This is a genomic window from Tenacibaculum xiamenense (genome assembly GCF_964513065.1).
Classification (GTDB): domain Bacteria; phylum Bacteroidota; class Bacteroidia; order Flavobacteriales; family Flavobacteriaceae; genus Polaribacter; species Polaribacter xiamenense.
This window is the reverse complement of record NZ_CAZEQU010000033.1, coordinates 1-57,671: the sequence shown is the minus strand read 5'-3', so window position 1 is coordinate 57,671 and position 57,671 is coordinate 1. Positions and strand designations below refer to the sequence as shown.

Genomic DNA, 57,671 nt, shown 5'->3' with positions numbered 1-57,671 from the left:
CAAAATGCTATTCCAGGTCAAAATCAGGAGTTACCAGAAACCACTGAAATTACAAAACCAAAGGTTCAACTAGGTGTAGCAAGATCTTTTGAAATTAATCGCTCGTTTCACCTATTAGCAGAAGTGGATTTAAATATGAGATTTGCTGAAACCAATGACATTATTTCAACATCTTTTTTAAGTATTGACCCTTCACTGGGAGTACAATTGGACTATGAAAAAATGGCTTTTTTGCGTTTAGGACTTGGTAATATTCAAAATACAACAGAATTCGATGGCTCTAAATCAACTTCTTTCCAACCTAATTTTGGTATTGGATTTAAGTACAAAGGAGTACAAGTTGATTATGCTTTAACAAACATCGGTAGCGTTGGTAATGCCTTATTTTCTAATATATTTTCCATCAAATTTGATTATAGTTTCTTTAGACAATAACTATGTTAAAAAAATACTTTCTATTTCTTTTCTTTATTATATCAACTCATTCCTTTTCTCAAGGAATGCAATTATCAATATATTCCAAAATTAGCGTTATTACCTACGGCCCAGGAGATGCTTTATACGAAAAATTTGGTCATACTGCCATTCGTATTCAAGATCCAGTTTTACAATTAGATTTGATCTATAATTATGGGATTTTTGATTTTACAGAGGAAAACTTCTATGTAAACTTTACCAAGGGTTTTATGAAATATCGATTAGCTCGATACTCTTTCCCTCCTTCTTTACGTGGATATAATAATGATGAACGTTGGGTAAAAGAGCAAGTATTGAATTTAACCGTTGAACAACGTAATACTTTTTTTAGGTACTTAGAAAATAATGCAAAACCTGAAAACGCTAGTTATTTTTACGATCCTTTTTTCAATAATTGTTCTACCAAACCTATTGATATAATGAAAGATATTTTTGGTGATGTAATCGTCTATAAAAGTGATTATATTACTGAAGAAAATACTATCCGAGAATTAATGAACAAAGAAATTCATACGAATACTTGGGGTAGTTTAGGTATTAATATTGCTCTTGGGAATAGATTAGATAAAACTGCTCAACCAAATGAATATATGTATTTACCAGATTATGTTTTTGAAGCCCTTGAAAACTCAAAAATTATTAAAGATGGTAAAGAGAAAAATCTTGTACTAAAAACAAATACTTTATTAGATTATCCAGAGAAAAGTATTAATTCCGATACATTTAGTCCACTTATCATATTCTTAATCCTATTAATTTTGGGATTGTATATAAGCTATCGCGACATTAAACGAAATATTCGTTCTCGCTGGTTTGACACAAGTCTTGCATTGATAACTGGCTTATTTGGTGTTTTAATTGTTTTCCTTTGGTTTTTTACAAATCATTCTACAGCTCCTAATAACTTCAATTTCTTATGGGCATTTGCTCCGAATTTCTTTTTAGCTTTTATTCTGAACAAAAAAAATCCACCGAAGTGGATTTCTAATTATGTAAAGTTATTATTGATTCTTTTAGTATTGATTCCTATTGTATGGATTTTAGGCATTCAACTTTTTCCTTATGCACTAATTCCTTTGTTTATTTTATTAGCAATACGTTATTGGCTTATACTAAGAACTACAAAAAGCTCTGAATAGCCAAATCATAACTTTGCAAACCAAATCCGGTTATTATTCCTTTTACATTAGGAGCCAGAAAGCTTTTATGGCGAAATTGTTCTCTAGCATAAACATTTGATATATGCACTTCTATTACAGGAGTTTCAATAGCTTTTATCGCGTCAGCAATAGCAACAGAAGTATGTGTATATGCTCCTGCATTTAATACAACACCATCAAAAGTAAAGCCTACTTCATGCAATTTATTAATAAGTTCACCTTCTACATTCGATTGATAGTAATGTAATTCAACTTCAGAAAACTTTTTACCTAATTCTTCAAAGTATGAATCGAAACTGTGATTACCATATACACTAGGTTCTCTTTTGCCTAATAGATTTAAATTTGGTCCATTTAAGACTAATATTTTTTTCATTGTTCTTTTCTAAAGGAAGTAAATTTAGAAATTGTTTTTAATTAACTGAACATTTTCCGTATTAATCTTTGTTCTCTTGAACTTTTAAGTACGTATCAACTTAAAAAAACAATTCTTAAACACAACATAAAGGTTTAAAGAAATATCGTTTTCCTGTTCAAAAGCTTCATTAAAAAAAATGTTATGTTTTAAAATTCAGGTTAATTTACAATGTTAATCTGGTTGAATTTGAAGTTTTCAAAACCTCTCCTTCTTTCGGATTCTTAATTGTTTTTACTAAGAAATATACGAGAACTCCAATAATAACAACACCTAAAATTAAAGTACCAATACTCCCTAATACTTCGGCAATACCAACCATAATCATTTTTATCCCAGACCTTCTACCTGAAATGTTAACTGTATTTCCTTTTTCAATTTCTAAAGCAGAAATAAAAGTAGCCGCACTTAAAACAGAAGCAACTACAATACTTATTAATTGAGGTAATATTTGTTTGAAAACAGAATATTTTTTTAATTCAACTCCTTTTAGATGAGATTTTAAATAAGTACTAATTTGGTTATAAACATCATCCTCCATTGTAAACTCCTCATCTGTTAAGTCATTATCTTTATATTTAAATTCAATAGTCAAATCTGAATCAATAAATACAATTTCCTTTAAACTTTCATATCGAATGCTTTTTACCGTCCCTAAGCTTTTAGTTTCTATAAGGTCATTAATATTTACTCCTTGAGGTTGTTCGGTAATCCATATTGATTTTTCGGTTACAATTAAGTGTTTATTCGATTCATGGTTCCTTGAAATAATCCAGTTTTTCATTTAAGTTTGGTTTTTATAGTAGTTAGAACGGCTAATATATAATTATTTTACACTTGACAAAAAGAGAATTTATTACTTAAAAATTGTTCTAATCATGCATCAAACACTTTCATTAAGAGTTATTTAAAAATTCAAATTATATACAATATATACTCGTATAGTTTTTAACATTCAAATAAAATTATTGCATAAAAAAACCGTTGACTACTCAACGGTTTCTATTTATAAAATATGTTTTATTGCAATAATTATCTTCTACTATAATTAGGAGCTTCTTTAGTGATTGCTACGTCATGTGGATGACTTTCATTGATTCCTGAAGCAGTAATTCTAACAAATTTACCTGTATTTTTCAAGGTTTCAACATCCTTAGCTCCGCAGTATCCCATTCCTGCTCTTAAACCACCTACAAATTGGTGAATACTTTCAAATAACTCTCCTTTGTAAGGTACTCTACCTACAATCCCTTCTGGAACTAATTTCTTAATATCATCTTCAACATCCTGGAAATAACGATCTTTTGAACCTTTTTTCATTGCTTCAACAGATCCCATCCCTCTATAAGATTTGAATTTTCTTCCTTCGAAAATGATAGTTTCTCCTGGAGATTCTTTAGTTCCTGCTAATAGTGACCCTAACATCACACAATCCGCTCCAGCAGCAATTGCCTTTGGAATGTCTCCAGTATAACGAATACCACCATCAGCTATTACTGGTACACCAGAACCTTTAATTGCAGCAGCAACTTCTAAAACAGCAGAAAACTGAGGAAATCCAACTCCAGCAACTACACGTGTAGTACAAATTGAACCTGGTCCAATACCAACCTTCACCGCATCTGCTCCAGCTTCTACTAAATATTTAGCAGCTTCTGGTGTTGCAATATTTCCTACTACAACATCTAAACCTGGGAATTTAGATTTTACCTCTTTTAAAACAGATACCACACCTTTTGTATGCCCATGTGCTGTATCAATGATTACCGCATCAACACCTGCATTTACCAAGGCTTCTGCTCTTTCAACAGCATCTCCCGTTACACCTAACGCAGCTGCAACACGTAATCTACCATACTGATCTTTATTCGCTATTGGTTTTTGTGTGGTTTTCGTGATATCTCTAAAAGTAATCAGTCCTACTAACGTATCTCCGTCAACAACTGGTAACTTTTCTATCTTATTTTCTTGTAAAACAACTTCAGCTTCTTTTAAAGAAGTTCCCTCTTTAACTGTTATTAAGTTCTCTGAAGTCATCACTTCCTTAATAGGACGCTCATTGTTGCTTTCAAAGCGTAAATCTCTGTTTGTAACAATTCCAATTAGTTTTCTGTTGTTATCAACTACTGGAATTCCACCGATTTTATTCTCTTTCATTGCCATTTTGGCATCTAAAACAACAGCTGACTCATTTAAAGTAATAGGATCGATAATCATACCACTTTCAGCTCTTTTAACTTTTCTCACCTCATTAGCCTGTTGCTCAATGGTCATGTTTTTATGTAAAACACCAATTCCTCCTTCTCTAGCAATAGCAATTGCCATAGCAGATTCAGTCACTGTATCCATAGCTGCAGAAACTATTGGTACATTTATAGTGATATTTCTAGTGAATTTTGTTTGAATATTTACTTCTCTTGGAAGAACTTCTGAATAAGCAGGAACTAATAGAACATCATCGTAAGTTAATCCTTCTCCTACAAATTTTGATTGGTGGGCATTCATAAATGTAATCAATTTTACTCCTGAGAGTGTTTAGTTGTTAAAAATTAATTACGTGCAAATATACTACAAATAAATTTATCGTAATGAAAGGATTTGCAATATCTACAAAAACTTATTATTTAAAATAAATCCAAATAAACTTTGTTAGTTTAAAAAAACTGTTTTCCTTTGTTATCTTATTAAAACTAAATCTAAATAAAAACAAAATGAGAAAATTAATCGCTTTGTCTTTAACAGCGGTGGCACTAACATTAACTAGCTGTTCTAGTGATAGTCCCGATGATAATGGTCAAAATACAGCATTGGAAAATGCAAAGAGCGCTTTTGTAGATAACTATGTAAATATAGTAAAGGCTAGTTATGATGACGCTTTAGCAAAAACACAAGACTTGAAAACGGCTATAGATGCTTTTGTTGCTGCTCCTGATGCGGGAAAATTCGATGCGGCAAAACAAGCTTGGTTAGATGCAAGAGAACCTTATGGTCAAACGGAAGGGTACCGTTTTTATGATGGTCCTATTGACGGAGATGGTGGTGAACCTGAAGGATATATAAACGCTTGGCCTTTAGATGAAGCTTTAATTGACTATGTTGCTGACGGAACAGGAGGTCAACAAGGTTCAGATAATAGACAGAATATTGTAAACAATACCGCTGAATATCCAACTTTAAGTAAAACAGTATTAAGAGACATTACTGGATACAATGAAAATGAATCTAATGTTACTTTAGGTTATCATGCTATAGAGTTTTTACTTTGGGGACAAGATTCTTCTGCGCCTGCAGACCAAATGACTGGACAACGTGCTTTTACCGATTATACAACTGCAGATAATGCTGACAGAAGAGGTCAATATTTAAAATTAGCAGCTGAAATTTTAGTTGAAGATTTAAAATCTGTAGTTGATCAATGGGAAGAAGGAGCAACTTACAGAAAAGAGTTTTTAGCATTGGAAAAAAATGATGCTATTGATAAAATTTTGACTGGAGTAGCGAAACTAAGTAAAGGAGAATTAGCAGGGGAAAGAATGACAACCGCTGTTAAAAACCAAGATCAAGAAGATGAGCACTCTTGTTTTTCTGATAATACACATAGAGATATTTATTTAAACGCGCAGTCTATCAATAATATAATAAACGGTCAGTATAAAAAAGTTGACGGTACTACAATTTCAGGTACATCTCTTTTAGATGTTTTGAAATTAGTAAGTACAGAAGAAAGTGCAGCTTTAGAAGCTACTGCTGGAACTGTAATGACCAAGGTACAAGCTATTTCTGATGCTAAGTTCTTTGACAATCAAATTATTGGAGAAACCATTGATAACATTTCAAAACCAGTAATGTCTGCTGTTTCTTCTTTAGAGAAACAGGGAGATGAACTAGCTCAAGCAGGAAAAACAATTACCGGAAAAAATATCGATCCTAGGGTATAGTTTTCAGCTAACATACTATAAAAATAACTAACCAAACTAAGTCCAAGTGGCCTAGTTTGGTTTTTGCGTACAAAAACAAAACAACAAACATTGAATAAATTAATTTATTATTTAGGTATATCATTCCTTCTCTTTTCTTGCTCCAGCAAAGAAGAAGAATACATTCCTAAATACACATACGAATCTGGAGAAGAGCTTTCAGTTGGTAGATTAACAACTACCATATTGGGCTCTAATGCCTTCGATCAGCCCATACCTAATTTGTCTACTATTGACAATAGGTTATTCTTTGTAGGAAACTCACTATTTAGACAAAACTGGGTAAGCGCACCAGCATCAACAACTGCTCGTGATGGTTTAGGACCAACCTTCAATGCAAGGTCTTGTAGTGCTTGTCATAATAAAGACGGAAGAGGTTTACCTTTACAAGTAGGTCAATCGTTTTCAAACGGATTTTTAATGCGAATAAGTGTGCCTGGAAATAGTTCTAATGGAGGACCAAATCCGGTAGCGTTTTATGGAGATCAAATTCAAGAACATGCCAACCTCGGAATTCCTTACGAAGCAAAGGTATCTGTTAGATTTGAAACAATTTCAGGTCAGTTTTCTGATGGTGAAACCTATGAATTACAAAAACCAATTTACACCATAGCAGATGAACAATTTGGAACATTACAAAATGTATTAACTTCGCCTAGAGTTGGTCCCCAAGTAATTGGATTAGGCTTTATAGATGCCATAAACAATCAAGATATTTTAGCTAACGTTGATGAAAATGATCAGAATGGAGATGGTATTTCTGGAAAGGCCAACTATGCATGGAACGTACTCACGCAACAGCATGAACTAGGAAGATTTGGATGGAAAGCCAATCAACCTAATTTAACTCAACAAGTTGCTGGGGCTTTTCATGGTGATATGGGACTAACATCTTCTCTATTCCCAAATAATAACTGCCCTACTTCGCAACAAGACTGTATGGATGCTGTTAACGGAGGTACTCCTGAAATTACCGATGATGCCTTACATGATATTATGATTTACTCCACCTCTTTATCTGTTCCTATTCGAAGGAATTTTGACGATGAAGAAGTATTAAAAGGAAAACACTTATTTAGAGAAATGAAATGTGCTTCCTGTCATATTGAAAGCTTTACAACTTCATCCTATTCTTTCAATAGATCTTTGGAAAATATTAAAATTAGACCATTTTCTGATTTCCTTTTGCATGATATGGGAGAAGATCTTGCCGATAACAGACCTGATTTTTTTGCTTCGGGTAAAGAATGGAGAACACAACCACTATGGGGAATTGGTATGATTCAAGAAGTAAATAACCACACTTTTCTATTACATGACGGTAGAGCGAGAAATATAGAAGAAGCCATATTATGGCATGGTGGTGAAGCTGAAAATAGTAAGGAATCTTATAAAAACTTAACCAAGGAAGATAGAACAGCTGTTTTAGCTTTCATAAACTCATTATAAAATGATAAAACGACTAACATTAATCGCCAGTTTAATCCTTACCATACTTATTATTGCATGTAGCAGTGAATCGGATACTCAAGCAACTTTTGATGTTCGACAACTTAGAGCGGATTTAATTAACTCTATTGAACAACCGACTACTGCTCTTTTTACTCAGAGTATTCAGGATTTAAATACTGCAATGGTTTCATTCTCTAATAATATTACGGTTCAAACTTTACAGGAATTAAAAGAGAATTGGAAACAGGCAGCAGATGCCTTTTCAAGTATTGAACCTTATAATTTTGGAGAGGTCAAAAGCTCAAACATTCAGACATCCTTTTACACATGGGGAGCAGATGATAACGATATAAATCAATACATTGCTTCCACAAACCCGATTAATCAAGAAAGCATTAATTCCTTTCCTACCACAAGAAGAGGGCTTAGCGCCATTGAATTTCTTTTGTTTGAACTTTCAGAACAAGAAACAATTAATAGTTTTTCAGATAGTAGAAGAATTGACTACTTAATAGCATTGGGGACAAATTTGGTCTCGAAAGCTGATGCCTACAAAACGTTATGGGAAAATACTCGAAATAATTTTATTGAGAATAATCAATCAGGGATCAACGGTAGTATTAACCAAGTTGTGAATCAGATGTATGCACTTTTGGAAGACATTAAAAGTTTAAAAATAGGTCAACCTGCCGCAATTGAAGAAACTAATTCTCCAGATGCCGAATTATTACAAGCGGAAAAAAGTGAGTATTCGTTAATCTTGATTAAAAAAAATATTGAAAGTATCAAAGCTCTTTATTTCGGAAACTCTAATGGTTTAGATGACTATATATTTTCTAAAACTTCTACAAATGAACTAAACAATAAAGTATCTACAACATTCACTAATATAGAAAATGCTATATCGGAATTAAATGTTCCCTTGAAAGAAGCCATTTCAAGTAATCAAACAGAAGTTCAAAGGCTATATGACAAAATTAGAGACCTTTTAGTTTTAATGAAAATTGATATTGCCAACGCTCTATCTGTTACCATTACTGTAACCGATAATGATGGTGACTAATCCCTTATAAACTATACTCATCCCAGTAATGCTAACTCCACTCTGGTATGGGTATTTTTTAAATTATAATGTTTACGATATTTTGTTAAATGGGCTCTCCCAACAATATTCACTAAAGTTTTTACCTGAAGAAATTCCAAAAAATAGAACCCAACCAATGAAACCTTTTAAGTAGAACAGAAATAAGACCAAAGCATATACGAAATTAGTGCCCTCTCCGAAGAATAAAGTATGAGTAATAAGTGTACATATAAAGCTTGCTAAAAACACAGATATGGCCAAATTCTCAACATTTTTAGCTGGCCAAAACTTAAGCTTCCGAAGCGGATGCAAATCATTTCCCCATTGATAGATTAAATAATAATAGTCATTCCCTAATGGAACAAACAATAAAGGATCGTCTGTCTCTTTAAGTTTAAACAATCTCGAAGGAGCTATAATTCTAAATCCTTTTAACTGAATATTATGCAACTTTTCTAATCTTCTTATTTCAATCAGAGCTTCTTCCGGATAATCTCCTTTAAATAAATGAGTATCCAAAAATCTTAATCTGTAATTTACACAGATCTTTTTTATTTGATTGATATGAAATATGGCTTTAGAATCAATCTTATTGAAATTAAATCCATTACGATATGCATCATCACTTGAGGAATTCAATTCTTCCCTTATTTTTCTTCTCTCTAGGTCTAGCTCTTCAAATATACCATATACCCAAGGCAAAATATTCTTTTCCCCTATTTCACGGTTACGAACTTTTGAAAGTTCGTCCTTTACATTGATGGATTTCAGCATATTAATATGTTTTTCATAAAAATACGCATAAATAAAATGTAAAGAAAACCCGAATTAATTAGGTTATTATTTAAATAGAATCTAAATTTTAAACTCTAAAGTCACATAATATGTTCTAGGAGCTGAAGGAATAATACCTGGACCGGGATAACCAGTTGCCCTTCTCGTAAAATAACTATTGTTTAAAACATTATTTATTCCCGCTTCTAATTTGAAATATTTATACTTAAACGATGAAGAAAAATCAAGAACATCATAGGCTGGAATCAATCCATTGACACCACTTAATCCACCATCTACAGAATTAGAAGTGTCTGTAAATTGTTCCGATAAATAAGTATATTGGATGTTAGACGAAAAGTTTTTATAACCGAACCTAACTCCTGTTTTAAGATTTAAATCTGGAACAAATTCTACTTTATTATTAATCAAACCTGGTATTTCAGAACGTACATACTCCGATTGAATAAACGACGTATTTATAAAATAGTTAAAGTCAAAATCATTTGAAATATTGAACAGCTTTTTCAAATTGAAATCTAGCAGACTCTCTACTCCTAAGATTCTTGCATCTCCTGCATTTCTTCTTTCCTGTACCACTCTTCCATCATCTAACGCCTTTTGCATTAAACCGATTCTATCATTATAAAACAATCCAAAAACACCAGCATCATAGGAAACAATTCTATTGATATTTCCACGCACTCCCAAATCAGCTGTAAACCCCTTTTCATCACCTAAATCACTCGCTATTTGAAAAGAAGGATTTATAATATTAACATCTGAAAACGTCACAGATCTATAATTTTGTGAAACATTTCCATAAAGTTCAAATTTTGAACTTGGTTTATAGCTAGCTCCTAAACCTAATAGTACAAAAGAGCGAACATTTCTGTCTGAACTATTAATAGTTTCATTAAAAATAACGTTTCCTGCCCCATCTAAATTGATTCTTTTTACAAACCCATCACTTTCCGTTTTTATATATTCAACCCTAAACCCTGGAGTTATTGAAAGTTTATCATTTACATAGAAGATATTCTCTCCAAAAACTGCAATATTAAGATTTGGATTGTTATAATTTGATTGGTTCGTATAATTAGGGAATCTATCTAAGGCAACAGAAAAATTGGCATCATTACCATCTGTACCAGGTCCTTGAATAGATGTATTATCTGCTTTATAAAATTTGGTTCCAATTAAAAATGTAGCTTTTTTATCAAAGATATTATACTTGTTTAACAGCCTTGCTTCAAATCCAAAATTGTTAAAATCACCAGTAATTAAGTCTCTTACTCCACCAACATCTTCTTGACTTACACGATTTGTTCTGAATCCAATTGCCTTTCTACTTGCATTTAACCCAAAAAAGTTAAATGTAAAATTAGTGTTTTCAGAAAAAGCATGTGATAGCTTGAAGTTGTATAACAACCAATCTACTTCAAACCAATTTCTTGCTCTATTGCTTTGGTAAGGGTCTTCGTTGAACATATCATCTGTAAGACCTCCAGCCTGCTGAGCTAAGTAATGTAAATAGGTAAGCTCGGCCTCTACTTTAGTTTTGGAATTGAAATCATATCCTACATGGAAAAATGCGTTTTTCGACTCAAATTCAGAATTAGGTCTAAAACCATCACCTCTTTTATAATTATAGTAGGCTAAATAGCTTAATTTGCTCGAGGTTCCACTAACACTTGTAAAGTTGGTAAATAAATTATTACTTCCAATCGTATTTCTCGTTACTATTTCAAATGGTTTGTTTGGGTTTGGTTTCTTTAAAACAAAGTTCACCAATCCTCCAAATTGAGTACCATATTGTAACGACGCCGCACCACGAACAATTTGAATTTCTTGAATAGCTTCCGCAGGAGGTGAATAATAACTTTCTGGATAACCTAATACATCGGCACTTATATCATACCCATTTTGTCTGGTATTAAAATTTGAAGTTCTATTAGGATCTAAACCACGCCCACCAATGTTCAACTGTAATCCTGCATCGTCATTTTCAAAAATGTTTAAACCTACCACTTGGCTATAAATTTGACGTGCATTGTTCGATGCTAAATTTACTGTTGCCTGATTAACTAAAACAACTTCCGTTTTTTTACCTGCATAAATAGCAGTTTGCTCTACATCTTTAAGCCTTCCTAATTCAAATGCCTTTCTTCTTTGAGATTTTATAACCACCTCTGATAAATTTTCTGAAAAAGCATTCATAGTAACATTTAATATGTTATTTCCCTCCTTTAACATAATTTTTTTCTCTACAAATTGGTAATTATCAACGTAGAAAATTAACTCCATGCTACGTTTATCCGTAGAGAATGAATAAGTACCTTTTGTATTTGAAGTGGTAATTTCTCCTCCATTTCCATCGAATACTTTCACATTATTAAGTACTTTCTTAGTATCTGAAGTAATTGTTCCTGAAACTTTATACTGCGCGAGTCCATTGAAGGCACTTGCTAACAATAAAGCTATCGTTAAAAATTTGTGTAGGTTCATTATGTAGTGTTATTCTGCTAAGTAATTGAAGATAATTTAAGGGGGGAGGTATAAAAAAACTGTCTGCATTTGCAGACAGTTTTAGTTAGGTATATAGTTGTTAATCACCATCGGCATCAACGTAATCAACGTTTACATTGATAGCTCTTAACATTTCTACTTTCAACATTGCTACAACCTTCTGAAGCTCGGAATATACAGCCGATACTCCATCTCTATCATTAGCTATTTGCTCACTTAAATTATCGTTTAACGTATTAATTTTAGTTTTAGCAACGTCCAATTGATCGTTTATTCTTGTAGCCAAATCTCCCTTATTTATTGCCTCTAAATAAGTTTTTAAACCAATTCCTGCATTTCCTGTAGAAAAATGCGTTCCGTTAAAAAAGTTTTTAACTGAAGTAAGAGATTCCAATAATAATTCTTTTGAAACTGTTTTCTTATAATATGCTTCTACCTTTTCTGGAAATGTTGTTCCTCCAGAAAAAATACCAACAGGAATACCTATTTTATCAGCTCTTAATCTCTTTTCGTAATAAAAGATAAAATCATTTACTAATTTATTTAAAGAACTCTCACGTGTATTCCCTGTACTACTGATAAATTGACTTTTATAAGCACCATTCCAATCAGCAACAATAAGATTTGTAAGACTTATCATTTTTGCAATAACATCTTTCAAATACTTTTTATAATTTGCTGCATTTGCATTGGTTGTATATTTTTCTAGTATTTCGGTATCATTTGCCCCGACTCCATGAAGTAAATAGTCAAACGCAGGAAACCCTAGAGCGTCACGATTATTTACATGATCTAAATCGTAAGTACCACTTGCGATATTAGCATCAACATCGGCAGCTGTTAAAGGAAATGTATTAAAAAACGTATCATAGGCTAACTCTTCCGCTTTTCCTATATTGTATATTCCAACATGTTGCCATGCCTTATAAGCATCAAACCATGCAGTTCTTAATTCTGCTAAAGAAGATGCATCTGCATTTGCTGTAAAAGCTTCTGTTTTTTGGCTTAAGGTTGCTAATTTCGTTTGAAAAGACGTGTATGATGGCAAAATAATATTATCGGCTACATTTGATAAAAGAGAGCCTCTATCAAAATTATCGTCAGTTGTATTATTACCATTATCCGAACTTGAACTACATGCTCCTATAACCACAGAAAGCAGTAATAAATATAAAATTTTCTTCATTTTGTAGTTTCTATTTATTCTTAATAAAAGTTTTGCAAATATAAAAAAAGCAGCCCAAAAGAGGGCTACTTTTATATATGTTACATAAATAAATCATTATTTATTTAATTATCTCGCTTGTTCTACAGTGAAACCGTAAACGTTTGCGATTCTTGTAGACATTTGATCCAATGCACTAGCGTCATCTTTATATGCATAAAAACCAGTACCAGCTTGTAAAGCAGTAACAAAGGCATTTATCTCTGCAACAGGCAAATGAGGTGCACCAGTAGCAGAAGTTTGTGTAAAACGTAAAGAATAAATAAATCCATAACCTTCTGATAAATCATGGAAAGCAGCTCCTAAATCAGTAGCTAAGTTATCTTTACCATATTGTAAATAGTAAACAGCTCTTACAGCAATTACTCTAGATATTTCTTCTCTAATAATTTCTACTTGCTTATCTCTTAATTCATAATCTTTTTCTACGATTGCTTGTCTTCCTAATTTGAAAGCATCATAGATTTTTTTTGCAATACCTGCAAAGTCTGCATCATCTTCAACTCTTTTTACGTACTTGTTTAAGAAGCTATCTGCTCCTAAAACAGGAACTGCAGGGTTTGCTTCATTACCATATAAGTAACCATAAGCCTCATCCCATTTGTGCTCCATAGTAGTATAATTCTTACCTTCAGCTAATGTACCCGCATCGTTATCTGCTTTATTCGTTCCTGCATCTAAAACAGCAGTACTTAAATAGTTGTTTAGCATTTGGTCTACCATTAAGGCTCCGATTAATCCTTTACCAAAAGCTTGATTATATTCTAATCCTTTAGCATTAACATAACGAGTTGAACCTCCTAATTCTTGGATTTTCCCAGCAGTACCTTGAGCTGCATCAACTTCCCAATTAGGAAATACTTCAGTAACTTGTTTTGATATGAAACCATCAAATTCTTCTTTTATAGCAACAGATTCCGCTGTTCCAGAGAAGTAATCAGCTGAAGCAGCTGTTTTACTACGAACACTTTTTGACGAAGCATTTAAATCTGCATCAGGAAAATTATTTGCTCCTTCAGTATGTGCAAACATATTACTTAATTGCTCTTCAGTATTGGTTTTCACTTTAAGTGCACCAATAATTTCTTCAGCCATTTTAATTCTTGTTGTTTGTCCACTAAAACTAACTGAAGTTGCTCCATTTCTTTCAAACTTATAAGTTTCTGGCGCAGTAACCGTTGGATCTGGATTATTGTTATCATCATCAGAACATGACGTGAAAACTAGCGCTGCAATAGCAAGGGTAGATAATACAACCTTCTTCATTTTATTTAGATTAAGTTTTAATAATTTTCCGCAAATGTACTGAACTAAAAAACTTCAGCAAAGGTTTAAATAGATTAATTTTAAATAAAAAACGACAACTATTGTTGCAAATACGCCTATACCCCAAAAGTCAACGCTTAAAACATTTCATTCTCAATTAATTACAATGAAGTGTAATTTTAGAAGTAATCTTAGTTTTTATGATCATAAGACTAAAAATCTTAATTTAAAACTTAAAATTATGAGTACTTCAAACGAAACTTCAACAATTTCTCAAGTAATAGCAGGAGCTTATTTAACCAAAGGGTCTATCGGTAATGTAGGCTTGCCAGGAGCTCCAATAGCTCATTTTTCATTGGTAGTAGTTCCATCACAAAATACAGTTACTGGTGTAGTTGAAATAACGCAAGCGATTAACAGACCACCTATTTTAGTACATGTTAAAGGAACAATAAGACATACTGGTTATGGAGATGTTACCCAAATTGTTAATCTCACTGGTGAATATGTGGTATCAGTTCCACCACCAGCAATTGGTAGTTATTTAGAGAAATTTACGGCATATATGGATATTGATAATGATTGGAATGGAATCGGAGGATTTACTTATGGTAGTGAATCTATTAGAGATGTTCCAGTAAAATCAATTGAATAATAATCTACAAAAGTAATGGGGCAACCAAGTTCTCAACTTGCAGAAGTTGAAAACTTTATTGCTCAAAGTAAAATTACCACTGCCAATGCCGTTAAAGTTTTACAGATTATTGATAATGCCACCATAGCAAATAATATCAAAGCTAGTAAAATTGAGGCTATTGAAAATGGTATTAATTTTTTAACAACATTAGCTAGTAAAGTGGTTTAACACCAACCCTATTAAAACAAAAGAGATTCTGTATTACAGAATCTCTTTTTATATTATTGACAGTAGTAAACTATCCTCTTCTTCGCTTTCTACCAAAACCTTCAGCAGCTCTCTTCTTCTTTCCTTCTCCTCTCTCTCCTCTTTTTCTGCCAAAATCTTTTCCTGAGAAATTCTTATCTCCAGAAGGCTTTTTTCTTCCTCTTCCTTTAAAACCTCCAGAACCTCCTCGTCTTCTTCTTCCGCCACTTCCTCTATCGGTTTTTGTAATTTCTACATTTACATTTCTACCATTATAGTCAGGTCTATTCTCTTCAAAACGAGCTAATGTTTCTCCTTCGAAATTCTTATCAATTTCAAAGAATGAGAAAGTATCTAAAATATCAATGGCTCCTATTTCAACCTGATCTGCAATCTTTTGATCATTAATTAATCCAATTAATTTCGCAGGATTCAACTTATCTTTTCGCCCTAAATTAATAAAGAAGCGAGTCATGTTTTCGCTGGTAGATCTTCCTCTTGAATTTTCTCTTGAAGTCAAATTGTTTAAATCCGGAGCATTTTCATAATATGATAAAAATGAGTTAAACTCAACCGAAACAAATTTTTGGATTAATTCTTCTCTTGATAACCCTTCTAATTTTTCGTAAATACTCGGTAAATAAGTTGCAATTTCTCCATCATTTACCTCAGTATTTTCAACTTTATCAATTAAATGAAATAATTGCTTTTCACAAATCTCTTTCCCTGTTGGTACTGAAGTGTGAACAAACTTCTTCTTTAAAATTCTTTCAATTGGAGAAAGTCTTGATCTTTCTTTCTTATTTATTAAAGCAATTGACACTCCTTTATTACCAGCTCTACCCGTTCTACCACTTCTATGGTTATAATTTTCAATTTGATCAGGGAGTTTATGATTAATTACATGCGTAAGGTTATCAACATCCAATCCTCTTGCAGCAACATCAGTAGCAACTAACATTTGAATGTTTTTCTTACGGAATTTTTCCATTACACTATCCCTTTGTGCTTGAGAAAGATCTCCATGCAAAGCATCAGCGCTATAACCGTCCTTAATTAAATAGTCAGCAATTTCTTGAGTTTCTCTTCTTGTTCTACAGAATACAATTGCGTAAATATCAGGATTAATATCAGCAACTCTTTTAAGAGCTGGGTATCTGGTTTTTTCAGTTACCAAATAATATTCATGACTTACATTGTCCGACCCCTGATTTTTTTGCCCCGAACTAATTTCTGTCGGGTTTGTCATATAATTTCTAGCAATTGCTTCAACCTCTCTCGGGAAAGTAGCCGAGAATAATAAAGTCTGCTTTGTTTCAGGAGTAGCTTCAAGAACTTTATCTAGCTCATCTTTGAATCCCATATTAAGCATTTCATCGGCTTCATCTAAAACCAACCACTTAACACTACCTAATTTTAGGGCTCTTCTTCTGATTAAATCTACTGTTCTACCTGGAGTACCAACAACAATTTGAGCTCCTTTTTTAAGTTGCTTAATTTGTTGCTCAATATTTGATCCACCATAAACAGTAACAACCTTTAAATTGGGTATGTACTTCGAAAAATCTTCTATATTCTTACCTATTTGTACAGCTAATTCTCTCGTTGGAGATAAAATAATAGCTTGAGTAGCTAAATCATCATCATCTGCTAACTCAATAATTGGTAAACTAAATGCTGCGGTTTTTCCTGTTCCAGTTTGCGCAAAGGCTTTAAGATCTTGATTGGAATCGATTATTTGGGGAATTGCCTTTTCTTGGATTAACGTAGGACTTTCATACCCTAAATCCGTTAACGCCCTATTGATAGACTCTTTCAAGCCTAACTCTAAAAATGTTGACATACTATGAATTTAAACGAATCCACAGATGCCCATCTAGTGAATTCTATATTATTAAAACTAATCTCTACAAAGATTTTGGACGGCGCAAAAGTACGTTAATTTATCGTAACCACTTACGATAACACTACTTTTTTAATAAATCTTCAATTTGACTTTCAATATCAAAGGCAAAAATACTTGAGAAATCATTTAATACAATCCCTTTCCTATTTACAACCATAAGACGAGGGAATTCACTTGTTAAGAAGTTATGTGCTTTACTTTCTTCTATTAATTTATACTGATATTTAATATCTATACCTTTTACATACCTATCAGAGTTTCCTTTATTTTGCTGAATTAGAACAAAATTTATCTCAGGAAACTGCTTTTTCAAAAAGTTAAAACGTTTTGATACACTATGATCAGAAAAATATTCACTATTATTAAAGAATACTATCGATTTTTTTCTTTTAATTACTTCTTTTACACTCAACCAGTTTCCAGTTGGTGCTTCCATCAAAAAGTTCGGTAGTTTTTCTTCACTTCCTAAATATTTCACATCATTAATAAGTCGTTGAATTTCCTTCTTATTTTCTATATCACTGCTGTATTTAAAATAATTGAAAAAGGCTTTTTGGTAATTATTTTCCTTTTTCCTTTTCATAAAGTTGTAAGCAATAGTTCTATATAGAATTGTATTCTTTATTTTTTCATCATTTACCTCTTCATTAATACTATTTAAAATATCAATTACAAACTCTTCAGACTCTTCTGTGTAACCTTTCAGCATAGCTTCACTATACATTTTTTCTATTACATATGTATAATAAGGTCCGTAGAATAGTAAGGAATCTCTTCCTAACTGTATATTTTTTCTATGCTTTAACAACTTCGATTTTATCGTATCAGATTTAAATCGAGTACAATTGTTAATTGCATATTTTTCTAATCCAGAATATATTGGAAATGTTAAAGCAATTTCATAGATATCTAAGAACTCATTAGATGCATTTTTATTGTTGATTTTATATTCCTCAAGTGCATCTTTTTTTAGACTTAAAAGGTAGTCCATTGTATTGATAAATCCTTCGGTACTCGATCTAGCTTCTTTATTTATTATAAGTTCATCTTCTTCACTTTGTAAAAAAGCCTCTATCAAAAGGTTATTATTCTCTGCATTTTTTCCACTAAAAACTAACGACTCGTCAAAATCCCATGTATTCAATCGAAAAATTAAACTATCCTTTGCTTCAATATAAGCATATTGATGCTCCACTCCATGTTTAAAATAATATAAGCCCGACTTAAAGTTTCGGTACTGTCCCATAAAAGTATTATCACTGCATAATTCAAGCGTATCTCTAAACCCATTGTTACCAGTAAGTATCACAATGCTATCTTTAGGGTGTATTATTTTACCTCCGAAATAGGTATACTCTATTTTGGAGTTAGTATTACATCCTATTAAAAATGAGATGATAATGATTAAGGGCACTAAACGTTTTATCATATTTTATTCCTCTGTAAAATAACATTCAAAAATAAATATCTACTTAGAATAAACTTGTTAATTCGTTGTTAAAAAGCTTCTAAAAAAGAACTAAAGTTGCAGTTACAAATAATTTCGCGCAAATTCTTTTATAGACTAGATATTTTTTACTTTTGCTCGGAATTTTAAAAGTTTATAAATGTTATCAGTTTCTAATTTATCAGTTCAGTTTGGTAAACGTATATTATTTGATGAAGTAAATACCAAATTTACTTTGGGTAATTGTTACGGAATTATTGGAGCTAACGGTGCTGGTAAGTCAACGTTTTTGAAGATATTATCTGGAGAATTAGATCCTACTTCTGGTCAAGTACACTTAGAGCCAGGAAAAAGAATGTCAGTTCTTTCTCAGAATCATTACGCTTTTGACGAAGTTCCTGTATTGGAAACCGTAGTAATGGGAAACAAAGAATTGTTTAAAATTAAAAAGGAAATTGATGCATTATATGCCGATTATACAGATGAAAATGCTGAAAAAATTGGAGAGCTTCAAGTTACTTTTGAAGAAATGAACGGATGGAATGCAGATTCTGAAGCTGCTGCTCTTCTTTCTAACTTAGGAATTAAGGAGGACTTTCATTATTCTTTAATGAAAGATTTAGATGGTAAACAAAAAGTACGTGTATTATTAGCACAAGCTTTATTTGGTAATCCTGATGTGTTAATCATGGATGAGCCTACCAACGACCTTGATTTTGAAACAATTTCTTGGTTAGAGAACTTCTTGGCTAACTATGACAATACCGTTATTGTAGTATCACACGACCGTCACTTCTTAGATGCTGTTTGTACTCATATTTCTGACATTGATTTTGGAAAAATTAATCACTTTTCTGGAAACTATACTTTCTGGTACGAATCTAGTCAGTTAGCAGCTAAGCAAAGAGCTCAACAAAACAAAAAGGCAGAAGATAAAAAGAAGGAACTTGAAGAGTTCATTAGAAGGTTCTCTGCAAACGTGGCTAAATCGAAACAGGCTACTTCTCGTAAAAAAATGATCGAAAAGTTAAATGTTGATGAAATTAAGCCTTCTAGCAGACGTTATCCAGCAATTATATTTGAGAGAGACCGCGAAGCAGGAGATCAAATTCTTAACATTGAGGGCTTATCGAAAACAGATGTTGATGGAGACCTCTTATTCTCTAATGTAGATATTAACTTAAATAGAGGTGATAAAGTTGCTATCATTTCAAGAAACTCTAAGGCTACAACAGCCTTTTATCAAACTATTACTGACAATGTAAAGGCTGATAGCGGTAAGTTTTCTTGGGGAGTTACAACCACTCAGTCTTATCTTCCTGGCGATAACTCTGAATTTTTCCAAAATGGAGAGTTAAATTTAGTAGATTGGTTACGTCAATATGCAAAAACTGAAGAAGAGCGTGAAGAAGTATTCTTAAGAGGATTCTTAGGAAAAATGATATTTTCTGGTGAAGAGGCTCTTAAAAAGAGTAATGTTTTATCTGGAGGTGAAAAAGTTCGTTGTATGTTATCAAGAATGATGATGACAAGAGCTAATATTTTATTACTCGATGAACCTACCAATCACTTAGATCTTGAGTCAATTCAATCTTTAAACAATTCACTTATTAATTTTAAAGGAACTGTTTTATTTACAACTCACGATCATGAATTTGCTCAAACAGTAGCAAATAGAATTATTGAAATTACACCTAAAGGCGTTATTGACAAGTATTCGACTTTCGATGAGTATTTAGATGATCCGAAAATAAAAGAGTTAAGAGAAAAAATGTACTCTTAATGAGAAAATAAAAAAAAGGTAGCAGTTTGCTACCTTTTTTATTTTATTGCTTTATTTTATTTTCAAGCAAGCTTTTTTGCATTCTTCACTTTTTGCTTTGTAAGTGCCACTTCAATTACTTCGCTCATTTCCGTTACATAATGGAATTTAAGTCCTTTTAAATAACTTTGCTTAATTTCTTCAATATCCTTTCTATTCTCTTCACACAAAATTATCTCCTTAATATTCGCTCTTTTTGCTGCTAAAATCTTTTCTTTAATTCCTCCCACAGGTAATACTTTTCCGCGTAAGGTAATTTCACCTGTCATGGCTATTTTATTTTTAACCTTTCTTTGAGTAAATAATGAAACCAAAGAGGTTAACATAGTAATACCAGCACTTGGTCCATCTTTTGGAGTTGCTCCTTCAGGAACGTGAATATGAACATCATACTTATCAAATACCTCTGGTTTTATCTCAAACTCATCAGCATTCGCCTTGATATACTTCATTGCTATAGTAGATGATTCCTTCATTACAGTACCTAAATTACCCGTAATAGAAAGAGCTCCCTTTCCTTTTGATAAAATAGATTCGATAAACAAGATATCTCCACCAACACTTGTCCAAGCCAAACCAGTTACAACTCCTGCCGTATCGTTATTCTCATATTTATCTCTTTCTAAACGGGCCGGACCTAAAATATTCTCAACATCTTCATTTGATAAAGAAACATCATATTCTTCCTCCATTGCTATGGATTTAGCCGCATAACGAACAACTTTTGCTATTTGCTTTTCTAAAGTACGTACTCCAGATTCACGAGTATATCCTTCTACAATTTTTTCGATTTGTGCTTTTCCTACCTTTAAGTGTTTTTCAGTTAATCCATGCTCCTTAAGTTGTTTCGGTAGTAAATACTTCTTTGCAATCTCTATTTTCTCTTCAATCGTATATCCTGTTACATTGATAATTTCCATACGATCTCTAAGTGCCCAAGGAATCTGTTGTAAATTATTGGCTGTAGCAATAAATAGCACCTTTGATAAATCGTACCCAACTTCTAAGTAGTTATCATAAAATTCAGTGTTTTGCTCAGGATCTAAAACTTCAAGCATTGCCGATGAAGGATCACCTTGATGACTTTTACCTAATTTATCAATTTCATCCAAAACGAATACTGGGTTCGAAGTTCCAGCTTTCTTAATATTTTGAATTAAGCGTCCAGGCATTGCTCCAATATAAGTTTTTCGATGACCACGAATTTCTGCTTCATCGCGCAATCCTCCTAAAGACATTCTTACATATTTTCTCCCTAAAGCTTCAGCAACAGATTTTCCTAGAGATGTTTTACCAACACCTGGAGGTCCATATAAACAAATAATAGGAGATTTCATATCACCACGTAACTTCAGCACTGCCAAGTGCTCAATAATACGCTCTTTTACTTTTTCCAACCCAAAGTGATCTCTATCTAAAATTCCTTGAGCCTTCTTTAAATCGAATTTATCTTCTGAATATTCTCCCCAAGGTAACTCAAGCATTAACTCTAAATAATTCCTTTGAACACCATATTCCGCCATTTGAGGATTCATTCTTCTCAAGCGATTTAACTCTTTTTCGAATGCCTCTCCTACTTCTTTATTCCATTTCTTCTTTTTAGATTTGGAAAGCATTTCCTCCAATTCTTGATCGTGTGAAACACCACCTAATTCATCTTGAATCGTCTTAAGTTGTTGATTTAAATAATACTCTCTCTGTTGCTTATCTAAATCTGAACGAGTTTTCGATTGAATGTCGTTTCTCAATCTTAACTTTTGAAGCTCTTTATCTAAGTTTTTCAAAGTTAATAATGCTCTTTCTTTAAGGTTATCCTTTTCCAAAAGAACTTGTTTTTGAGAAACACTTAACTCCATATTTGAAGAAATGAAATTCACCAAAAACGAATTTGATTGAATATTTTTAATAGCAAAAGAAGCCTCTGAAGGTAGCATAGGATTCTCCTTGATTACCTCTAAAGCTAACTCTTTAATCGAATCAATAATAGCATCAAACTCCTTTACATCATCTACCTCGCGCTCATCTAAAGCTTCCTTTACTTTAGCTTTCAAATAAGGTTCTTCTTGTATTATTTCATCAATTTCAAATCGTTTTTTACCTTGAATAATTACAGTAGTATTACCATCAGGCATTTTTAAAACTCTAAGAATTTGAGCTACAACTCCTGTAGTGTAGATATCATCAATAGAAGGATCTTCTACTTCTCCATTCTTTTGAGCAACTACACCTACTACTTTATCTCCTTTGTTTGCATCTTTAATTAACTGAATGGATTTATCTCTACCTGCTGTTATAGGAATTACAACTCCAGGAAATAAAACGGTGTTACGTAGTGGTAATATTGGTAATTCTTCAGGAATTTCCTCATTATTCATGCTTTCTTCATCTTCAGCAGTCAATAGAGGGATTAATTCAGAATTTTCGTTAAAAACATCTTGAAGCGACAAGTTGTCTAAATGTATTATTTTCGATTTACTCATATATTTTTTTATGTCATGTTGGCACTCATATGTTAAAGAAACTTATACGAAGCCTTTACTTTCATTTGAAAAACCATTGATTAACAGTTGTTTACAATAAAAAATCAATAGTTATGAGTTATATATTTCAATTCTTATGCCAAGTATATTTTGAAACATTGAATTTTTTGTAACTATTTTTACAAAAATACGTCTTGTTTATATAACTTTTACTTTTCAACAGCTAAACTATGTTAAGATCAATTTTAACCTTATTATTCTCTACCTTTTTACTTATTTCTTGTAAATCTGATAAAAACTCCGATGCCTTTATAAATAATAGCTCAGGGCGTTACTTTTTTAATGCTGACGAAGCCATCGAAGTATATTTTAAAGATAATGTACTTTTTGTAAAATGGAGAAACAAAGAATTGAAACCTTTAAAAGTAAACGATAGTACTTTTTATGTACGAGAAATGAATGAAAAATTGGTGTTTAACATTGATAAAAATCAAATTCAACTTGCGCCAAAAAGAGAACATCATGATAAAGAATATGTTTTCGCGAAACTAAAGAACGGTGAAAAAACACCGAAAGAGTATTTAAAAGATAATAATTATGAAAAAGCTTTAGCTGGTTATTTAGCCATTCAGAAAAAAGATAGTCTTAGTCCAATAATCAGACAACGAACATTAAACAGACTTGGATATTCCTATTTGCGAGAAGGAGAAACCGAAAACGCTATTAATGTTTTTAAAATCAATACGGTTTTATACCCAAAAAGTTCAAATACTTTTGATAGTTTAGGAGATGCTTACCTAAAAAATAACGATACTCTTAATGCTATTGATAATTATAAAAAGGCTTTAACAATTAACTCTGAAAATAGAAGTTCAAAGAGAAAATTAGACGAGCTTACGAAAAAGAAAAAACAATAATATTATTAATTGCCCAAATAAGTTAGAAATGAACGATGTGCGTTATCCTATCGGGAAATTTGAGATCCCCCAAATAATAGATCGAGAAATTATCGAAAAGTGGATAAGCATTATTGAGGAGTTTCCTGAAAGAATAAATGCTATTACCTCAAAACTGGATGAAGAACAATTGAATACTCAATATCGAGAAAACGGTTGGACTATTCGTCAAGTAATTCATCATTGTGCTGACAGTCATCATAACTCATATACAAGATTAAAATGGACATTAACAGAAGATTCTCCTATTATTAAAGCATATTATGAGGAGCGTTGGGCGGAGCTGTTTGACTCCAAAAACGCTCCTATCCATTTATCCATATCTTATTTAAAAGCACTTCATAGTAAGTGGGTATACCTCCTAAAACATCTTTCTAAAAAACAGCTATCAAGATCTTTTATACATCCAGAAACTAATTCAACAATTAGCTTAAAAGAAAACATAGGGCTTTATGCATGGCATTGTAATCATCATTATGCTCATGTAGAAAATTTACTCAAAAGAAAAAAGTGGTTATAGCAGAATTAATGCCGCAATAGCTATAAAAACTATTATTTGTGTCCATTTAAGATAAACTCCAACCTTTTGGTTTTGTTTCAAGTAATCGGAAATTGATCCCGCAAGCACGGCGATACCACCAAAAATGATAAAAGATGTTAGGATAAACAAACCACCTAACACATAGAATTGAATGACAGTAGATATTTCTTCAGAAAATAAAAACTGAGGAAAAAAAGCCAAAAAGAAAATGGTTACTTTGGGATTTAGGACATTCATCCAAAACCCCGTTTTAAATAACTCTGTTGTACTTTTATGATCGACATTATCAGTTGAAAACACAATTTTAGCATCGCTTTTATATACTTTGTAAGCCAGATAAAGTAGATAAGCTGCTCCAAAAAGCTTTATGATAAAAAATAGACTTTCATTTCTTTTAATAACCTCCGAAACACCAAAAGCAACTAGCGTTGTATGAATAATACATCCTGTCATTAATCCTGCAACTGTCGCCAATCCATATTTACGACCATTAACAATACTTTGAGTTAAGACAAAAATATTATCTGGTCCTGGTGAAACCGCCAATGTGGCAGTAGCCAAAACAAAAGAAATTAAAGTTTCGATCATATGATTAGTTCCTTGATAAAATGGCTTTATTTATTTTCTTTATTAAACTCGGTCCCTCGTAAATAAAACCAGTATACACTTGCACTAGATCCGCCCCCGCATCAATTTTCTCCAATGCGTCTTTAGCAGAATGAATGCCTCCTACACCAATAATTGGGAAAGCTTTGTTTGAATTATCTGCTAAGTACTTAATTACTTTGGTACTTCTATCTTTTATCGGTTGACCGCTTAAACCACCATTACCAATTTCATTTAACCTTTCTTTCGAAGCTTTCAATCCTTCGCGATTTACAGAAGTATTTGACGCTATAACACCATCAATTTTAGTTTCTGAAATGAGTTCTATGATTTCATCTAATTGACCATTATTTAAATCTGGAGCAATTTTCAATAAAATAGGTTTTTGAACGGACTCTTTTTCGTTTAAATTTTTTACTTCTGTAATTAACTCTTTTAAATATCCAGCATCTTCAAGTTTAGCATGGCTACTAACATTTGGACAACTTACGTTAAGAACAAAATAATCAACATATGGATGAAGTCCTTTAAAACAAGTTAAGTAGTCTTCCGTATAATTTTCAGGTTTTGTATTGGTATTCTTCCCGATATTTCCACCAATAATAATTTTACCTTTATTTTTCTTTAATTGCTTTACAGCAGCATCTAGACCTTCATTATTAAACCCCATTCTATTAATAATACCTTGATCATCCTTTAATCTGAACAACCTTTTCTTAGGGTTTCCTTCCTGTCCAACAGGAGTTACAGTACCAATTTCCACAAAACCGAATCCAAAATCGGCTAATTCATTATACAAAACTGCATTTTTATCAAATCCTGCAGCTAGTCCAACTGGATTTTCAAACGTGAGTCCAAATAATTTACGCTCTAGCCTTTTATCTTTTACCTTATAAATACTTCTAAACAACGAAGACATTAATGGTATTCTAGATAATCCTTTTACCAAGGAAAAAGTAAAATGATGAATCTTTTCAGGATCGAAAAGGAAAAAGATTGGACGAATTAAAAATTTATACATAGAGTTTGTTTCTGTTTCTAAAATTAAAAATTTTACTCACTAAGAGAGCTTAAAATACTCCGATACTTGTGTCGAAACTTTAAAATTATTTCTTTATAATACTTCTTAAGCTCGCTCTAAGATATTTGATATTAAAAAAAAACTCCAATAATGGAGTTTTTCTTGTTATCTTAATACAGCATCTAAATTCTTTTCAAAAGATTGCTGCAGCTTTTGCATTATTTTATCTATCTGTTTATCCTGCAATGTTTTGTTTTCATCTTGAAGAATAAAACTAACCGCATATGATTTTTTACCCTCTGGTAATTTATCTCCTTCATAAACATCAAAAAGATCAACATCTTTTAACAGCTTGCGTTCAGATTGAAAAGCTAGGTTATACACCTCTTTAAACTCAACTTTATTATCAAGTAGTAATGCTAAATCTCTTTTTACTGAAGGAAACTTTGGTAAATCACTTACTTTAATATTTTTAGAACTAATTATCTTTAAAATATTTTCCCAGTTAAAATCTGCAAATAGTACCTCTTGCTTTATTGAAAAATTCTTTAAAACATTTCTTTTCACAACTCCTAACTCAACAAGTCTAATTTTTCCTAGGCTCAATACAATTCCTTCAGAAAACACATCAGACTTGGCAGGTGTTGTTTTTAAAGTGTTTACTCCTAATCTTGAAAGCAAAGAAGCAATTACTCCTTTCAAATAAAAGAAATCGGATACTTCTGAACCAGACTTCCAGCTTTCTTTTGTTCTATTTCCAGTTACAAAAAGTGTTAAGTGCTTATCTTCCTGATAACCTTTCTCATATTTATGGTATGTTTTACCAAACTCAAAAAACTTCAAAGAACTTTGCTTTCTGTTTAAGTTATAAGCAATACTCTCTAAACCACTAAATAATAAGGACTGTCTCATTACCTTTAAGTCATTACTCAAAGGGTTTAACATTTCAACATTGTTGTCTGCATTAATATTTTCAGAAAGTTCGACGTATTCTGGTTTTGTTAAAGAATTCGCCATTGTTTCATTAAAACCTAATGAAGTTAACTGATCCGCAACAATGTTTTCTATTTTTACATTATTGTTCTTGTCAAAAGAAATAGATGTATTCAACTTATGTGAAAACTCTATATTATTATAACCATAAACTCTTAAAATTTCTTCAATAATATCGGCTTCTCTTTGAACATCCACTCGATAAGAAGGAATGGTTAATCCTAATCCAGCCTCAGTAGCACTATTTATTTTAATATCTAATGAAGCTAAAATGTTCTTTATTGTTTCTTTGGGAATTTCTTGTCCAATTAACCTATAAGCATTTTCAAATGATAAAAACACCTGGAAATCTTCTACTTTTTCAGGATAGAAATCAAGAACGTCAGATGACAATTTACCTCCTGCATACTCTTCTATTAAAAGTGCGGCACGCTTTAAAGCATACTTTGTCATATTAATATCAATTCCTCTCTCAAATCTAAAAGAAGCATCAGTATTTAAACCATGGCGTTTAGCAGTTTTACGAATTGATACAGGATTGAAATAAGCACTTTCCAAGAATATTGAGGTAGTTCTCTCAGAAACTCCCGACTCTAAACCTCCTAGAACTCCAGCAATACATAATGGATTATCATCAACATCACAGATCATAATGTCCTCTGATGATAACTCTCTTTCAACTTCATCTAATGTGGTAAACTTTGTTCCTTCCTCTAAAGTTTTTACAACAACTTTGTTCCCTTTTATTTTAGAAGCATCAAAAGCATGTAATGGTTGTCCTAATTCATGTAAAACGTAATTTGTAATATCTACTACATTATTTTTTGGAGTAATTCCAATTGCTTTTAATCTATTTTGAATCCATTCTGGAGAATCTTTAATTTCAACATCCGTAATGGTAATTCCGTCATATCTAGGTATTAAATCTTTATCAGCTACTTCAATATCAACTTTTAACACTCTCTCATCAACGTGGAAATCTGATACTGAAGGTGTAATTAATTCTAAATTTGTTCCTTGCTGAATTAACCCTGCTCTCAAATCTCTTGCAACACCATAATGACTCATTGCATCAGCACGGTTAGGTGTTAACCCTATTTCAAAAACATGATCAGTTTCTATATTGAAAACTTCAGCACAAGGAGTTCCTGCTTCAAGACTTTCTTCTAAAATCATGATTCCATCATGTCCCTTACCAAGTCCTAATTCGTCCTCAGCACAAATCATTCCATGACTTTCCTCTCCTCGAATCTTTCCTTTCTTTATTTTAAACTCCTCTCCTTTTTCATCATATAACTTTGTACCAATCGTTGCCACAGGAACTTTCTGCCCAGCCGCTACATTCGGGGCTCCACATACAATTTGCACAGGGCTTTCTCCACCTAGATTTACCGTGGTAACTTTTAATTTATCTGCATTCGGGTGTTTTTCACATGTCAATACTTCACCTACAACAACTCCTTCTAAACTCCCCTTTATACTTTCAACTTTTTGAATTCCTTCTACCTCAAGCCCTAAGTCAGTAAGTAACTCCCCAGTCTTCTCTACTTCCATTTGAACTTGTAAAAATTGCTTTAACCAATTATATGATATCTTCATTTTTAAGTATCTAATTTAGTTGGCAAATTTACATAAATTAATGAGAAAACCTTAACACTAACTTATCATTCATATATATTTAAATATTAATATTTTAGCAACATTAAACAAATATTTCTCTAACGTTGAAAATTAAACAATTAGATTAATTTTGTAAATCAATTTTAACCTATTATAAACTCATGAAATCAATTTTACCCTTCTTTCTTTTTTTCGTATCTATAGTTTGTTTTTCACAGATACCAAACTATTATAACGACGTAAATCTTAACCTAACAGGAAACTCCTTAAAACAAGAACTGGCAACTAAAATTATTAGTTCTCATACTACAAACCTCTCTTACACACCTGGTGTATGGAATGCCTTAAAACAAACTGATCTTGATCCATCTAACAATAACAAAGTGCTGCTTATTTATGGTTATAGCGACACTGATGGCAATTATCGTACCGATAGAACAAGAAGCAAGAATGCAAATGGAGGAAGTGCAGGAAGTCAATGGAATAGAGAGCATGTATATCCAAAGTCACTTGGAAGCCCAAACCTTGGAACCTCTGGACCTGGAGCAGATGTTCATCACTTGAGATCTTGTGATATTTCTTATAATTCGTCAAGAGGAAGCCAGAAATTTGCTCAAGGATCAGGAAACTCTGGATCTGTTTCAGGAGGATGGTATCCCGGTGATGAGTGGAAAGGTGATGTTGCCAGAATGATGTTATACATGTACTTACGTTATGGAAATCAGTGTTTACCAAAAAATGTTGCTATTGGTAGTTCTCCTTCTTCGGATAATAATATGGTAACTATGTTATTAGAATGGAATGCTGAGGATCCAGTTTCTAATTTTGAAAAGCAACGCAATCCTATTATTGAAAATTTACAAGGAAATAGAAATCCTTTTATTGATAATCCAGCTTTTGCTACTAAAATTTGGGGAGGACCGCAAGCTGAAGATTTATTTGGAAATGGAGGAAACGACAGCCAAGCGCCAACGGTTCCGACCAACCTAACTGTTTCGAATATAACTCAAACCTCTTTGTCTTTATCTTGGAATGCTTCTTCAGACAATATAGCAGTTACTGGTTATGATGTTTATCAAAATAATGTAAAAATAGCATCCTCAACATCAACTAGTCATAATGTTTCTGGATTAACTGCTTCTACAAACTATACTTTTTATGTTAGAGCAAAAGATGCCGCAGGAAATATTTCTTCCGCAAGTTCATCTGTCTCTGCAACTACCTCGGGATCTTCTTCAGGAACGGCTTCGGAACTCTTAATTTCGGAATATGTTGAAGGTTCTTCTTATAACAAAGCAATTGAATTAGCTAATTTTACAGGGAATACAATTAATCTATCAAATTACTCTATAAAAAAAGCTTCAAATGGAGGTGGATGGTCAAATACTTTGACATTAAATGGTTCCTTACAAAACGGACAGACTTATGTTATTGCTCATTCAAGCGCATCTACTTCAGTAAAAAATAAAGCGCAAAGAACCAATTCTAGCGTGCTTTCATTTAATGGAAATGATGCCGTCGGTTTATTTAAAAACAATGTATTGATTGATTTGGTAGGTAATCCTACTAATTCAAGTAACTTTGGTAAGGATAAAACGCTTCAAAGAAAATCTTCTATTACTTCTCCTAATTTAAGTTATATTTCCTCAGAATGGAATTCTCTTTCAAAGGACACTTTTTCTGGTTTAGGAAACCACTCAGTTAATGGTGGTGGTTCTGATACCCAAGCCCCTTCTGCTCCTTCAGGTCTTACCAGTAGTAATATAACAAAAAACTCGGTGGTATTAAATTGGTCAGCCTCTTCAGATAATGTTGGCGTAACGGGTTATGATGTTTATAGAAATGGTTCAAGAATAACTACAACAACAAATACCTCATACACGGTATCAGGACTCTCAGCTTCTACAACGTATAGTTTTTATGTAAAAGCTAAAGACGCAGCGAATAATATTTCTGGAAATAGCAATGTAAAATCCGTAACAACACTTTCAAATTCACTTAACTATTGTAGTTCAAAAGGGAATGATTCTAGTTATGAATATATTGATTTTGTTTCATTTGGAGGTATTTCTAAAAACTCTGGAGATGATAATGGATATAAGGATAATACGTCATTATCAGGTAACCTTAATTATGGAAATAATTCAATAACTTTTAGTGCTGGCTTCTCTGGTTCTTCATATTTAGAATATTGGAAGGTATGGATCGACTTTAATAAAAACGGCACCTTTGAATCCAATGAAGAAGTTGTAAGCACTTCGTCTTCTAGCTCTAGCCATATTAATAAAGCCTTTAACATTCCAAGTTCGGCTTTGCAAGGGCAAACAAGAATGCGCATTTCAATGAAATGGAATAGCGCACAGTCTCCTTGTGAAAGTTTTTCTTATGGTGAAGTTGAGGACTACTCTGTAACAATCGGTAGTTCGAATAGCTCTAGAAATTTGAATATTCATGAATTTAAAAAGAGTATTTTAAACGGCACCATATCACCTAATCCTGTAGTGAACTCCTTTTCTATAAACTTAAATGATCATTCAAATGCTACGTTTACATTACTCAATCAAAATGGGCAAATTATAAAAACAGGAAACACCAACAACAAAAGTATTGATATATCTACCTTAAGTAGTGGGATTTACATTGTGCAAATTGAAAATAAATCAAATTCTTTTATTAAAAAAATAGTGAAGAAGTAGTAACATTATTTCTTTCCATATAATTAAGTGGGGTGATTTAAATTATCACCCCTTTTTTGTTACTATTCTTATACCGAAAACAACAATTATAGCTCCAACAATTTGATATATATTAATATCTTCTTTTAGAAAAATTACAGCGAGAATTATTGTTGAAAATGGTCCAATACTACCAAGAATGGAAAAGTTAGAAGCACCTATAATCTCAATTGCATACGAAACCAAAAAAGAAGGTATTAATGTTGCAATTATGGCCATAGCAAATCCTAAATAATAAACGTCATTTGGGTAAATAAATATTGCACTTGCATCTGTAATTAAGTAATGTGTTGCTACGCATATAGTTGAAACTACCATAGCGTACGAAGTAAACATTAAAACACCAAACTTAGGTATTAACCATCCACTTCCAACGATATAAGATGCATAGGTAAGAGCACTTAAGAAAACCAAAACTCCACCTAAGATAACCTCATATTCAAAAACTTGATCTTGATTTCCAAAGGCTATGATTACACCTAAGTAAGTCAACACAATAGCTGCTATTTGCCTTTTTGTTATCTCTTTTTTAAAAAACAATCTATTTATTAAAAGAACCAACGTAGGATACACAAAAAGTATAATTCTTTCTAGGCTTGCATTAATGTATTGTAAACCTAAAAAATCGAAATAACTAGCCAAATAATAGCCTATAAAGCCGAAAAAAAACAGCCATAAATAATCTTTGGTTCTGACATTTACTTTTTTCTTATTTATTTTAATTAAATAAAATAATATTCCTAAATAAAATGGTAATGAAAATAACATTCTAAATAGAAGTAAGTGCATAGAAGTAACATTGTATTGATAGGCTAGCTTTACCATTACTGCTTTAGAAGAAAACATTATTACTCCAATAATTCCCCAGAGTATCCCCGATAATTTCATGTTTTTTATTTCGAAGATAGTTATTCACTCATTATCCGAATTTTATGTTTTCATTAAAAATACGATGCCTAACAACCTAAATATTTTGCTTAAATACTCATATTTAGTTGCATCATTAACATTTTCATTTTATTCTTGCTCAATAAAATTCTTTATACTATTTTAACTTTTAAAACCCCGAAATATTAAAGTACACGTGTATGAGTTATAATGCAACGATAGAAGAAGAAAATAAGGAAATAGCCAACAGGTATAAAGACCTTCTTAAAGGTACTTATCAAATGCTTACTGAAGATGATAAAAAACTGATTCGTAAAGCTTTTGAAATATCTGTTGAAGCACATTCCAAACAACGTAGAAAAACTGGAGAGCCCTATATTTATCATCCAATTGCTGTTGCAAAAATTGTTGCTTATGAAATTGGGTTAGGTGCGACTTCTATTGCCGCCGCGCTTTTACATGATGTTGTAGAAGATACTCATTATACTGTTGAGGATATTGAAAGGCTTTTTGGTGAAAACATTGCTAGAATAGTAAGTGGGTTAACCAAAATTTCTAATCTTAAGAAAGAGCAAGACTACTCTATTCAAGCTGAGAACTTTCGAAAAATGCTCTTAACCCTACATGACGATGTTCGTGTTATTTTAATCAAAATTGCAGATAGGCTGCATAACATGCAGACCATGGATGCTATGCCTCCACATAAGCAGGTTAAAATAGCTTCAGAAACATTATATATTTATGCTCCTCTCGCGCACAGGCTTGGGTTGTACAATATAAAAACAGAACTTGAAGATTTAGGATTAAAATACACAGAACCTGATGTGTATAATGATATTCTAAATAAAATTAAAGATAGCAAGGAAGAGCAGCAACGCTATATTAATAGCTTTACAGGTATGTTAAAAACTGCTTTGGATAAGGAAAATTTTTCTTACGAAATTAAAGGGCGTTTTAAATCCATCTTCTCTATTAGAAGAAAAATGCGAAAGCAAAATGTTTCCTTCGATGAAGTATATGATAAATTTGCCATTCGAATTATTTATGAACCATCTTCCAAAGATGAAAAGTTCGATGCATGGAAAATATATTCAATTGTTACCGACTTTTTCAAACCGAATCCTGCCAGATTAAGAGATTGGATTTCGCAACCTAAATCTACTGGTTATGAGGCCTTGCATATTACAGTTATTGGACCGGAATCAAAATGGGTTGAAGTTCAAATTCGTTCACAAAGAATGGACGAAATCGCTGAAAAAGGATATGCAGCTCATTTCAAATATAAACAAGGAAACATTGCTGAAAATGGCTTAGAAGGTTGGTTAAATAGGTTAAAGGAAACTCTAGAAAATCAAAGCTTAAATGCCGTTGATTTTGTTGAAGACTTTAAATTAAATTTATACGCTAAGGAAATATATGTGTTTACACCACGAGGTGATCTAAAATCTCTTCCTAAAGGTGCTTCTGCTTTAGATTTTGCTTTTTCTGTTCATACTGATGTTGGATTAAAATGTAGAGGTGCCAAGGTAAATGGAAAACTTGTTCCTCTAAGTCATGAGTTAAAAAGTGGTGATCAGGTTGAAGTGCTCACAGCTCCAAACAACAAACCGAATGTTCGATGGTTAGATTTTGTGTTAACAGCTCGGGCTAGAACTAAAATTAAATCAGCATTAAAAGCAGAAGAAAAGAAAATTGCCGAAGAAGGAAAGGCAATTCTGATGCGAAAATTACGTCACCTTAAAATTAGTACAAACGAAAAAACAATTCATGAAATTGCTAGTTACTTTGGGTTAAAAACGAGTTTCGACTTATTTTACCGTGTTGGTAATGGAGCCATTGATAATACTAAACTTAAAGAGTTTGTTGCACAACGTAGTGGTGTGCAATTATGAGTTTTATTAAAAGTACTTTCAGACGCAACCCTTCGAAAGTAGTTTCTGACAAGGAAGAAGTAACGAGTAACTACGATTCGTTAGTTTTTGGTAAGGATGAACAAACTCTCGATTATACATTAGCCAAATGTTGTTCACCAATTCCAGGTGATAAAGTATTTGGTTTTGTGACTATTAATGAAGGAATTAAAGTTCATAAAAACGACTGTCCAAATGCCATTTCTTTACAGTCAAACTATGCCTACAGAATCATGCCCGCCAAATGGATTGATTCTACACAACAAGAATATAAGATAACACTAAAATTTTCTGGTATTGATAAAAGGGGAATTGCTAATAATATTACCCGCATTATTTCAAATGGTACCGATGTATATATTTATGGAATTAATATTGCAGGAGATGATGGTGTATTTGAAGGAAGCCTAACTTTAGGAGTAAAAAATAAAGCACAAGTAAATAAGTTAATGGATAAAATAAAGAAGATTGATGGGGTTCAAAAAGTAGAACGTGTTAATACTTTGTAAATATCATTTTAACTTCATGCTAATTATATAAATAAATAACTGTAAATTTGCCTTTTCGTAAAATTCCAAAAGAATGAGTAACTCAGAAGAAAATCAAGAAATTGTAAAAAAAGTATTCACTTCATTTTTAGAGGAGAATAAACATCGTAAAACACCGGAACGCTACGCTATTTTACAAGAAATATATGATGCTGATGAGCATTTTGATATTGAATCTTTGTATATCAAAATGAAAAATAAGAATTATCGAGTAAGTAGAGCTACTTTGTACAATACTATTGACTTATTGTTAGACTGTGGTTTAGTAAGAAAGCATCAGTTCGATGGTCAGTCTATGGCTCGATATGAAAAAAGTTATTTCGACAAAAATCATGACCATGTTATTTTAACCGATTCGGGTGAAGTAAAAGAATTTTGCGACCCTCGAATTCAAATTATCAAGAAAACAATTGAAGAGGTTTTTGATATTGACATTCATAACCATTCTTTATACTTCTACGGAACAAAGAAAAAAGAACAAAATTAACAACAACACATAATTTATTTAACAATACACAACTAAATGGCAGTAGATTTATTACTTGGTCTGCAATGGGGAGACGAAGGAAAAGGTAAAATTGTAGATGTACTTACTAAAAACTACGATATTATTGCACGCTTTCAAGGAGGTCCAAATGCAGGACATACCCTAATTTTTGATGGTAACAAACATGTATTACACACTATTCCTTCTGGAATTTTTCATAAAACTGCATTAAATGTAGTAGGAAACGGTGTTGTAATAGACCCTGTTATTTTTAAAAAAGAGCTTGAAAATTTAGATCAACATAGTATTGATTATACCTCAAAATTACTAATTTCAAGAAAAGCCCACTTAATTCTTCCTACACATCGTTTACTTGACGCTGCTTCTGAAACTTCAAAAGGTAAGGCTAAAATAGGTTCTACTTTAAAAGGTATCGGTCCAACGTACATGGATAAAACGGGTAGAAATGGGATGAGAGTTGGAGATTTAGAGCTAGATGATTGGAAAGAGCGTTATGATACTTTGACTGAAAAACATTTAAAAATGTTAGACTTTTTCGATGTTGATATTCAGTTTGATTTAAAAGAGTTAGAAAAAGAATTTATTCAAGGTATTGAAAAATTAAAAACTTTAAAGTTTATCGATTCAGAAGAGTTTTTGAATTCTGCAATCAAAGAAGGTAAAACTATCTTAGCAGAAGGAGCTCAAGGTTCATTATTAGATATAGATTTTGGTACCTATCCATTTGTTACTTCATCAAATACTACGGCTGCTGGTGCTTGTACTGGATTAGGAATTGCTCCAAATAGAATTGGAGATGTTTTTGGTATTTTTAAAGCTTACACTACTCGTGTTGGTTCTGGACCATTTCCTACAGAATTATTTGATGAAGATGGTGCTACTATGGCGAAGGTTGGTCATGAATTTGGTGCTACTACTGGTCGTCCACGTAGATGTGGTTGGTTAGATTTAGTTGCTTTAAAATACGCTGTTCAAGTAAATGGTGTTACACAATTAATGATGATGAAAGGTGACGTGCTTTCTGGTTTTGATACTTTAAAAGTGTGTACTTCTTACAAATATAAAGGAGAAGAAATTACTCATTTACCTTACAATATTGAGCCTGAAAATGTAACTCCAATTTTTACTGAATTTAAAGGTTGGGAATCTGATTTAACAAAAATGACAAGTAGTGATGAGCTACCTCAAAATTTGTTAGAGTATATTTCTTTTATTGAAAAAGAAACTGAAGTTCCAATCAAAATTGTATCAGTTGGACCTGATCGAAAACAAACAATTTTAAGATAATAACATAAGGAGTTCTTTTTAGAGCTCCTTTTTTTTAATACTGCTTACAAAAACTAACCATGATAACAGAGTATTTAAACAATATTACTATACAATTTAAGTCATATAAGGAAGTTGCAGACAAAACCATCTCTCAATTAGAAGAAAATGATTTCCATTGGCAATATAACAACGAGAGTAATAGTATTTCTTCAATTATAATTCATATGTCGCAAAACATGCTATCTCGATGGACAGATTTTTTCAATGCGGATGGAGAAAAATCGTGGCGTGACCGAGATAAAGAATTTGAAAACCAAAATTTCAATAAACAAGAATTAATAAACGAATGGGAAAAAGGTTGGACCTGTCTGTTTAATGCCTTAGATAGTTTAGATGAAACTAACTTCAATACTCCAATTAAAATTCGAAATAAAGAAGTTAAACTAATCGAAACAATTACTCGACAAATTGCACATTACCCGTATCATATTGGTCAAATTGCCTATATAGGGAAAATGATCTTAAATGATAAATGGCAAACAGCCTCTATTCCAAAAGGAAAATCGAAAGAGTTTATTCAGCAGCAATTTAAGCAGAATACTTCTCAAAAATAATTTAAAACCCCAAAGAGCCGTAACTCTTTGAGGTTCATGAGATTTAATCATTAACCTTTAAATCTCTCATATGCTTCTTTTTCTAACCGTTCTCTAAAATTAGGGTGCGCTATTGATATTAGTTCTTTGGCTCTTTGTTTTAAGCTTTTACCAAAGAGATTTACTACTCCATATTCTGTAGCCACATAATGCACATGAGCTCTTGTAGTAGTAACACCTGCCCCTTCTTTTAAAAACGAAGTTATTTTGGAATGTCCTTTTTTTGTAATTGAAGGCATTGCAAAGATGGCCTTCCCTCCTTTTGACAATGAAGCGCCTCGAATAAAATCCATTTGTCCTCCAACTCCTGAATATTGATATTTTCCGATAGTATCAGCACAAACCTGACCAGTTAAATCAATTTCAATGGCACTATTTATAGCTGTTACTTTTGGGTTTTGTCTTATAATTGAAGTATCGTTCGTGTACCCCGCTTCTTTAAAATGTACTAAGGGATTATCATCTATAAAATCATACAATTTCTGAGTCCCTACAGCAAAACATGTTACTATTTTACCAGTCTTAATCTCTTTTTTTTCACCTGTTATAATTCCTTTTTCTACCAAAGGTAAAACGCCATCCGAAAACATTTCTGTATGTATTCCAAGTGATTTATGATTCTGAAGATTATTGAGTACGGCGTTGGGAATATTTCCTATTCCCATCTGTAGCGTTGCTCCATCTTCAATAAGCTCAGAAACATTTTTACCTATTTGGATTTCTATCTCAGAAGGGGTATTAATAATAGATTCATGTATTGGATTTTCACATTTTACTGCATAATCAATATTGCTAAGATGAACCACTCCATCACCATGAGTTCTAGGAACATTAGGATTTATTTGAGCTACTACTTTTTTGGCAGTTTGAATGGCCGGTATTGTAATATCAATTGAGGTACCTAATGAACAAAATCCGTGTTTATCTGGAGGTGAAACTTGAATAAATGCAACATCTAACGGGTAATTCCCATTTCTAAATAACCAATGTATTTCACTTAAAAATATCGGAATATAATCTCCATTATTTCTATTAACCCCATTTCTTACATTATCGCCTACAAAACAACTTACCAATCTAAACGATTTGGAATAAGGTTCTTCCAAATATTTCGCATTACCATGTGTGTGAATTTGAATTATTTCAACCTCTTTTAGTTCCATATATCGTTCGCATAGAGCATCTATTAAACCATTTGGTGTCATGGCTGCTCCTTGAAAGAATACTTTATCTCCAGATTTCACGATAGAAACTGCTTCTTCTAAAGAAGTAAAATTCATATTTAATTTAGTCATTTTCATTCTGCTTTCTGGAACAAATTTGGGGTTAAACTTCAATTAATAATATGATATAAGTCATAATCCTTTTTTATTCATCTATTCTTTTCTACCGTTTAACCACAATAATTAAGCATCAAACAAATAAATAGACATTAACGCACTATATAGTATAGTTTTGATATAAACCTCTAAAAATCAACACAATGAATAAATTGTTCCCCGTATTCATAGCCATCTTTTTAGCATCTTCATTTACCATTAATTCACAGAATCAACCATTTAACTGTGTGGAATATGCTTACCTTTTTCAATTCAACGATGTATACAGTATTAATCTAGCCTCTGGTAATTCTACCCTAGTTGGGGTTGATATTACTGAAGGATCAATAAACGCAGCAGGTTATAATAATGCTGACGGCTATATTTGGGGGTCAGTTTCGACTCCAAGTAAGTCAATTGTTAGAATTGGAGATGATTTTTCAACAGATATTTATACTATCAACGAATTACCTACAAGTAATAGATATATTGGAGATATTAACCTTTCTGGACATTATTACCTAAAACCAGGAGGTGATACTTATTATATAATTGATATAGATCCTGCTTCTCCCAATTACCTTACCTCTTTAGGAACTGGTACTTTAAGTACAAGTTTGTCAATTCATGACTGGGCCTTTAATTCACTGGATAATTTTTTATATGCTGTAGAAAAAGGAACCAACATATTATATAGAATTAACGCTTCAACTGGTAATGTAGAAAGTTTAGGAGAAGTTCCAATTTTATCAGGGTTTAATTACACTTATGGAGCAGTTTATTTTGACAATGTAGGAAATTTCTATGTTTCTTCTAACCAAACAGGAACAATATACATTGTTTACGATGTAACCAACATAACAAGTGGAGGAAATATTTCTTCAAATCTATTTGCCTATGGTCCTTCTAGTTCTAGTAACGATGGAGCCAGATGCCCTACAGCACCAGTTCCAATGGAAGACTGCTCTAACGGAGTAGATGACGATGGTGATGGATTAGTAGATTGTGATGATCCTTCATGTTCAGGAGTTGAATCATGTCCAACAATTGACCCTGCAACTTCTGGAGGAAACGAAGGAGGGCTTGAAAGTAATAGCAGGTTGGCCGAACAAATTAGCAAAAGAAATTTTAACAGATTAAAAACTAACTACTCTTTTCAAAAAGCAAATGCTAGAAGATTACAAAAAACAAATGATTACGGTAAAAGAGAAAGAACTCAGACCATGAGTTTAGAAGATTTCATTCCATTAGCAGTAATCAACGAAGATGAAACAATTGAGTCAACACCAACTGATTTATTAAATATTACAAATGCCTCAGAAGTTTTTTCTGTAGATTATTTAAGAAATAACTCAACAGTTGCCTCTATTCTGGCATTGAAAACTGAAAACTCAGTTTATGAACACAGTAAATACATTTGTGATAGATTATTAGGAGCAGAACTTTTGTCAGTTTCAACGGTTGAAATCAATGAACATAATTTCATAAGGTCAATTATTAAAAATACTGATGGAAATACCGAGTTTGTAGCTAGTTTTTCAGCAAAGATAGCCGATACATTCGAAATAGAAAATCATTGGAATTTGGATAAGTATAGTCAAGAATCAGATTTTTACAATTTCCAAATCTGGTCAAACTCAATTGATGACTTAGTAAAATTATGTGAAGAAATATTAGTTCTTCTCGAAAACCAAAAAAACATTTCAAGTTATTCAGTCTCACCACCGCCTACCGTTTTTGTTAAAAGTGGTTCTTATAAAGATGGTGGATTAGATTTAACCATAGTAAACTCAAACAGTAGTAATTCCGTGAATTTTGATGCTGGTTATAGAGCAACGGAAACGAGTAATACAGAGAATATTAATGCTACTATAGATTTAAGTAGTAACTATTTGTCGAATATTCAAATAGAAACAGGAAATCTATTTGATATTGGATTTAGAGTTGGTGATGGTATAAATACTCCTGATGACCTATTCATGTCTGACGGTCCTTGGGGTGTAGATGATGCTGCGAACAGCACGCAAGTTGAAAGCTTTACAGTACGCCCTAATGAAATAGAAACAGAGTTCGAAGAAATGGCTATCGAACGAAACATTGAGTTAGTTGCTCAAACTGAAGAATACATATCAGTATATAAAGCGTTTACTCCTAGATTTAAACCTGTAGATATATCAGAATACAATACCTTATCGTTTAACGCTAGTGGTAGTGGAAGCCTAGAGGTTAGATTTATAAAAAGCAGTATTAACGTTTGGGAAGAACAATACAGTATATTTATTGAGTTAAATGAAAACACCAATGAATATACACTTCCTTTAAATCAGTTTGCTTCTGAACATAATGGTTCTCCTATATTTGATGATGTAACTATGCTTGTATTGACCCAGGCCTCTCACACAGGAGAAAGAAAAGATATCAATTTATCGGTAAGTGAAATAAAATTAACGAAATCAACGTTAAGCAATGACGACTTAGATGTTTTCGATGGCGTTTTAATTAACCCAAACCCAATGACCAAAACATCGGTATTAAGTTTTAACGGAATTTCTCCTCAGTCAGAAGCCGATTTGGTAATATACAATCAATTAGGACAAGTAGTTCAAAAGCAAAAAATAGCTATTTCAACAGGTAAAAATGAAGTTACAATACATAGAAACAATATATCATCAGGAATATATTTTGTTAGTGTAAATACGTTAAACGGAAGTATTATTAAAGAAAAACTAGTGATTAAATAAAACCGTTTAACGACGAATATCAACCATTCATCTATAAATTAAATGCTACCAACTTTTGATAATTTTTTTATCAATTAAAAAAAATATATTTGTTTAACACTAAAAGCCTACTTACGCAAAAGTTATGAACTTAAAAATTTTATTAGTTGAGGATGACGAGATCGAAAAATTAAAATTTGAAAGGGCCTTAAAGAAGTTAGATGCAACCCATTCTGTAGTAAAGGCAGCAAATGGTGAAGAAGCGCTGGCAATTTGTAAGGATGTACTTCCAAACTTAATACTACTAGACTTAAATATGCCCAAAATGAATGGGCTTGAGTTCTTAGATATTTTAAGAGCCGATGAAAATTTGAAATTCGTTCCGACCGTTGTCTTTTCAACGTCAAACAATCACCAAGATATGATCAATGCCTACAAGGTAGGTATTGCTGGTTATGTAGTTAAACCTCTACACTATTCTGATTATGTAAATCAAATAGAAAAAATTATTGATTATTGGTCCATTAATGAGTTAGTTACTTTATAAATAAAATACTATTTTCATTACAGGTTAAACAATTTCATTAATCCCCCACTACATATGAAAGGAATCGTATTTACCGAATTTTTAGAAATGGTAGAAAAAAAATTCGGAATAGAAACTGTGGATACTATCATTACTGAATCCAACTTAGAGTCTGATGGTGCTTACACCTCTGTAGGCACTTACGCCTTTAAAGAACTTCAAAGCTTAGTTGTTAATTTAAGTAAGTATACGAACGTAGATGCTCAAGATTTAATACACCTCTATGGTATTTACTTCTTTGATACACTTACAAAAAATTATATAAGCCTTTTCGACCATTATAAAAATGCTTTTCAATTAATTTCTGGTATTGAAGAACATATTCATGTTCAAGTAAGAAAAATGTACCCTGATGCAGAACTTCCCTACTTCGAAACTCATGAAAGTTCTGATAGCAAATTAGTAATAGAATATCATTCTGAAAGAGCCCTATATTCTTTTGCTTTAGGATTAATTGAGCGAACCCTGGAACATTACAATGAAAAAGCCACGGTTACAAAGAAGTTATTAAATGATTCGGGAACGAAAGTTTTATTTACCATAGTTAAAAATGGATAAAGACAAAATTAAAATACTAGAACGAGCTTTAGCAAGAGAACGGAAAGCCAGAAAAGCAGCTGAAGAAATTTTAGAAAAAAAATCTTTTGAACTTTATGAAACTAATAAACATATAGAAGAGCTATATGACGACAGAAATGCTCAATTAAAACTTATTGTAGATAATTCATCGTTAGGAATCGTTTTATCTCAAAACGGTAAACTTGTTACTATCAATAGAGCCTTAGTTAAACTTCTTGGTTATTCTTATCAAGATTTGATGACCATGAGTGTTAGTACTGACTTAACGCACCCTGAAGATCTTAAAGAATCTGAATATCAAACTCATTTGTTAGAAACAAATAAAATTGATAGGTTTTCAATTCAAAAAAGATATTTACGAAAAGATGGAAGCTATGTTCTCTGTAAAACCAATGTTAGTGCAGTTAGAGATACTAAAGGAGATGTAAAATATCAAGTAGCTCTTATAGAGAATGTTACCGAAATTAACAAAAAAACAAAGATGCTCAATACCCTAAATAGATTATCTGCTTCTATTTTGGGTAAAAGAGATTTATACGAAATTGCTTGGGAAATTGCAAAAACAACAGCGGAACATTTACAATTAGAAGATTGTGTTGTTTATGCTGTTAACCTAGATACAGGTATACTTACTCAAATAGCCACGGCCTCGCATTCTTTATATAAAGGAAATGATAAAACCAACTTATTTGAATTAACGATTGAAGAAGGAATCGTTGGTAAAGCTGCAAGAACAGGAGAATACCAATTAGTAAATGATACCTCAAAATGTTCAGACTATTTGGTTGATGATAGCTTTAGATTCTCCGAGCTAGCCGTTCCTATTATTGCCAATGGTAAAGTTATTGGGGTAATGGATTCTGAAAATAGCAAAAAGAATTACTTCAATTACGAACATGTTGAAGTATTTAAGAATATAGCAAGTTTAGCTTCGGCTCAGTTTAATAGCGCCATTAGTATGGAAAAAGAACGAAAAACTCAATTAGAAAAGGATAAACTTTTAGTTAAGTTAGAGAAGAACAACGAAGAATTAAAAAACTTTGCTCATGTTGTTTCACATGATTTAAAATCTCCGTTAAGAAGCATGTCTGCTTTAATATCTTGGATTAAAGAAGATAATGATGAAAACTTTGATGAAGAAACATCAAACAATTGCAACTTACTTCTTGCTAAAATTCATAAAATGGACTCTCTTATTAATGGTATCCTCAAATACTCTAGCATTGATAAAGTAGAGAAAGAATACAAAAATGTAGATATTCAAGAAGTAGTTCAGGAAATCATTGAAACCATTTTTATTCCTGATAAAATTATCATCGACATAAAAAACAAACTACCTATTATTCCTGGCGACAAATTTAGGTATCAGCAATTGTTTCAAAATTTGATTAGCAATGCTATTAAATATAACGACAAAGAAAAAGGAATTATTGAAATTGATGTTCAAGAAAAAAAAGACACCTACTTATTTTCGGTAAAAGATAACGGTATGGGGATTGACGAAAAATACCATAACAAAATATTTGAAGTATTTGAAACTCTTGGTCAACACAGTGATAACTCTACAGGAATAGGGTTATCAATTGTTAAAAAAATCATTGATCTATATGAAGGTAAAATATGGATTGAAAGTAAATCAGGAGAAGGAACTAACTTCTTATTCGAATTACATAAAAAACCTCTCTAAAAAAAATTTAAAGAGGTTTTTTGGTTTTGAACATACAAACTACTAATTATCTATAATATCTTTTTAATTTTCTTCAATTTTATAGTATAAAAATAAGCTTATAATTAGTTAGTTTACCTAAATGTTCGATGTAACCAAAATTTCTATAGATTAGTTGTATTAATTCATAGTTTAAATACAAAAATTGCAGAAGCTTTTCTTCTAAAAAATTAAAACTTTAAACAAAAAAAATTCCTCATCAAGGTTGCAATGAGGAATTTCGAGGGACTCTTAAAAAATAAGTTTTAGTTTAGTTTTTAAATAATTTAAATGAGTTTGTTATCCAAAATTAAGGTAATACGACTACTTTTATAAATTAAATAGCCGAATAATTTTACTTTAGCCATAAATAACGCTAAAACAGCGATTAACGACACTTTATAAAACAAAAATCTCAACATTAATACTAATATTGAGATTCCTTGGGAAATTTAAAGGGAAAACTATTTATTATAAAATAGTTCACCTAAAATTACTATTAGTAATTTGAAAATAGTAAAGCAATCGATAATTATAAATTGAAGTGTAGATAAAAGGTAGTTTACTTCTGATAAATAAAACAAGTATAAAAAGAAAACCTCATTATTAAAGGACTTAATAATGAGGGCTTGTAAAGAATCAGGGGGATACAAACAAACTACAAAATAACTATTTATTATATATTTTCTTTTTTTCTCGTTTTACACTTTAAATTTAATTAATTAACTAGTTTTCAAACCCTTCTATCGATAAATACACCGACTTTTATCGGTGAAATGTATTATTTCATAGATGAATTAAAAACGCTTCTCAATTATTAAAAAAATAGAGAATTGATAAAAAATTGGTATTAAACTGGAAGTAAAAAAGGGTTCCTACCCAAAAAGTCGCTAAATTATCACTAAAACCTTGTCTGAAGTTTTATTATTGAAAATGGAAGAGAAATTAAACGAAGCATTTTATCGTTTATAAACGAAGCAACGTTCTTACTTATTTTGTGTAGCATTTCTACTCTATTTCCAAAATACATCTCTAATTTCTTATTCTGCTTTAATTCTTTAATTAAATCATCAAAGTCATCGAAATTAGAATCAAAATCGGCATCAAAGTAACCAACATATTGAATTGTTGATATACTATAAAAATATCTAGCTCCTGCCTTAATAGCCATAGATTTACCTTGATTCTTTTTCTTGTTAATTACTGTAATTCTATCGCTATATTCTTGCTTAAACTTTGTTAATATATTCAAAGTATTGTCATTGCTTCCATCGTTTACAAAGCATATTTGAAAATCGTTAAAATCTTTCAACCATTTTCTAAATGCGTCAACATTTAATCTCTTCTCTTCATTGTAACATGGAATAATGATACCTACCTTCATATATAATTGTTTTAACATTTTCAAAAGTACTTTCGAAATCCTCTCTTTCTTATCGAAAATCGATTAATATGTTTTTTTATACGTTAAATTGTAAATATCTTTAGATTAGTTTCTTATCGATACTTATTAACTTTAGAAACGAAACTAAGCCCCCATCAAAAAATGAAAAGAACTATTAATAAGTACTTTCTGTTAGCCCTCGGTCTTGCATTATTAATTCATGGCAGTGCCATTTTTTATACAATTGAACTTACTTATGATGCCCTAATTCATTTGTTTTTTTCAGAACATTATGCAAGCAACTGGCAAGAACCTTGGTCATTTAAATGGTATACGGGTTTTACCGTCATGGGGTATCCTCCTTTGGTTCATCAGATGCTTGCCATTCTATCATTCATTGGTGGATTTAAATTTGCCTTATACACCTTCTGCTTTATAATTATCTTTTTATTCACTTCTGGTGTATACAGGTTTAGTTTATTACTTACCCAAAATGAAGATTATGCCGGTTTTGCAAGTCTTTTTGCAATATTTTCTTCAGTCTTCATTGAAACATTTCATTTATTTGGGCAGCTACCTACCTTAACAGGAATATCTCTTTTAATGCATTCAATTCCTGAAATATATTTATGGATTGTTACTAAAAAAATAAGATATCTAGTTTCTTCTTTTCTATTAATGGGTTTAATGGTGTGCTCTCATCATGTAACCCCAATTTTTGGAATGGTATTTTTTATATTCCCTCTAATCGGACTTGCCATTATGGATATATGCAAAAAACTTAAAGGTAGTTACACTTCTATAAGGTTTTGGTTTTTTGTTAAACACCTATATAAAAATTTAAGGTCTCTACTCATATTTGGCTTTGGTTCACTAGTTATCATGATAGGTAGCATATTGCCTTATTGGATAAACACCAAGAACAATCCTATAACACAAGTCCCCATACCTCATGGGTCCAGAGACAATTTTTTAGAAGTGCTATCCTCTGGTCTAGTATTCTTTTTAATTCCTTATGGGGTTATTCTTGTCTTATTTCCTTATGTATTTTATCGTTTCTTTAGTAAACGTTTACTTTTTTTTGGTATTTCTTTTTCAATGCTAGTTCTATTAGGTACTGGAGGTACCACCCCACTTCCTAAAATAATTTTAGGTGAAAATGCTTTTTCTATTTTGACTTTAGATAGGTTTACTTTTTGGGCTTCGATCATGAGTTATCCAATAATGGGGGAATTTTTTATGCGATTATTAAAGAAGGATTATAAAGTATATCTAACAAGAAAGTTTGGAAGAATGTACTATGCTGGCGGAGTGTTACTTTTAGGAGCTATTGCTCTTTATTTCGCTATTTTCACTATAAATCTTGGTAAATTCAGACCTAGCCAACCCCAAGCCATTAAAATGTTGCCTATTATAAATTTCTTAAATCAAGATATGCACTATAAATGGCGGTATCTCCCTTTAGGATTTGGTGACCAAATGGCATGGCTATCTTTACAAACACAAGCATTAACTGTTGATGGAAATTATCATTCAGCTAGACGACTCCCAGAACTAACAACAAAAGCAGTTGAACGATTGGAAAACTCAAAGTTTAGGGGAATTGAAGGTCTTGGTTCGTTGCAACAATTTTTAGCTAACTCAGATAAATTTAATCTGAAGTACATTTTCTCTAACGATAAGTTTTACGACCCCATTCTCTATTTTACAGGTTGGGAAAAATTATCATATTTAGAAAATGGAATTATGGTTTGGGAAAAGAAGAATGTCAATCCTTTACCTAAAATACTACCCAAAATAGATACACCTTTTTATCAAAAAATTATTTGGTCTTTCGTTCCTATTAGCTTTGTTTCTTTGAGTATAATTTGGTTTATAATAACCTTATATTTACCCAATTATCATTATACATTCCATACTGGCTTTATTGCTACGTCAACAAAATTTTCGAAATCACTTCTTATATATAATATAGTGTTATCAATATGCTTTCTATATGGTATGTATTTATTTTATATTCACAATACTACTCAAATTTCTTCTAAAAACGTGGTAAAAGCATATTACGACGCTCTAGATTTTAAAAGATTCGCCAAAGCCCATGCATATTTAGACAAAAATGCAGGTAAATCGTTAGATCAATTTATGCTTGAAATATCTGTTACAGATGGCTTATTAAGTTCTTATGCCAAATTAGAAGATATTAAAACCGAGATAATTAAGAAAACAAAGGACACAACTTATGTTGAAACAAAAACTAAATGGATTACCCCACTTGAAACAGTTCGGAAAAGTGAAATTATAAAAACAGTAAAGAAAAATCATAAATGGTTTGTAGTTCCAAAAAAAAATGAAAAATACATCCCTGCCAATCAATTTTTTGATGTTTCCGAAACCGTCTTCTATAACCAAGGAAGGAGAAAAATAACAACACAGCAAACACATCATGAAGATATCCTTCCCCAACCTACCATTTATGTTGAAGAAGCTAAATTAGTTTTTAAAGACAATCAATATTATATAATAGGTGAAATGCAAAATGTAGATTATTTTCCAGGAGCAATTAGTCTAAAAGCCATATTATATGATAAAGACAATAATGAGTTAGCAACTTATAGCTCGAAATTTCAAAACAAACACTACTTAAACCCTTTTGAAAAATCTGTATTCAAAATTAATTTTGAAGAAGTTGCTTGGATTGATACTGACAAAGTGGATAAAAGTTTTAACCCTGACGAATTTCATATAAAGATTTTCGACACTAAACCTGCAAAATTCGTTTTACATTTAAGCTCTACAACGGCTATAAAAAATTTGTATCAATACTCTCAAATTAACGATTTATACTGTACCAATACTTCTGTGAATGGCATGTTATTTAATGCAGGAAATAGAGAGGTTACCATCCCCTTATTATTATTTTCTTATTATAAAAATGATGAAATCATCTGGATAGATCATCAATTCGTTCAAGAAAGTGTCAGACCACATAGAAAAAGAAGTTTTACTCATATATTACCTGATATTTCTGGAATAAAAGTAATATCAAGCTCAATAGAGAACTGTTATGTCAACGGTGTAGAAAATTCAAACTCTATAAAAGATCGAATAGACACTTATGGGCTAAACAAAAGTGAAACAACTATGATTAAACAAGACCAGTATCATATAAAACTTCAGGTTTCAAATTTTATTGGAAATTAACATATGCTAAAAGCTAATTATCTCATACTACTACTATTATTCTTTTCATGTTCTAACATAAAAGAAAATGATTCGGATTCATCCTCTGAAGTAGATTTTGATTGGGTTAATAAACCAGATGAAATCTATGCTTCGGAAAAACTAAACTTTATTGTTTCTGGTAATTTCGATAGAAAAAAATTAAAATTAGGAATGTCTAATGATTTCGGAAGCACCATAATAACTCCTGTGAGAAGAGTTAAAAACAACTATGCTTTTGTTGTTCCTGAAGGATTTACTAAAGTTTCTGGAGTGCTATTCTATACTTTATCATATAACAATAAAATAATAGATAAAGGTAAAATGAATGTTTTGGCTTTAGAACAAACTTCTCTTTTAGAAACTTATTGTGGGCCGCCATATATGATAGCTTCTTTAACTGATTATTCCATGTTAGTTGTTATTCCGAATGATATATACGACAACCCTAACTCAGGCTCTTATACTTCTGCTGAATTTGATGATAAAGTTGAAGTTCAAGAATTCATAGAAAGTGAAGAACTACTCACTTATAGAAAAATATTTAGTAGAGAAAAAAAAGGAAAAGTTCTGGCAAAAGCTTTTACGGATACGGTACAATCAAAAGTATCTGACCTTACAATAATTGCTAATAACCCTGTAAATTTTACTATTGATTATTCAAGAAATACTCAATACGCGGACGGAAAAGAGCTTACAACAATTAAAACCTCAGTTATAAGAGATCGATATAACAACATTATAGAAAATGGAACTTTGGTTAGTTTTTATTTGTCCTATAATAATGTAAACTTAAAAGCTTATGGAAAAGTGGTTAATGGTATTGCCACAGCTCAGTTTGTTCATCCAGATGAAGAAAGAGAATATTCTGTAAAAGCTTATGTAGAAAATTCGTGTTCAAGTAACACTATAAAAATAAAATACTTAAAAGTAACTTTTTAATAATGACAAAATCAACCATTAATAAACGTAAACTAAAGCAAGCTTTAATTATCGCTGTTTTTTTAGGGGTTAACTTCGCCATTGTTAGCTTACTTTCCACGATATATTATGAATTTAACTCAGGCGCGGACAGAAGTAAAGCTCTACATATTGATTTAAGGCAAAATGATTATTATTTACCAAAGATTACTATTAATGGTTCCAATTCAGAAGGAAGAACTCCGAACAAAGAAATACTGAAAAATATAGAGGAAGATTATATCAAATCTTGGTATGTAAAAAAGTATGCTCTTCAGAATAACGATGTAAAAGCTATAGAGGACTTCTATACTGATTCAGCCCAATCTAAAATACAAAGAATAATAAACTATAATATTGCTAATAAGGTAAACATACATTCAACAAGTGTTAATCACCATGTTAATATTAAATTTTTATCAGAAGATGGTCAAGTAGCTTATATAGATGATAAGAATGTTCAGGAACGCACCTATTTTTATAAAAACAAAAAACAAATTCATGGGGAGGTTACTACTAAAACTTATAAATCTATATTATTACTAGAAGACGGTTTTTGGAGAATAAGACATTTAAAAAGCCTTATTGAACAGCAAGTAGAAAATGTTAAAACAATAGAAAATGAAGAAGAAAAAGTAATTGAAATTGATAAAGAAGTAACGCATGTTGTTAAACCCCAAGAAACTGTTTATAGGTTAACCCAAATTTATAAAACAACAAAGGATAAATTAATAGTATTAAATCCTAAAAAAACAGGTCTTGCCAATAATTTACTGTTAAAACATGATACCATTATTGTTAAAAAATCAAAAGAATTTGTCAATGCAAGTTTATTTGAAACTCAAAAGCAAGAAATACGATTCCCTAAGAATTTTAGAATAAAAGGTATCAATTATTATCCTCAAAAAACACCTTGGTTTGAATTTTGGAAACAATATGACACCATAGTTGTAAATAAGGACTTTAAGCTAATTAGAGGCCTACGGCTAAATACCGTTAGAATATTTATTCCTTATGAACTTTTCGGAAAAGAAAAAGTGTCTAAAACTGAATTAAAGAATCTGGTAAAAACACTTGATTTAGCGGAAAAAAACAATTTGAAAGTCATTGTTACTTTTTTCGATTTCTACAGTAATTATCAAGTATTAGATTACACTATTTGCGATAGACATTTAGAGCAAATAATTCAACGTATTAAAAACCACCCTGCTCTTTTACAATACGATATTAAAAATGAAGCAGACTTGGATTTTAAAATCCATGGAAAACAAAAAGTAATTAATTGGCTAAACTTTATTGCGGAAAGAATGAAACATTATGATAAGGAAACTCCTATAACTATTGGTTGGTATTCGCCAAAAGAAGCAACAAATTTAAGAGATAAAGTAGATTTTATTTCGTTCCATTACTATAAAACTCCTGAAAACTTTTCTGAAGTTTTCAAAGAATTGGAAAAACAAGTTGATAAGCCAATTGTTATTCAAGAGTTTGGTAAACATTCATACAATAGCATTTGGAACCTTTATAGAAATAGTGAAAAAAAACAAGCTAAATATCATAGAGAAATCCAAGAAAGTTTCCATGCCAACGGAGTCGAACATTTTGTCAGTTGGACCTTATATGACTTCCCAGAAATTGATAAAAATGTTTTTGGTAGAATGCCCCATAAAATTGGTCCTCAAAAAAACTATGGATTCATAGATGTTAAAGGAAAACCCAAGCAAGCCATAAAATACATCTCAGGTCCTCCAAATCAAAAGAACCTCTAAGGGATACTGAGTATCAAAAACTAGGGTAATTACTGGTAACTGTATAGGGTTATACCCTATCGTATATGTAAATAAATTTTACAACATTTGCCCTGTCTTAGAGTCGGGGGGGACTTTGAGCGATATGTTTTTTATAGTTACCCATTCTAAGCAGAGTGGGTTTCTTTTTTCCTATCAACTACACATAATGTTTACTTATCGAAATAAGGTTAGTTAAACAACTTATAATCATATTTTTAAGTTATAAGTTAAAACCAAAATGTCATGAAACTAGGTATTGTATCATCCTATCCCCCAAGCAAAATAACGCTAAATGAATATGCCTATCATTTGGTTAAAAGTTTTGTTACTTTAGATCAAATAGAAGAAGTTATTTTATTCTGCGATGTTACTCCAGAAGAAAAGGTGCTTGATTTCCCATATTCCAATAAAGTTACCATTGTAGAGTGTTGGAAATTTAATAGTTATAATATATTGTTCTCCGTATCAAAGGCTATAAAAAAGTATAAACCAGATAATGTTCTGTTTAACTTACAATTTATGAAATTTGGAGATAAAAAAATTCCAGCAGCTTTGGGCTTGTTACTTCCTAAAGTGATAAAAATGAGGGGGACACCGAATACAGTATTAATTCATAACATTTTAGAAGCTGTTGATTTAGAAAGCGCCGGTTTTACTAAAAACCCAATTCTTAAAGTTATCTATAACATTATTGGATATACCCTAACAAGATTTATTTTAAGTGCTAATACCGTAGCTGTTACCATTCCTAGATACAAAGGTATTCTTGAAAAGAAATATAAAGCAAAAAACATTGAAGTAATTCCTCATGGTACCTTCGAAGTCGCTGAAAAGCCAGATTATAAAGATTCTTATGAAAGAAAAAAAGTGATGACGTTTGGGAAGTTCGGTACCTATAAAAAAGTTGAGATTCTTATTGAAGCCGTTGAACAAGCAAGAAAATCAACTGGTGAAAAAATCGAAATTGTAATTGCTGGTACGGATAACCCAAATACTATTGGATATTTAGAAAGTATCCGAAAAAAATATAAACATGTACCCGATATAACTTTTACAGGCTATGTTCCTGAAGAAGACGTTGAAAGAATATTTGTTGAAAGCACCGTAGTGGTATTTCCATATACATCTACGACGGGAAGTTCAGGAGTATTACACCAGGCCGGAAGCTACGGTAAAGCGGTTATATTACCTAATATTGGAGATTTAAAAACATTAATGCAAGATGAAGGCTATGCAGGTGAATTCTTTGATCCAGAGTCTTCAGATAGCTTAGCCGGAGCCATTGAGGCCATAATTAAGAATAATAGTTATCGATTGGCTCTTGAAAAAATAAATTATAAAGCAGCTACCTCATTCCCTATGAAAAAAATATGTGAAATGTATGTGGCTACTTTCGATAAAAAAAATAGCTTAAAGTTAAAAAAAGCTTTAGTCTAACAACCAATCTTAATATAAACAAGAAGATCATCAAATTGATGATCTTTTTCATTTTAACTAAGCCTTTCTCTCCTACTCCTAAGTTCTTTTAATTATTTCTATTGTTAAAGTAATATGCTAATGTAATTAGAAGTAAAATTGCCATTAAAACTATTTGAACATGAACAACTTGTTCCAATGTATTATGGAATAGAATTAATCCTGCTACTTGAGATAAACCAAAAATCATAGCAATGATTACTGGAACATATTTTGAAAGAGATAAAAAATAATACACAAATACATTTGCTAATGCAAATAACGAAGTTGCCAAAGCGTATTTGTATAATAATGGTCCCATACTTAAATACTGCTTTCCAAATAATATTGCGATGATAACTTCAGGAAACAAATAACACCCAATAACCAAGGTTACTGTTAAAAGTAAAATAAATTTAAGATAATTAATAAGTACCTTTTGAGGATCTCTTCCCTCTTTTTTCGCTAAAATAACTTTTGGTAATAAAACCATTACTAGCATCCAAATAACAAAATAAACTACCCTTCCTATTAAAGCTAATGACGCATATAAACCTGCCCTATTTGATTCAAAATAATGCTTAACAATTAAGATATCAGAATTATTAATAACTATTTGTGTACCTTCATACAAAGCCGTTATTAGTAGAAATTTGTATATCGCTTTAGTTTCAGTTTCGGCTAAAACAGACTCCTCTTTCAAACTTGAAAAAGTAAATTGATTAGGGAAAAGTCCTAATACAAAAGAAAACAAAATACCTATAGTTACGGCTATTGTAGGGTTAACTATATTAAACCCTATTAAGATAAAAGTAAGTGAAAGTCTTCCGAACATTTCCAATAAATAGGATTGGGATAAGGAAATAAATTCTTGCTTCCCCTGGTGCAATCCTCTTGATACGCTCATCACGAAATAAATAGGAACTCCTATACCAAATAGAAAAAATATTAATGAATTATCTAAATGAAATATATCTATTAACTGCTTAGCAAAAAGCATACACAATAAACCGATAATTCCACTAAAGAATAACGTGTATTTATAAATTACTTTTTTAAAATTATCTGTTCTTTCTGGAGGTATTTCAATAACAAACTTAGCACATAATAACTGAATTGTCATTGCCAAAAAAGAAAGTACCAATAATAGCGTTATCAAAACTGCCACATCAGCAAATAAAACAGGTCCCAACCATCTACCTAAAATAAGATTATAAAGATAATTTCCTGCATTTACAATCATTACACTGATCATAAACCATTGAGCAGAACTTATCTTTATAGTTCTATTTAAAATTGATACCTGCATAACTAATAGCTTTATTCTTTTAATATTTCTCCTAGTCTTGGATCATTCAAAATCCAAGAGATTTTTTCATTTACTTTTTTAAAAATTGTAAACTTTTTATTGTTTTTTGTAGCAATTTCACCTAATTCTCTCAACGCATTAATTCCTGTCATATCAATATCTTTAAGTTCTTTTAAACTTAAAACTACATCTGAATCGTATTTAATAAGTGTTTTAAAATAGGATAATAAACTCCTAGAGCTTTCCAACATTAAACTTCCTTTTAACTCATACTTACCTTTCTTATAACTTATTTGTAGCATATAAAATTGACATTTTATTTTTTCTTCAAAATTCACTGTTTCGCCATAGTTTTTCTATTTGTTTCGACAGAATGCAATTTATTATAGATTAATGAAGTAGTATTATGTATTAACTTGGATTTAAAATCAAAAACCAAAAAGATGAGAAATAGAATAAAACTATTCCCCCTAAATTTATTACTATTTGTTACTACAATTTTATCCGCACAGTCCCCCATGGCACCAGGTTTTAACATGCTAGAAACAGGTAAATTCGCAGACGCTAAACTCTTTTTTGAAGAATATTTAAAAACCGATTCTGACAATAAAACAGCAAAGCTTTGTTACGGTCGTGCAGTCGGTTTAAGTGGAGACCCGCAAAAAGCAAAACAGATTTTCGGTGAATTGCTCGAGCTAGAACCTAAGAACTTAGAATTCAGAATTAACGCCTCGGAATGTTTATTATGGAATAAAGAATTCGACGAAGCTCTCGTCAGTTATTCTGAATTGGAGAAAAGTTATGATCCAAATCCTATTATAGAGCTTGGATTGGCAAATACCTATAGTAATTTAAAAAAATACAATAAAGCGATTCATCATTATAAGAAAGGAATTTCCTTGAATCCCAAAATATTAGGAATATACATAGGACTCGCATATACGTATCAGGCAAATAATGAAAATAAATACGCTCTGGAAACTATTGAGAAAGCTTTAGAGTTAGATCCAAAGCATAAACAACTCTCAGGTCTTAAAAAAAATATTGTTCAAAAATACAAACCTCAAATCGTCCAAAAAGGTATTATAACATCTGATAGTGGAGATAACCAATCCCTAAACTCTAAAACTGACTTAACCTATCCTTTATCTACCAAAACTAGTATAGGGGCTTACTATCATTTTAGAGAATCATCCAATACTGTAATAGATATTAACTCTTCAAGACAAAAAACTTTTGGAATAACATCTTCTTATCAAATTACAAACAGAATAAATCTTATGGCCAACCTAGGCTATTTAGATATTGTAGGAGATAATACTTATAGTGATTTTATCTACAAGTTTGGTTCGAATATAAAATTAAGCCATAACCAAGATTTAAACATTTATTATCAAAAAGAATATCATAACTTTAATGTTCAACTAATTAACAGTGAAATTAGTCAAAACCATCTCTTTGCAAATTATCACATTATTACGAAATACGACATTGGGTTGTTTACCCAGTACTATTATACCACACAATCTGACGACAACAAAAGAAATCTTTTATTCACATCTCTTTATTATCTTTTAAAGAAAAGTACGCCAATTAAAGTTGGTTTAAATAGTGTTATGATGAGTTTTGATAAAGAAAGAGCTGAAGTATACTTCAGCCCTGAAAAATATTTTGTTTTTGAAGCTTTCTTAGACTTCAGTTTCACGCAACCTACAACTAAAATTATTTTAGATGGTAATGCTGCTTATGGATATCAGATTATTAATTCAGAAAACAAACAACAAAGTTTTAGAATGAAACTTAATGTTGGTTATAAATTCAGTGACAATATCAAACTTATGTCATATGGTGAATATAGTAACCAAGCAGTTGGAAATGCTTCAGGTTTCGAATTTAATGAAATAGGTATTGTTTTAAAATGTAATTTTTAATTCAATAAGTTCAGCCTTTTCATTAATTCAGGTCTATTTGATCGACTTACAGGAATTACCTCTTTTTTAATAAGAACACTGTTATCTTCAATATCTATTATTTGCTTCAAATTAATAATATAAGAACGGTGAATCTTTAAAAAGAGGTCTTCTGGAAGTTTCTCTTCTATTTTTTTCATTGTTGTATGAACTATATGATTCTTAGTTTCAGTTTTTATATTTATATAATCACCTTTTGCCTCAATCAAATAAATATCTGGTATTAATATTTTTACCAGTCTTCTATCGATGTTTACATATAACTCATTCTTTTCTTCTTCGCTTTTCTGCTCTCCATTACTAGACTCTTGCTTCTTAACCTCTAATTTAGTTACAGCTTTTATAAACCTAGGAAATTTAACAGGTTTCACCAAATAATCTATAATGCACTTATATTCGAAAGCATTAAGAGCAAAATTTTCGTCCGAAGTTGTCAATACTATCTTTGGAGGATTGTTCAAACTATCTATAAAATCGAAACCACTTAATTCAGGCATGTGAATGTCTAAGAATACCAAATCAACTTTATTATTATTAATAAAGTCGATTGCATCTAGAGCATTGTCAAAAGTTGACTGAATATTTAAGTAATCTAATTTTGAGCAATATTTTTCAATAATTACTCTAGCTAGTTCGTCATCGTCAATTATAATTGAATTAATCATTTATATTTTTTTAAGGAATTGTTCGATTTTAGTTAAAATATCAATAAAGTCGCCCGATAACTCGGTAGAACCATTTAACAGCTGCTTCTCGAATTCAGATGCGAGTAAGTAGCCGTCTTCTAGATTAAGAAGGTTTACCTTATGTTTTAATTTATGAACAATTTCAGCTGTCTCTTTATATTTCTCAGCCTCAAATGATTCGTAGAAAAGTTTTTGTTCGGTGGGGAACTCTTTTTTAAGAATATTTACCATCTGATTTTTAAAATCAGCGTCATTGTCACATATCTCATCAAACTTCGATAAGTCGGGCAATTTTTTCATTATTAATACTAATTATGTACTAAATATAACTCAAAAAAAATAATATTCAAAACGAGAAGGTTAATAAACAGCAATTTAAGTAGTAAAAAGTATCGACGAATGGTAGGATTTACTACGTAAAATAGGAATAAAAAAAAACTCCTCATTACATTAAGTAATGAGGAGTTTTTAAAAGAAAGGCAACGACCTACTCTCCCACCAGTGGCAGTACCATCGGCGCTAATGGGCTTAACTTCTCTGTTCGGAATGGTAAGAGGTGAGCCCCATTGCTATAATCACCTTAAATCGTTTCAGTTTCTTAAAACTGTATAAGTTAACATATTGCTAAAATCATATCGCTTTTTCAAGTATTGAGAATTTAGTATTGAGTATTGAGATTAAATATATCTAAATTCTCTCTTCTCAATTCTAACTTCTATCTAAAGAGTGTCCTTCTCCCTTGTTACCAAGGGAGAGGATCGTACATAAGCCTATGGGTTATTAGTACTACTCGGCTACATACATTACTGCACTTACACCTATAGCCTATCAACGTGGTCAT

43 protein-coding genes, 1 rRNA gene and 1 pseudogene (1 of these 45 running past the window's edge) are annotated in these 57,671 nt (G+C 31.5%); 24 read left to right on the top strand and 21 right to left on the bottom strand.

Features of this window, described 5'->3' with window-relative positions; genetic code table 11:
* On the top strand, positions 1-435 hold the 3' end of the coding sequence (locus ACKTTV_RS11400; RefSeq protein WP_408030961.1) for a putative type IX sorting system protein PorV2. It extends 633 nt beyond the left edge of the window; 435 of the gene's 1,068 nt are visible here — the last part of the coding sequence; its start codon lies beyond the left edge, outside the window; its stop codon occupies positions 433-435.
* A 2-nt stretch (positions 436-437) separates the two neighbouring features.
* A complete protein-coding gene (locus ACKTTV_RS11395; protein WP_408030960.1) occupies positions 438-1,616 on the top strand; it encodes a lipoprotein N-acyltransferase Lnb domain-containing protein in 1,179 nt (392 codons plus the stop codon).
* Here ACKTTV_RS11395 and aroQ read toward each other — a convergent pair.
* The 3 genes from aroQ to guaB form a co-directional block, all read right to left on the bottom strand.
* Positions 1,597-2,013 carry a type II 3-dehydroquinate dehydratase gene (gene aroQ / locus ACKTTV_RS11390; RefSeq protein WP_408030959.1) on the bottom strand — a complete coding sequence of 139 codons (417 nt, stop codon included), beginning with the start codon at positions 2,011-2,013 and terminating at the stop codon, positions 1,597-1,599. The genes ACKTTV_RS11395 and aroQ overlap by 20 nt on opposite strands.
* Before the next feature lie 205 nt (positions 2,014-2,218).
* Positions 2,219-2,836, bottom strand: coding sequence for a hypothetical protein (locus ACKTTV_RS11385; RefSeq protein WP_408030958.1), 618 nt, complete (start codon positions 2,834-2,836; stop codon positions 2,219-2,221).
* 248 nt (positions 2,837-3,084) lie between these two features.
* Positions 3,085-4,557: an IMP dehydrogenase gene (gene guaB, locus ACKTTV_RS11380; protein ID WP_408030957.1), complete on the bottom strand. Its 1,473-nt coding sequence runs from the start codon at positions 4,555-4,557 to the stop codon at positions 3,085-3,087.
* A gap of 206 nt (positions 4,558-4,763) precedes the next feature.
* Here guaB and ACKTTV_RS11375 point away from each other — a divergent pair, with 206 nt between their 5' ends.
* The 3 genes from ACKTTV_RS11375 (at position 4,764) to ACKTTV_RS11365 (ending at position 8,544) form a co-directional block, all read left to right on the top strand.
* Positions 4,764-5,990 (top strand): imelysin family protein, encoded by a 1,227-nt coding sequence (locus ACKTTV_RS11375; protein WP_408030956.1) that lies wholly within the window; start codon positions 4,764-4,766, stop codon positions 5,988-5,990.
* Positions 5,991-6,080: 90 nt separating this feature from the next.
* On the top strand, positions 6,081-7,478 hold the full coding sequence (locus ACKTTV_RS11370) for a di-heme oxidoreductase family protein (protein WP_408030955.1): 1,398 nt from the start codon (positions 6,081-6,083) through the stop codon (positions 7,476-7,478).
* 1 nt (position 7,479) lies between these two features.
* A complete protein-coding gene (locus tag ACKTTV_RS11365) occupies positions 7,480-8,544 on the top strand; it encodes an imelysin family protein (protein ID WP_408030954.1) in 1,065 nt (354 codons plus the stop codon).
* 72 nt (positions 8,545-8,616) lie between these two features.
* Here ACKTTV_RS11365 and ACKTTV_RS11360 read toward each other — a convergent pair whose 3' ends face one another.
* From ACKTTV_RS11360 to ACKTTV_RS11345, 4 genes are all read right to left on the bottom strand, one after another.
* Complete coding sequence (locus ACKTTV_RS11360) at positions 8,617-9,339, bottom strand: hypothetical protein (RefSeq protein ID WP_408030953.1); 723 nt, start codon at positions 9,337-9,339, stop codon at positions 8,617-8,619.
* Between the two features lie 81 nt (positions 9,340-9,420).
* Complete coding sequence (locus tag ACKTTV_RS11355) at positions 9,421-11,847, bottom strand: TonB-dependent receptor family protein (protein ID WP_408030952.1); 2,427 nt, start codon at positions 11,845-11,847, stop codon at positions 9,421-9,423.
* Positions 11,848-11,947: 100 nt separating this feature from the next.
* On the bottom strand, positions 11,948-13,054 hold the full coding sequence (locus tag ACKTTV_RS11350; RefSeq protein ID WP_408030951.1) for an imelysin family protein: 1,107 nt from the start codon (positions 13,052-13,054) through the stop codon (positions 11,948-11,950).
* 108 nt (positions 13,055-13,162) lie between these two features.
* Entirely contained in the window at positions 13,163-14,359 is a 1,197-nt protein-coding gene (locus tag ACKTTV_RS11345) for a DUF4856 domain-containing protein (protein ID WP_408030950.1), read from the bottom strand.
* 241 nt (positions 14,360-14,600) lie between these two features.
* Between ACKTTV_RS11345 and ACKTTV_RS11340 the strand changes: the two genes are divergently transcribed.
* Entirely contained in the window at positions 14,601-15,014 is a 414-nt protein-coding gene (locus ACKTTV_RS11340; RefSeq protein ID WP_408030949.1) for a DUF1842 domain-containing protein, read from the top strand.
* A 15-nt stretch (positions 15,015-15,029) separates the two neighbouring features.
* Positions 15,030-15,224: a hypothetical protein gene (locus ACKTTV_RS11335; protein ID WP_408030948.1), complete on the top strand. Its 195-nt coding sequence runs from the start codon at positions 15,030-15,032 to the stop codon at positions 15,222-15,224.
* A gap of 70 nt (positions 15,225-15,294) precedes the next feature.
* On the opposite strand, the gene ACKTTV_RS11330 is transcribed toward ACKTTV_RS11335, so the two are convergent.
* Positions 15,295-17,085: a DEAD/DEAH box helicase gene (locus tag ACKTTV_RS11330; RefSeq protein WP_408030947.1), complete on the bottom strand. Its 1,791-nt coding sequence runs from the start codon at positions 17,083-17,085 to the stop codon at positions 15,295-15,297.
* A 124-nt stretch (positions 17,086-17,209) separates the two neighbouring features.
* Entirely contained in the window at positions 17,210-18,577 is a 1,368-nt protein-coding gene (locus ACKTTV_RS11325; protein ID WP_408030946.1) for a hypothetical protein, read from the bottom strand.
* A gap of 178 nt (positions 18,578-18,755) precedes the next feature.
* Here ACKTTV_RS11325 and ACKTTV_RS11320 point away from each other — a divergent pair, with 178 nt between their 5' ends.
* Positions 18,756-20,378, top strand: a complete 1,623-nt coding sequence (locus ACKTTV_RS11320; protein WP_408030945.1) for an ABC-F family ATP-binding cassette domain-containing protein — start codon at positions 18,756-18,758, stop codon at positions 20,376-20,378.
* A gap of 62 nt (positions 20,379-20,440) precedes the next feature.
* Here the strand turns inward: ACKTTV_RS11320 and lon are convergent, their stop codons facing one another.
* Complete coding sequence (gene lon / locus ACKTTV_RS11315; protein ID WP_408030944.1) at positions 20,441-22,897, bottom strand: endopeptidase La; 2,457 nt, start codon at positions 22,895-22,897, stop codon at positions 20,441-20,443.
* A 230-nt stretch (positions 22,898-23,127) separates the two neighbouring features.
* Here lon and ACKTTV_RS11310 point away from each other — a divergent pair, with 230 nt between their 5' ends.
* Complete coding sequence (locus tag ACKTTV_RS11310) at positions 23,128-23,814, top strand: tetratricopeptide repeat protein (RefSeq protein ID WP_408030943.1); 687 nt, start codon at positions 23,128-23,130, stop codon at positions 23,812-23,814.
* A gap of 28 nt (positions 23,815-23,842) precedes the next feature.
* Positions 23,843-24,373, top strand: a complete 531-nt coding sequence (locus ACKTTV_RS11305) for a YfiT family bacillithiol transferase (protein ID WP_408030942.1) — start codon at positions 23,843-23,845, stop codon at positions 24,371-24,373.
* Here the strand turns inward: ACKTTV_RS11305 and ACKTTV_RS11300 are convergent.
* From ACKTTV_RS11300 to pheT, 3 genes are all read right to left on the bottom strand, one after another.
* Positions 24,368-24,982 (bottom strand): LysE family translocator, encoded by a 615-nt coding sequence (locus tag ACKTTV_RS11300; protein WP_408030941.1) that lies wholly within the window; start codon positions 24,980-24,982, stop codon positions 24,368-24,370. The two genes, ACKTTV_RS11305 and ACKTTV_RS11300, sit on opposite strands and share 6 nt — an antisense overlap.
* 4 nt (positions 24,983-24,986) lie before the next feature.
* Positions 24,987-26,021: a quinone-dependent dihydroorotate dehydrogenase gene (locus ACKTTV_RS11295; RefSeq protein WP_408030940.1), complete on the bottom strand. Its 1,035-nt coding sequence runs from the start codon at positions 26,019-26,021 to the stop codon at positions 24,987-24,989.
* Between the two features lie 165 nt (positions 26,022-26,186).
* Positions 26,187-28,613, bottom strand: coding sequence for a phenylalanine--tRNA ligase subunit beta (pheT, locus tag ACKTTV_RS11290; protein ID WP_408030939.1), 2,427 nt, complete (start codon positions 28,611-28,613; stop codon positions 26,187-26,189).
* A 182-nt stretch (positions 28,614-28,795) separates the two neighbouring features.
* Between pheT and ACKTTV_RS11285 the strand changes: the two genes are divergently transcribed.
* Positions 28,796-31,330: an endonuclease gene (locus tag ACKTTV_RS11285; protein WP_408030938.1), complete on the top strand. Its 2,535-nt coding sequence runs from the start codon at positions 28,796-28,798 to the stop codon at positions 31,328-31,330.
* 45 nt (positions 31,331-31,375) lie between these two features.
* Here the strand turns inward: ACKTTV_RS11285 and ACKTTV_RS11280 are convergent, their stop codons facing one another.
* Positions 31,376-32,257 (bottom strand): DMT family transporter, encoded by an 882-nt coding sequence (locus ACKTTV_RS11280; RefSeq protein WP_408030937.1) that lies wholly within the window; start codon positions 32,255-32,257, stop codon positions 31,376-31,378.
* A gap of 200 nt (positions 32,258-32,457) precedes the next feature.
* Here ACKTTV_RS11280 and ACKTTV_RS11275 point away from each other — a divergent pair.
* The 4 genes and pseudogenes from ACKTTV_RS11275 to ACKTTV_RS11260 all read left to right on the top strand — a co-directional run bounded on the left by ACKTTV_RS11275 (position 32,458) and on the right by ACKTTV_RS11260 (position 37,106).
* Positions 32,458-34,676, top strand: a pseudogene (locus ACKTTV_RS11275) (RelA/SpoT family protein).
* A gap of 73 nt (positions 34,677-34,749) precedes the next feature.
* Entirely contained in the window at positions 34,750-35,202 is a 453-nt protein-coding gene (locus ACKTTV_RS11270) for a Fur family transcriptional regulator (RefSeq protein ID WP_408030936.1), read from the top strand.
* Between the two features lie 36 nt (positions 35,203-35,238).
* Positions 35,239-36,510 (top strand): adenylosuccinate synthase, encoded by a 1,272-nt coding sequence (locus ACKTTV_RS11265; protein ID WP_408030935.1) that lies wholly within the window; start codon positions 35,239-35,241, stop codon positions 36,508-36,510.
* Positions 36,511-36,569: 59 nt separating this feature from the next.
* Positions 36,570-37,106, top strand: coding sequence for a DUF1572 family protein (locus ACKTTV_RS11260; protein WP_408030934.1), 537 nt, complete (start codon positions 36,570-36,572; stop codon positions 37,104-37,106).
* A 50-nt stretch (positions 37,107-37,156) separates the two neighbouring features.
* On the opposite strand, the gene ACKTTV_RS11255 is transcribed toward ACKTTV_RS11260, so the two are convergent.
* Positions 37,157-38,440 carry an acetyl-CoA hydrolase/transferase family protein gene (locus tag ACKTTV_RS11255; RefSeq protein ID WP_408030933.1) on the bottom strand — a complete coding sequence of 428 codons (1,284 nt, stop codon included), beginning with the start codon at positions 38,438-38,440 and terminating at the stop codon, positions 37,157-37,159.
* Between the two features lie 188 nt (positions 38,441-38,628).
* Between ACKTTV_RS11255 and ACKTTV_RS11250 the strand changes: the two genes are divergently transcribed.
* The 4 genes from ACKTTV_RS11250 to ACKTTV_RS11235 all read left to right on the top strand — a co-directional run bounded on the left by ACKTTV_RS11250 (position 38,629) and on the right by ACKTTV_RS11235 (position 44,036).
* Entirely contained in the window at positions 38,629-41,205 is a 2,577-nt protein-coding gene (locus tag ACKTTV_RS11250) for a DUF6923 family protein (protein ID WP_408030932.1), read from the top strand.
* 124 nt (positions 41,206-41,329) lie between these two features.
* On the top strand, positions 41,330-41,731 hold the full coding sequence (locus ACKTTV_RS11245) for a response regulator (RefSeq protein WP_408030931.1): 402 nt from the start codon (positions 41,330-41,332) through the stop codon (positions 41,729-41,731).
* A 54-nt stretch (positions 41,732-41,785) separates the two neighbouring features.
* Positions 41,786-42,328: a heme NO-binding domain-containing protein gene (locus ACKTTV_RS11240; RefSeq protein ID WP_408030930.1), complete on the top strand. Its 543-nt coding sequence runs from the start codon at positions 41,786-41,788 to the stop codon at positions 42,326-42,328.
* A complete protein-coding gene (locus ACKTTV_RS11235) occupies positions 42,321-44,036 on the top strand; it encodes an ATP-binding protein (protein WP_408030929.1) in 1,716 nt (571 codons plus the stop codon). Before ACKTTV_RS11240 ends, ACKTTV_RS11235 begins: the two co-directional genes overlap by 8 nt.
* A 919-nt stretch (positions 44,037-44,955) precedes the next feature.
* Here ACKTTV_RS11235 and ACKTTV_RS11230 read toward each other — a convergent pair.
* Positions 44,956-45,438, bottom strand: a complete 483-nt coding sequence (locus tag ACKTTV_RS11230) for a glycosyltransferase (RefSeq protein WP_408030928.1) — start codon at positions 45,436-45,438, stop codon at positions 44,956-44,958.
* A 162-nt stretch (positions 45,439-45,600) separates the two neighbouring features.
* On the opposite strand from ACKTTV_RS11230, the gene ACKTTV_RS11225 reads away from it, so the two are divergent.
* The 4 genes from ACKTTV_RS11225 (at position 45,601) to ACKTTV_RS11210 (ending at position 52,847) form a co-directional block, all read left to right on the top strand.
* Entirely contained in the window at positions 45,601-48,642 is a 3,042-nt protein-coding gene (locus ACKTTV_RS11225) for a hypothetical protein (RefSeq protein WP_408030927.1), read from the top strand.
* A gap of 3 nt (positions 48,643-48,645) precedes the next feature.
* A complete protein-coding gene (locus tag ACKTTV_RS11220) occupies positions 48,646-49,602 on the top strand; it encodes a hypothetical protein (protein ID WP_408030926.1) in 957 nt (318 codons plus the stop codon).
* 2 nt (positions 49,603-49,604) lie between these two features.
* On the top strand, positions 49,605-51,389 hold the full coding sequence (locus tag ACKTTV_RS22855; RefSeq protein WP_456243526.1) for a glycoside hydrolase family 2 TIM barrel-domain containing protein: 1,785 nt from the start codon (positions 49,605-49,607) through the stop codon (positions 51,387-51,389).
* Positions 51,390-51,653: 264 nt separating this feature from the next.
* Positions 51,654-52,847 (top strand): glycosyltransferase, encoded by a 1,194-nt coding sequence (locus ACKTTV_RS11210; RefSeq protein ID WP_408030925.1) that lies wholly within the window; start codon positions 51,654-51,656, stop codon positions 52,845-52,847.
* Between the two features lie 88 nt (positions 52,848-52,935).
* On the opposite strand, the gene ACKTTV_RS11205 is transcribed toward ACKTTV_RS11210, so the two are convergent.
* A complete protein-coding gene (locus tag ACKTTV_RS11205) occupies positions 52,936-54,174 on the bottom strand; it encodes an oligosaccharide flippase family protein (protein WP_408030924.1) in 1,239 nt (412 codons plus the stop codon).
* A gap of 11 nt (positions 54,175-54,185) precedes the next feature.
* Positions 54,186-54,476 (bottom strand): hypothetical protein, encoded by a 291-nt coding sequence (locus ACKTTV_RS11200; RefSeq protein WP_408030923.1) that lies wholly within the window; start codon positions 54,474-54,476, stop codon positions 54,186-54,188.
* Positions 54,477-54,617: 141 nt separating this feature from the next.
* Here ACKTTV_RS11200 and ACKTTV_RS11195 point away from each other — a divergent pair, with 141 nt between their 5' ends.
* A complete protein-coding gene (locus ACKTTV_RS11195) occupies positions 54,618-56,105 on the top strand; it encodes a tetratricopeptide repeat protein (RefSeq protein WP_408030922.1) in 1,488 nt (495 codons plus the stop codon).
* Here the strand turns inward: ACKTTV_RS11195 and ACKTTV_RS11190 are convergent.
* The 3 genes from ACKTTV_RS11190 to rrf form a co-directional block, all read right to left on the bottom strand.
* A complete protein-coding gene (locus ACKTTV_RS11190) occupies positions 56,102-56,806 on the bottom strand; it encodes a LytR/AlgR family response regulator transcription factor (RefSeq protein WP_408031613.1) in 705 nt (234 codons plus the stop codon). The genes ACKTTV_RS11195 and ACKTTV_RS11190 overlap by 4 nt on opposite strands.
* A 3-nt stretch (positions 56,807-56,809) precedes the next feature.
* Positions 56,810-57,130: an Hpt domain-containing protein gene (locus tag ACKTTV_RS11185; protein WP_408030921.1), complete on the bottom strand. Its 321-nt coding sequence runs from the start codon at positions 57,128-57,130 to the stop codon at positions 56,810-56,812.
* Between the two features lie 174 nt (positions 57,131-57,304).
* Positions 57,305-57,413: ribosomal RNA gene (rrf, locus tag ACKTTV_RS11180) — 5S ribosomal RNA — on the bottom strand.
* Positions 57,414-57,671 lie beyond the last annotated feature (258 nt).

Excerpts from the sequence above, each read along its gene's own strand:
- ACKTTV_RS11220 (WP_408030926.1), top strand. The coding sequence starts at position 48,646 with ATGCTAAAAGCTAATTATCTCATACTACTACTATTATTCTTTTCATGT.
- ACKTTV_RS11250 (WP_408030932.1), top strand. The coding sequence starts at position 38,629 with ATGAATAAATTGTTCCCCGTATTCATAGCCATCTTTTTAGCATCTTCA.
- ACKTTV_RS11270 (WP_408030936.1), top strand. The coding sequence starts at position 34,750 with ATGAGTAACTCAGAAGAAAATCAAGAAATTGTAAAAAAAGTATTCACT.
- ACKTTV_RS11345 (WP_408030950.1), bottom strand. The coding sequence starts at position 14,359 with ATGAAGAAGGTTGTATTATCTACCCTTGCTATTGCAGCGCTAGTTTTC.
- ACKTTV_RS11205 (WP_408030924.1), bottom strand. The coding sequence starts at position 54,174 with ATGCAGGTATCAATTTTAAATAGAACTATAAAGATAAGTTCTGCTCAA.
- lon (WP_408030944.1), bottom strand. The coding sequence starts at position 22,897 with ATGAGTAAATCGAAAATAATACATTTAGACAACTTGTCGCTTCAAGAT.
- ACKTTV_RS11350 (WP_408030951.1), bottom strand. The coding sequence starts at position 13,054 with ATGAAGAAAATTTTATATTTATTACTGCTTTCTGTGGTTATAGGAGCA.
- ACKTTV_RS11185 (WP_408030921.1), bottom strand. The coding sequence starts at position 57,130 with ATGAAAAAATTGCCCGACTTATCGAAGTTTGATGAGATATGTGACAAT.
- ACKTTV_RS11365 (WP_408030954.1), top strand. The coding sequence starts at position 7,480 with ATGATAAAACGACTAACATTAATCGCCAGTTTAATCCTTACCATACTT.
- ACKTTV_RS11375 (WP_408030956.1), top strand. The coding sequence starts at position 4,764 with ATGAGAAAATTAATCGCTTTGTCTTTAACAGCGGTGGCACTAACATTA.
- ACKTTV_RS11385 (WP_408030958.1), bottom strand. The coding sequence starts at position 2,836 with ATGAAAAACTGGATTATTTCAAGGAACCATGAATCGAATAAACACTTA.
- ACKTTV_RS11360 (WP_408030953.1), bottom strand. The coding sequence starts at position 9,339 with ATGCTGAAATCCATCAATGTAAAGGACGAACTTTCAAAAGTTCGTAAC.
- ACKTTV_RS11310 (WP_408030943.1), top strand. The coding sequence starts at position 23,128 with ATGTTAAGATCAATTTTAACCTTATTATTCTCTACCTTTTTACTTATT.
- ACKTTV_RS22855 (WP_456243526.1), top strand. The coding sequence starts at position 49,605 with ATGACAAAATCAACCATTAATAAACGTAAACTAAAGCAAGCTTTAATT.
- ACKTTV_RS11340 (WP_408030949.1), top strand. The coding sequence starts at position 14,601 with ATGAGTACTTCAAACGAAACTTCAACAATTTCTCAAGTAATAGCAGGA.
- ACKTTV_RS11285 (WP_408030938.1), top strand. The coding sequence starts at position 28,796 with ATGAAATCAATTTTACCCTTCTTTCTTTTTTTCGTATCTATAGTTTGT.
- ACKTTV_RS11200 (WP_408030923.1), bottom strand. The coding sequence starts at position 54,476 with ATGCTACAAATAAGTTATAAGAAAGGTAAGTATGAGTTAAAAGGAAGT.
- ACKTTV_RS11210 (WP_408030925.1), top strand. The coding sequence starts at position 51,654 with ATGAAACTAGGTATTGTATCATCCTATCCCCCAAGCAAAATAACGCTA.
- ACKTTV_RS11355 (WP_408030952.1), bottom strand. The coding sequence starts at position 11,847 with ATGAACCTACACAAATTTTTAACGATAGCTTTATTGTTAGCAAGTGCC.
- ACKTTV_RS11320 (WP_408030945.1), top strand. The coding sequence starts at position 18,756 with ATGTTATCAGTTTCTAATTTATCAGTTCAGTTTGGTAAACGTATATTA.
- guaB (WP_408030957.1), bottom strand. The coding sequence starts at position 4,557 with ATGAATGCCCACCAATCAAAATTTGTAGGAGAAGGATTAACTTACGAT.
- ACKTTV_RS11195 (WP_408030922.1), top strand. The coding sequence starts at position 54,618 with ATGAGAAATAGAATAAAACTATTCCCCCTAAATTTATTACTATTTGTT.
- ACKTTV_RS11245 (WP_408030931.1), top strand. The coding sequence starts at position 41,330 with ATGAACTTAAAAATTTTATTAGTTGAGGATGACGAGATCGAAAAATTA.
- ACKTTV_RS11295 (WP_408030940.1), bottom strand. The coding sequence starts at position 26,021 with ATGTATAAATTTTTAATTCGTCCAATCTTTTTCCTTTTCGATCCTGAA.
- ACKTTV_RS11280 (WP_408030937.1), bottom strand. The coding sequence starts at position 32,257 with ATGAAATTATCGGGGATACTCTGGGGAATTATTGGAGTAATAATGTTT.
- ACKTTV_RS11305 (WP_408030942.1), top strand. The coding sequence starts at position 23,843 with ATGAACGATGTGCGTTATCCTATCGGGAAATTTGAGATCCCCCAAATA.
- ACKTTV_RS11260 (WP_408030934.1), top strand. The coding sequence starts at position 36,570 with ATGATAACAGAGTATTTAAACAATATTACTATACAATTTAAGTCATAT.
- pheT (WP_408030939.1), bottom strand. The coding sequence starts at position 28,613 with ATGAAGATATCATATAATTGGTTAAAGCAATTTTTACAAGTTCAAATG.
- aroQ (WP_408030959.1), bottom strand. The coding sequence starts at position 2,013 with ATGAAAAAAATATTAGTCTTAAATGGACCAAATTTAAATCTATTAGGC.
- ACKTTV_RS11265 (WP_408030935.1), top strand. The coding sequence starts at position 35,239 with ATGGCAGTAGATTTATTACTTGGTCTGCAATGGGGAGACGAAGGAAAA.
- ACKTTV_RS11225 (WP_408030927.1), top strand. The coding sequence starts at position 45,601 with ATGAAAAGAACTATTAATAAGTACTTTCTGTTAGCCCTCGGTCTTGCA.
- ACKTTV_RS11230 (WP_408030928.1), bottom strand. The coding sequence starts at position 45,438 with ATGAAGGTAGGTATCATTATTCCATGTTACAATGAAGAGAAGAGATTA.
- ACKTTV_RS11240 (WP_408030930.1), top strand. The coding sequence starts at position 41,786 with ATGAAAGGAATCGTATTTACCGAATTTTTAGAAATGGTAGAAAAAAAA.
- ACKTTV_RS11255 (WP_408030933.1), bottom strand. The coding sequence starts at position 38,440 with ATGACTAAATTAAATATGAATTTTACTTCTTTAGAAGAAGCAGTTTCT.
- ACKTTV_RS11325 (WP_408030946.1), bottom strand. The coding sequence starts at position 18,577 with ATGATAAAACGTTTAGTGCCCTTAATCATTATCATCTCATTTTTAATA.
- ACKTTV_RS11235 (WP_408030929.1), top strand. The coding sequence starts at position 42,321 with ATGGATAAAGACAAAATTAAAATACTAGAACGAGCTTTAGCAAGAGAA.
- ACKTTV_RS11335 (WP_408030948.1), top strand. The coding sequence starts at position 15,030 with ATGGGGCAACCAAGTTCTCAACTTGCAGAAGTTGAAAACTTTATTGCT.
- ACKTTV_RS11330 (WP_408030947.1), bottom strand. The coding sequence starts at position 17,085 with ATGTCAACATTTTTAGAGTTAGGCTTGAAAGAGTCTATCAATAGGGCG.
- ACKTTV_RS11395 (WP_408030960.1), top strand. The coding sequence starts at position 438 with ATGTTAAAAAAATACTTTCTATTTCTTTTCTTTATTATATCAACTCAT.
- ACKTTV_RS11300 (WP_408030941.1), bottom strand. The coding sequence starts at position 24,982 with ATGATCGAAACTTTAATTTCTTTTGTTTTGGCTACTGCCACATTGGCG.